At 73.3% G+C, this 55,849-nt stretch carries 52 protein-coding genes and 1 tRNA gene (2 of these 53 only partly in view); 30 read left to right on the top strand and 23 right to left on the bottom strand.

Going from position 1 to position 55,849, the window contains the following annotated elements; all coding sequences use genetic code 11:
- From ACH01S_RS16860 to ACH01S_RS43560, 5 genes are all read left to right on the top strand, one after another.
- Window positions 1–102, top strand: partial view of a VWA domain-containing protein gene (locus ACH01S_RS16860; RefSeq protein ID WP_148344301.1) — the final stretch only. 1,335 nt of this gene lie to the left of the window's left edge; the window shows 102 of its 1,437 coding nt (coding positions 1,336–1,437); its start codon lies beyond the left edge, outside the window; the stop codon is at window positions 100–102.
- Window positions 103–158: 56 nt separating this feature from the next.
- Complete coding sequence (locus tag ACH01S_RS16855; protein WP_148344300.1) at window positions 159–1,253, top strand: vWA domain-containing protein; 1,095 nt, start codon at window positions 159–161, stop codon at window positions 1,251–1,253.
- A gap of 10 nt (window positions 1,254–1,263) precedes the next feature.
- The gene (locus ACH01S_RS16850; protein ID WP_067892193.1) at window positions 1,264–1,638 is read left to right on the top strand and encodes a Het-E N-terminal domain-containing protein; all 375 of its coding nucleotides are present in this window, start codon (window positions 1,264–1,266) and stop codon (window positions 1,636–1,638) included.
- Window positions 1,639–2,076: 438 nt separating this feature from the next.
- A complete protein-coding gene (locus ACH01S_RS43565) occupies window positions 2,077–2,385 on the top strand; it encodes a hypothetical protein (protein ID WP_148344299.1) in 309 nt (102 codons plus the stop codon).
- Between the two features lie 417 nt (window positions 2,386–2,802).
- Window positions 2,803–2,868 (top strand) — tRNA-Arg (locus ACH01S_RS43560).
- 66 nt (window positions 2,869–2,934) lie between these two features.
- Here the strand turns inward: ACH01S_RS43560 and ACH01S_RS16845 are convergent.
- Window positions 2,935–3,660, bottom strand: a complete 726-nt coding sequence (locus ACH01S_RS16845) for a sulfite exporter TauE/SafE family protein (protein ID WP_067892327.1) — start codon at window positions 3,658–3,660, stop codon at window positions 2,935–2,937.
- A 95-nt stretch (window positions 3,661–3,755) separates the two neighbouring features.
- Window positions 3,756–4,109 (bottom strand): hypothetical protein, encoded by a 354-nt coding sequence (locus ACH01S_RS16840; RefSeq protein WP_067892191.1) that lies wholly within the window; start codon window positions 4,107–4,109, stop codon window positions 3,756–3,758.
- Window positions 4,110–4,416: 307 nt separating this feature from the next.
- On the opposite strand from ACH01S_RS16840, the gene ACH01S_RS16835 reads away from it, so the two are divergent.
- The 4 genes from ACH01S_RS16835 (at window position 4,417) to ACH01S_RS16820 (ending at window position 10,569) form a co-directional block, all read left to right on the top strand.
- On the top strand, window positions 4,417–7,362 hold the full coding sequence (locus ACH01S_RS16835; protein ID WP_067892189.1) for a hypothetical protein: 2,946 nt from the start codon (window positions 4,417–4,419) through the stop codon (window positions 7,360–7,362).
- Between the two features lie 556 nt (window positions 7,363–7,918).
- On the top strand, window positions 7,919–9,565 hold the full coding sequence (locus tag ACH01S_RS16830) for a carboxylesterase/lipase family protein (protein WP_218010284.1): 1,647 nt from the start codon (window positions 7,919–7,921) through the stop codon (window positions 9,563–9,565).
- 226 nt (window positions 9,566–9,791) lie between these two features.
- Window positions 9,792–10,193 carry a helix-turn-helix transcriptional regulator gene (locus ACH01S_RS16825; RefSeq protein WP_067892185.1) on the top strand — a complete coding sequence of 134 codons (402 nt, stop codon included), beginning with the start codon at window positions 9,792–9,794 and terminating at the stop codon, window positions 10,191–10,193.
- On the top strand, window positions 10,183–10,569 hold the full coding sequence (locus ACH01S_RS16820; protein WP_067892183.1) for an STAS domain-containing protein: 387 nt from the start codon (window positions 10,183–10,185) through the stop codon (window positions 10,567–10,569). Before ACH01S_RS16825 ends, ACH01S_RS16820 begins: the two co-directional genes overlap by 11 nt.
- A gap of 11 nt (window positions 10,570–10,580) precedes the next feature.
- Here ACH01S_RS16820 and ACH01S_RS16815 read toward each other — a convergent pair whose 3' ends face one another.
- From ACH01S_RS16815 to ACH01S_RS16790, 6 genes are read right to left on the bottom strand one after another with little or no spacing between them, the layout of a single operon-like run.
- Entirely contained in the window at window positions 10,581–11,750 is a 1,170-nt protein-coding gene (locus tag ACH01S_RS16815) for a M20 family metallopeptidase (RefSeq protein ID WP_067892180.1), read from the bottom strand.
- Window positions 11,747–12,634 carry a DUF1028 domain-containing protein gene (locus ACH01S_RS16810; RefSeq protein WP_067892178.1) on the bottom strand — a complete coding sequence of 296 codons (888 nt, stop codon included), beginning with the start codon at window positions 12,632–12,634 and terminating at the stop codon, window positions 11,747–11,749. Before ACH01S_RS16810 ends, ACH01S_RS16815 begins: the two co-directional genes overlap by 4 nt.
- Window positions 12,631–13,626: an agmatinase gene (speB, locus tag ACH01S_RS16805; RefSeq protein WP_067892176.1), complete on the bottom strand. Its 996-nt coding sequence runs from the start codon at window positions 13,624–13,626 to the stop codon at window positions 12,631–12,633. The genes ACH01S_RS16810 and speB overlap by 4 nt, the downstream gene beginning before the upstream one ends.
- A complete protein-coding gene (locus ACH01S_RS16800; RefSeq protein WP_067892174.1) occupies window positions 13,623–14,639 on the bottom strand; it encodes an LLM class flavin-dependent oxidoreductase in 1,017 nt (338 codons plus the stop codon). Before ACH01S_RS16800 ends, speB begins: the two co-directional genes overlap by 4 nt.
- Window positions 14,636–15,187: a YybH family protein gene (locus tag ACH01S_RS16795; RefSeq protein ID WP_067892172.1), complete on the bottom strand. Its 552-nt coding sequence runs from the start codon at window positions 15,185–15,187 to the stop codon at window positions 14,636–14,638. The genes ACH01S_RS16800 and ACH01S_RS16795 overlap by 4 nt, the downstream gene beginning before the upstream one ends.
- A gap of 11 nt (window positions 15,188–15,198) precedes the next feature.
- Complete coding sequence (locus ACH01S_RS16790) at window positions 15,199–16,023, bottom strand: alpha/beta fold hydrolase (RefSeq protein ID WP_067892170.1); 825 nt, start codon at window positions 16,021–16,023, stop codon at window positions 15,199–15,201.
- A gap of 88 nt (window positions 16,024–16,111) precedes the next feature.
- On the opposite strand from ACH01S_RS16790, the gene ACH01S_RS16785 reads away from it, so the two are divergent.
- Entirely contained in the window at window positions 16,112–17,038 is a 927-nt protein-coding gene (locus ACH01S_RS16785) for a MerR family transcriptional regulator (RefSeq protein ID WP_067892168.1), read from the top strand.
- A gap of 22 nt (window positions 17,039–17,060) precedes the next feature.
- Here the strand turns inward: ACH01S_RS16785 and ACH01S_RS16780 are convergent, their stop codons facing one another.
- The 4 genes from ACH01S_RS16780 to ACH01S_RS16765 form a co-directional block, all read right to left on the bottom strand.
- A complete protein-coding gene (locus ACH01S_RS16780) occupies window positions 17,061–18,524 on the bottom strand; it encodes a purine-cytosine permease family protein (RefSeq protein ID WP_067892167.1) in 1,464 nt (487 codons plus the stop codon).
- A 195-nt stretch (window positions 18,525–18,719) separates the two neighbouring features.
- Complete coding sequence (locus ACH01S_RS16775) at window positions 18,720–20,321, bottom strand: phytoene desaturase family protein (RefSeq protein WP_067892165.1); 1,602 nt, start codon at window positions 20,319–20,321, stop codon at window positions 18,720–18,722.
- A gap of 70 nt (window positions 20,322–20,391) precedes the next feature.
- Window positions 20,392–21,144: an SDR family oxidoreductase gene (locus ACH01S_RS16770; RefSeq protein WP_067892325.1), complete on the bottom strand. Its 753-nt coding sequence runs from the start codon at window positions 21,142–21,144 to the stop codon at window positions 20,392–20,394.
- 5 nt (window positions 21,145–21,149) lie between these two features.
- Window positions 21,150–21,962: an alpha/beta fold hydrolase gene (locus ACH01S_RS16765; RefSeq protein ID WP_067892163.1), complete on the bottom strand. Its 813-nt coding sequence runs from the start codon at window positions 21,960–21,962 to the stop codon at window positions 21,150–21,152.
- A 105-nt stretch (window positions 21,963–22,067) separates the two neighbouring features.
- Here ACH01S_RS16765 and ACH01S_RS16760 point away from each other — a divergent pair, with 105 nt between their 5' ends.
- Entirely contained in the window at window positions 22,068–23,396 is a 1,329-nt protein-coding gene (locus ACH01S_RS16760) for an aminotransferase-like domain-containing protein (protein WP_067892160.1), read from the top strand.
- An 8-nt stretch (window positions 23,397–23,404) separates the two neighbouring features.
- On the opposite strand, the gene ACH01S_RS16755 is transcribed toward ACH01S_RS16760, so the two are convergent.
- Complete coding sequence (locus ACH01S_RS16755; RefSeq protein WP_218010292.1) at window positions 23,405–24,082, bottom strand: class I SAM-dependent methyltransferase; 678 nt, start codon at window positions 24,080–24,082, stop codon at window positions 23,405–23,407.
- A 105-nt stretch (window positions 24,083–24,187) separates the two neighbouring features.
- Entirely contained in the window at window positions 24,188–25,399 is a 1,212-nt protein-coding gene (locus ACH01S_RS16750; protein ID WP_246236601.1) for an NAD(P)/FAD-dependent oxidoreductase, read from the bottom strand.
- A 168-nt stretch (window positions 25,400–25,567) separates the two neighbouring features.
- Here ACH01S_RS16750 and ACH01S_RS16745 point away from each other — a divergent pair, with 168 nt between their 5' ends.
- The 7 genes from ACH01S_RS16745 (at window position 25,568) to ACH01S_RS16715 (ending at window position 32,927) form a co-directional block, all read left to right on the top strand.
- The gene (locus tag ACH01S_RS16745) at window positions 25,568–27,148 is read left to right on the top strand and encodes a class I adenylate-forming enzyme family protein (RefSeq protein ID WP_067892155.1); all 1,581 of its coding nucleotides are present in this window, start codon (window positions 25,568–25,570) and stop codon (window positions 27,146–27,148) included.
- A 45-nt stretch (window positions 27,149–27,193) separates the two neighbouring features.
- Complete coding sequence (locus tag ACH01S_RS16740; RefSeq protein ID WP_083980769.1) at window positions 27,194–28,066, top strand: IclR family transcriptional regulator; 873 nt, start codon at window positions 27,194–27,196, stop codon at window positions 28,064–28,066.
- Window positions 28,067–28,196: 130 nt separating this feature from the next.
- Window positions 28,197–28,979, top strand: a complete 783-nt coding sequence (locus tag ACH01S_RS16735) for an ABC transporter ATP-binding protein (RefSeq protein ID WP_067892153.1) — start codon at window positions 28,197–28,199, stop codon at window positions 28,977–28,979.
- Window positions 28,976–29,734 carry an ABC transporter ATP-binding protein gene (locus ACH01S_RS16730; protein ID WP_067892151.1) on the top strand — a complete coding sequence of 253 codons (759 nt, stop codon included), beginning with the start codon at window positions 28,976–28,978 and terminating at the stop codon, window positions 29,732–29,734. Before ACH01S_RS16735 ends, ACH01S_RS16730 begins: the two co-directional genes overlap by 4 nt.
- Entirely contained in the window at window positions 29,731–30,618 is an 888-nt protein-coding gene (locus ACH01S_RS16725; RefSeq protein ID WP_067892149.1) for a branched-chain amino acid ABC transporter permease, read from the top strand. The genes ACH01S_RS16730 and ACH01S_RS16725 overlap by 4 nt, the downstream gene beginning before the upstream one ends.
- Complete coding sequence (locus ACH01S_RS16720) at window positions 30,611–31,750, top strand: branched-chain amino acid ABC transporter permease (RefSeq protein ID WP_067892147.1); 1,140 nt, start codon at window positions 30,611–30,613, stop codon at window positions 31,748–31,750. The genes ACH01S_RS16725 and ACH01S_RS16720 overlap by 8 nt, the downstream gene beginning before the upstream one ends.
- On the top strand, window positions 31,668–32,927 hold the full coding sequence (locus tag ACH01S_RS16715) for an ABC transporter substrate-binding protein (RefSeq protein WP_067892145.1): 1,260 nt from the start codon (window positions 31,668–31,670) through the stop codon (window positions 32,925–32,927). Before ACH01S_RS16720 ends, ACH01S_RS16715 begins: the two co-directional genes overlap by 83 nt.
- 54 nt (window positions 32,928–32,981) lie before the next feature.
- On the opposite strand, the gene ACH01S_RS16710 is transcribed toward ACH01S_RS16715, so the two are convergent.
- From ACH01S_RS16710 to ACH01S_RS16690, 5 genes are all read right to left on the bottom strand, one after another.
- The gene (locus tag ACH01S_RS16710; RefSeq protein WP_067892143.1) at window positions 32,982–33,635 is read right to left on the bottom strand and encodes a DUF4360 domain-containing protein; all 654 of its coding nucleotides are present in this window, start codon (window positions 33,633–33,635) and stop codon (window positions 32,982–32,984) included.
- Between the two features lie 199 nt (window positions 33,636–33,834).
- The gene (locus ACH01S_RS16705) at window positions 33,835–34,224 is read right to left on the bottom strand and encodes a VOC family protein (RefSeq protein WP_067892142.1); all 390 of its coding nucleotides are present in this window, start codon (window positions 34,222–34,224) and stop codon (window positions 33,835–33,837) included.
- 78 nt (window positions 34,225–34,302) lie between these two features.
- Window positions 34,303–35,193 (bottom strand): sigma-70 family RNA polymerase sigma factor, encoded by an 891-nt coding sequence (locus tag ACH01S_RS16700; protein ID WP_067892140.1) that lies wholly within the window; start codon window positions 35,191–35,193, stop codon window positions 34,303–34,305.
- A gap of 90 nt (window positions 35,194–35,283) precedes the next feature.
- The gene (locus ACH01S_RS16695; RefSeq protein WP_067892137.1) at window positions 35,284–37,104 is read right to left on the bottom strand and encodes an asparagine synthase-related protein; all 1,821 of its coding nucleotides are present in this window, start codon (window positions 37,102–37,104) and stop codon (window positions 35,284–35,286) included.
- Between the two features lie 308 nt (window positions 37,105–37,412).
- Window positions 37,413–38,054, bottom strand: a complete 642-nt coding sequence (locus ACH01S_RS16690; RefSeq protein ID WP_067892136.1) for a DUF4360 domain-containing protein — start codon at window positions 38,052–38,054, stop codon at window positions 37,413–37,415.
- A gap of 122 nt (window positions 38,055–38,176) precedes the next feature.
- On the opposite strand from ACH01S_RS16690, the gene ACH01S_RS16685 reads away from it, so the two are divergent.
- A complete protein-coding gene (locus ACH01S_RS16685; protein ID WP_148344298.1) occupies window positions 38,177–38,608 on the top strand; it encodes a hypothetical protein in 432 nt (143 codons plus the stop codon).
- A gap of 66 nt (window positions 38,609–38,674) precedes the next feature.
- Here the strand turns inward: ACH01S_RS16685 and ACH01S_RS16680 are convergent, their stop codons facing one another.
- Window positions 38,675–39,523 (bottom strand): NmrA family NAD(P)-binding protein, encoded by an 849-nt coding sequence (locus tag ACH01S_RS16680; RefSeq protein ID WP_148344297.1) that lies wholly within the window; start codon window positions 39,521–39,523, stop codon window positions 38,675–38,677.
- Window positions 39,520–40,551, bottom strand: a complete 1,032-nt coding sequence (locus ACH01S_RS16675) for an NADP-dependent oxidoreductase (protein WP_067892129.1) — start codon at window positions 40,549–40,551, stop codon at window positions 39,520–39,522. The genes ACH01S_RS16680 and ACH01S_RS16675 overlap by 4 nt, the downstream gene beginning before the upstream one ends.
- 91 nt (window positions 40,552–40,642) lie before the next feature.
- Between ACH01S_RS16675 and ACH01S_RS16670 the strand changes: the two genes are divergently transcribed.
- The gene (locus ACH01S_RS16670; protein ID WP_067892127.1) at window positions 40,643–41,086 is read left to right on the top strand and encodes a MarR family winged helix-turn-helix transcriptional regulator; all 444 of its coding nucleotides are present in this window, start codon (window positions 40,643–40,645) and stop codon (window positions 41,084–41,086) included.
- Here the strand turns inward: ACH01S_RS16670 and ACH01S_RS16665 are convergent, their stop codons facing one another.
- Window positions 41,087–42,049, bottom strand: a complete 963-nt coding sequence (locus tag ACH01S_RS16665; protein ID WP_067892321.1) for a LysR family transcriptional regulator — start codon at window positions 42,047–42,049, stop codon at window positions 41,087–41,089.
- A 108-nt stretch (window positions 42,050–42,157) separates the two neighbouring features.
- Here ACH01S_RS16665 and ACH01S_RS16660 point away from each other — a divergent pair, with 108 nt between their 5' ends.
- The 3 genes from ACH01S_RS16660 to ACH01S_RS16650 are packed head-to-tail and all read left to right on the top strand — an operon-like array spanning window position 42,158 to window position 45,066.
- Window positions 42,158–43,117, top strand: coding sequence for a zinc-binding dehydrogenase (locus ACH01S_RS16660; protein ID WP_246236600.1), 960 nt, complete (start codon window positions 42,158–42,160; stop codon window positions 43,115–43,117).
- Complete coding sequence (locus ACH01S_RS16655) at window positions 43,114–43,512, top strand: nuclear transport factor 2 family protein (protein WP_067892125.1); 399 nt, start codon at window positions 43,114–43,116, stop codon at window positions 43,510–43,512. The genes ACH01S_RS16660 and ACH01S_RS16655 overlap by 4 nt, the downstream gene beginning before the upstream one ends.
- Window positions 43,513–43,542: 30 nt before the next feature.
- Window positions 43,543–45,066: an MFS transporter gene (locus tag ACH01S_RS16650; RefSeq protein WP_067892123.1), complete on the top strand. Its 1,524-nt coding sequence runs from the start codon at window positions 43,543–43,545 to the stop codon at window positions 45,064–45,066.
- Between the two features lie 23 nt (window positions 45,067–45,089).
- On the opposite strand, the gene ACH01S_RS44885 is transcribed toward ACH01S_RS16650, so the two are convergent.
- On the bottom strand, window positions 45,090–45,710 hold the full coding sequence (locus ACH01S_RS44885; RefSeq protein WP_067892121.1) for a MarR family winged helix-turn-helix transcriptional regulator: 621 nt from the start codon (window positions 45,708–45,710) through the stop codon (window positions 45,090–45,092).
- Window positions 45,711–46,018: 308 nt separating this feature from the next.
- Here ACH01S_RS44885 and ACH01S_RS16640 point away from each other — a divergent pair, with 308 nt between their 5' ends.
- The 7 genes from ACH01S_RS16640 to ACH01S_RS16610 form a co-directional block, all read left to right on the top strand.
- Window positions 46,019–47,551, top strand: a complete 1,533-nt coding sequence (locus tag ACH01S_RS16640) for an amidase (protein ID WP_083980766.1) — start codon at window positions 46,019–46,021, stop codon at window positions 47,549–47,551.
- A gap of 45 nt (window positions 47,552–47,596) precedes the next feature.
- Window positions 47,597–48,832 carry an alpha/beta hydrolase family protein gene (locus ACH01S_RS16635; RefSeq protein WP_067892119.1) on the top strand — a complete coding sequence of 412 codons (1,236 nt, stop codon included), beginning with the start codon at window positions 47,597–47,599 and terminating at the stop codon, window positions 48,830–48,832.
- 205 nt (window positions 48,833–49,037) lie between these two features.
- Window positions 49,038–50,438 carry an MFS transporter gene (locus tag ACH01S_RS16630; RefSeq protein WP_067892117.1) on the top strand — a complete coding sequence of 467 codons (1,401 nt, stop codon included), beginning with the start codon at window positions 49,038–49,040 and terminating at the stop codon, window positions 50,436–50,438.
- Window positions 50,439–50,487: 49 nt separating this feature from the next.
- The gene (locus tag ACH01S_RS16625) at window positions 50,488–51,249 is read left to right on the top strand and encodes an SDR family NAD(P)-dependent oxidoreductase (RefSeq protein ID WP_067892115.1); all 762 of its coding nucleotides are present in this window, start codon (window positions 50,488–50,490) and stop codon (window positions 51,247–51,249) included.
- A gap of 47 nt (window positions 51,250–51,296) precedes the next feature.
- A complete protein-coding gene (locus tag ACH01S_RS16620) occupies window positions 51,297–52,550 on the top strand; it encodes an aminotransferase class V-fold PLP-dependent enzyme (protein WP_067892113.1) in 1,254 nt (417 codons plus the stop codon).
- Complete coding sequence (locus ACH01S_RS16615; RefSeq protein WP_067892111.1) at window positions 52,540–54,660, top strand: hydantoinase/oxoprolinase family protein; 2,121 nt, start codon at window positions 52,540–52,542, stop codon at window positions 54,658–54,660. Before ACH01S_RS16620 ends, ACH01S_RS16615 begins: the two co-directional genes overlap by 11 nt.
- Window positions 54,657–55,849, top strand: partial view of a hydantoinase B/oxoprolinase family protein gene (locus ACH01S_RS16610; protein WP_067892109.1) — the 5' portion only. 622 nt of this gene lie beyond the right edge of the window; the window shows 1,193 of its 1,815 coding nt (coding positions 1–1,193); the start codon lies at window positions 54,657–54,659; its stop codon lies off the right edge, out of view. The genes ACH01S_RS16615 and ACH01S_RS16610 overlap by 4 nt, the downstream gene beginning before the upstream one ends.

Raw genomic sequence — 55,849 nt, 5'->3', positions numbered from 1 at the left:
CTGACCGTCTTCCATCAGGCGGCGGAGGACTACAACAGCGAGGTGAACGGTATGAACCAGGTTCTTGCCTCCCTTCGGGTAAGTCCGGTGAAGAAGCCATGACCGGTGCACCATCCGCTCACCGCAGGCGTTGGCCCTACGTGCTACTGATCATCCTGGTGGCTTTCACGCTGGCCATCGGCATCGCGGCTTTTCTGATCATGCGCGCGATCCCGGAATACCGAACCGCTTTCCTCGTTGACACGTCGCTGACCAAGGACGGCAAGCAGTTCACCGCGATCGCGAACGCCGTCGCCTCGGCGGTGCAGAACTCCGGCGACCACGACTCCCTGTCCCTGCGTCGGTTCGGCGGCTCCTGCGGCGACAGGACCAACACGTCCCAGGTCGTGGGCGCCGGCGTGGGCCACGCCCAGAAGATCAGCAGTTCCGTGCGCACGCTGACACCTTCGGGCAACGCCACACTCGAAAACGGCATCCTCGCCGCGGTCGACGATTTCTCCGGACGCTACCCCTTCCGAGGCAGCAAGCAGAACCGGATCATCGTGGTGACCTCCAATGGCAAGGATGCGTGTACGTCCGACCAATCCGCGTTGCAACTCGCCGTCCGGAAGAATGCGGCGGAGTCCGGGGTGGAACTGGACTTCCGGTTCGTCGGCTACAAGGTCCCCCACCAGGAGCAGCGGCCCTTAATCAAGCTCACCAATTTCATCAAGGCGCCGAAGCCGCAGTTTGTCACCACACCGGCGGCACTCAACACGACACTCAAGAAACTGACTGTCACCCCCTCCAAGGAGGAGGGCAAGCACGTCAAACCATCGAAGTCGAGCCCGTCCATCACCTCTTCGCCGTCCGAGCAGAATATCGCCGGTTCCTACACGCTGAGTGATGGCACACTCGCAGGAAATGTTCCGGACACCAACTGGTCCTGGATCTACGAAGAAGAGCGAAAGAACCGCAAGTCGGCCGAGATAAGACAGGAAAAATGTGCCACCGGCAGCCAGTGCGGACTGATCCTGCACTGGGACACCTCGGTGGTCGCACACGGCGGCGAATATTCGCCTTATGAAGACCTTCCCCTCAAACTCATGCCGGACGGCTCGTATCGATGGTACGCCCAAGGTATCGCCCACGGCGTGCAGATAAAGCCGACGCTGGTTGAGGACGGGATTGTCAAGAAGTTCACCGTCTCGAAGGTTGGGGGAACCGAAGAAAACCCGATCACCCTCACCTGGCAGGCAACACGAACGCAGTAACGAGGTGACCATGGACGCGATAACGGCGATCGTATCGGCGCTCGGAGCGGGCGCCGCAGCAGGCCTCAGCGACACGACGGCTGCGGCCGTCAGAGACGCCTATACCCGACTGAAGCAGTTGACCTTGGCGCGGGTTGCGGGGAACAACGCCGCCGAACTCGTCGTCGCTCGGCATGAATACGACCAGGCCGCCCAGAGAGTCCTGCTGGCGGAGGCGCTGTTGGATAGTGACGCGGGAAACGATGCCGAGCTGATTGAGGCCGCTAAAAGGGTTCTCGACTTGCTCGCCGCGGGGCGTGCGGCCAAGTACAACGTCACTGCGGACGGCGCGCAGGGCGTCCAGGTCGGTGACCACGGACAGCAGACCAATCGATTCGGGCCGTGAACGAGGCCCCATCCGCCGGGTGCGGCGTCGGGCCCAACGCGGCTCGACGGTTCCGGCCTGCCCTCCGGCTGCGCCGACACCATTTCCGTCGACCTTCAGGTGGCCGGAGCGATGGAGCGTCGGACGGGCACGATCGCACAGCGAACAAGCCCGGCGGGGCGCACCAGCCCCGGACCGCCCGGCAGGGAGCCGTCCCCTCGTCCCTGGCGTGCGGGGCCGCGTGTGTTTGATCGGTCGAATACCGAGCACGCGCGCGAGCCCGCGGCTCAGCTGAGCGTTTCGGGCCACGGCGAAAGCGGCGGCATGGCGACCGGGCAGGCCATGGGCAGGCCACGATGGTGCTCGGGAACCTGGGTCCACCACGTGCGCCATGACTGCGGTGCGTCCCGCACTGTTACTGATCACGGATGGCGAGCCGTTCTGGACACAGCGGTATGCGTGGAGCGTGATGACGTCTCCGGCAGCGAAGGTGTGCATGAACGTCTGCCCGACGGTGTGCGTGCCACCAGCGATCGCGCCGGTGTGGCCGGCCATCGCCTCGCTGCCGGCGCACCCGAACTGCTACGCCGCTACGAACAGGCCAGCCCGGCCGCGCGGGCGGTGCTGTGGGCGGCGATGGACGCCCGCCGTCTGGGCCACAGTCTTTTCCTGCCCGAGCGGTTGCTGCGCGACGCCGCGCCCGGCTACCTCGACGACAACGAACGCCCGCATCGGCGGCACCGCCTGGTTCGCCGACGCGCTGGATGAGCTCACGGTGCCGCACCGGCGGTTGCCCGGTCCCTTGATCCGACACCGGCCCCCTCCCGGTGCCCACCCGCTGCACCGGCCGGCCGACTACCTCGAACAACACGCCCGCACCGAACGCACCCTCGACTGTCCCCCGGCCTCCTTCTGGGACGCAGCCGTCCGTCACGCCCACACTCCCGACGAGTTCACTGTCCTCAGACGCCAGGCAGAGATCAGAGGCCGCTACCGCCACGCCGTGCACTGCCATCAGCGGGCCAGCGCCGCCGGGGACCCTTACGCCCTGGCAGAACGCCGAAACGGGGCCGGTGACCGCGAGAGCGCTGCACAGCTCCACCAACAGGCCGCCGGGACCGAAAACACCAACGGAAGGTCAGCCGCGGAACCTAACCTGACCTGGCCGGACCAACCTGCGCCACAACCGGCCCCATGCAGGGCACCGCTCTCCTAAGGCGGGTGTCGCGGGTTTGAATGCTGCCGGAGGTGCCCACCAGGCAAGGCGCTGACCTGCTGAAATGCGGCCCTTTTGGGTGCGCCGTCCAGGGGCTTGGGTTAGAGGCCGAGGAGGAACAAGGTTCCGGCGGTGAGGAGGCCGGCTTCGACCAGGTGGACGAAGAGGCGGTCGCTGATGCGGTTGACGATCTTCTTGCCGGTCCAGGCGCCTGCAAGGGTGGCGGGGGTGAGTGCGGCGCCGTAGAGCAGGATCTTGGCGGTCAGCAGGTCACCGGCGCCGTAGGCGGCGAGTTTGGTCAGGTGCATGGTGAGGGCTGCGGCCGCCTCGGTGCCGATGTAGGCGGCGCGGGTCAGGCCGTAGGCCAGGAAGAACGGGGCCGTCAGCGGGCCGACCGAGCCCAGCAGCGCCGAGCCGAGCCCGGAGGCGGCGCCGACCCCGGTGAAGGCGTGGTCGCCGGGCTTGCGGGGGTGGGGGTTGACGCGCCGCCAGATCACCACGCCGATCAGGAACACCCCGAGGACGCGTTTGAGGGGCGCCAGCGGGGCGTGGGCCAGCAGCAGGCCCCCGGCCAGCGCGGACGGGACCGCGCCCAGGGCGAACCAGCCGATCAGCCGCCGGTCCAGGTCGTGGCGGTTCAGCCACACGCGGCTGCCGTTGCTGGCCAGTTGGGTGAGGGTGAGCATGGGGACGGCGAACCGCAGCCCGAACAGCGCGGTGAACACCGGTAGCAGCAGTACACCGCCGCCGAACCCGGCGACCGCCGACAGCAGCGCCAGCGCGAACGCCGCCGCGCAGGCGGCCAGCAACACCGGGAGGGTGATCACGGGTCCAGCCTGCCAGCGGTGGGGACGGAAGGCCGGGCCGAGCACTGCGCGAGTGTTCGGCCCGGCCGTCGTCGGTGGGACGAGGTCCGCGGGCGTCACGAATGTGTGACGCAGCTGATCCTGTCCAGGCCGGAGGTGGTGATGTCGCGGAAGTGCGTGTAGGGCGGGATGTAGGCGCGCGCGCCCGCGCAGTCGTTCGCGTCGTACGCCTCGTAGACGTACTGGCCCTGGTTTGTGGCGTTGTAGCCCGAGAAGGCGGCGTACTCCAGCACGACGTACTGCCCGCCCGGGACGGGAGGGATCCGCGCCACCAGCGGCGGGTCGTAGTTGCGGTCGCCCCACAGGCAGAACCTGCCGGTGGTGCACGCGCCCGTGCCCGCGATCGCCCGGTGGTCGGAGCCCTCGGCGAACGCCGCCGCGTGCGCGGCCGTCGCTCCGGTCGATGCCATGGCGGCGGCACTGATCGCTAGCACCGTGGCGCTCTTCTGAACGCGCCGGAAAAGTCGATCCGTCATTATCACGTCCACCCCGATCTTTCCTTTTTCGGTCCTTCTGGAGGCTTCACGGTGATGAATTCATCTGACCGGCCCCCGGGACGCTCCGAGCATCGCCCTAATCGAGCGGGGCCTCCACGTCCTTGCGCTCTGCCGCAAAGGCGTTGACGGGATCGGAAAGGCGGTCTTTCGCGCCTTCGATTTCACCCTCGCGACAGCGAGGGCCCTCCGCATGCGGTCCGGGTGATGCGGAACCGATCACATGGACGGGCCGTCGCAGGGTTTCATGGTCGTGGAGAAGACCGAGGCGAAGGACGCGATGACTCAGTTTCCGCAGTTGCCGGCGGTGGCGGACCTCACCGCCGCCGGGCCCACGGGCGCCAAGAAGATGCTGACCAGGGCCGCGGCCCCGCTGCCCGCCGCCGAGCTGGCGCCGTTCTTCGAGCACGCCTGCCGGGAGCTGGCGCGGGCGGGCGAGGGCGAGCTCGCGTACTGGGCGTTCGGGCAGGCGCGCAAGGTCGAGAAGAACCATCCCGCGCTACGCGACCTCGACCGGGTCCAGGAGGTCTTCCTCGAACTGGTGCCCGCGGGCGGCGTCGGCCCCGCCGCGCTGCGCGACTACGCCAAGACGCTCGCCGCGGAGCTGCCGGGCGGGGAGGCGTACGCCCGCTTCCGCGAGGTGATCTGCGCGGGATTCGACGCCGGGCTCATCCCGTACGCCCGGATCTTCCCCGACCTGCGCGCGCTGGCCCGCGCCGCGAAGATCAAGAAGCGGGACGCGGAGGAGTTCCTGGCCGAGCGGCTGCTGCGCGCCGGGCTCCTGCCGGTCGCGTCCCACCAGGTCTGGGCGGCCGCCCGGGAGCCGCTCGCCGCGCTGGCCGGACGCGACGACGACCTGATGAAGCTGCTGATCGCCGCCGAGCCCGACCGCGCCCGGCATGAAGCGGAGAGCGGCGAGGAGGTGGCCGAGGAGATCCGGCAGATGTGGCTGGAGTCCCTGGCCGAGAGCGGGGCGGGCACGCACCTGTCGGCGCGGTGGTTCGGCACCGCGGGACGCGGTTGCGCGGCGGCCGTCCTGCTGAAGCTCGTCGACCAGGCCGGGGACCGGCTGTTTCCGGAGTCCGAGGTGATTTCCGGTGAGGAGACGGACCCCGCGATCCCGCCTCCCGACTACCGGCACATCATTCCCCAGGGGGAGCTGACAACCGATTCGCCCCGCTGGTGGGAAGCGTCCTTCGACGTGGGGCGGCAGGCCGCGGACGTGGCGTCCGGTCCCGAAGAGCGCGAGCGTTTCGCCTGTCTGCTGGACGCGTTCGTCCGCGACATGGGCTATTTCGGCAACGTCGACTACGCGGCCACGGTCAAGGCGCTGTGGAGCGAGGCGGAGACCCGCGAGGTGCTGAGCGAAGCCGTCGACGCCTGGAAGGCCGACGCGGGCCGCCGGGACCTTCCCTTCCTGCACGGCGCCCTGCACCGGTTGGCGCGGCTCACCGGCCCCGGCCGTCTTCTCGACCTGGTGCCGAGCCTCGCCGAAGGGCTCGAACCCGCCGATCCCGTGGACGCACTGCTGTCGGCCCTGCGCGGAGGCATTCCCGCCGAACTGGCCGTGCCCGCCGATGGAATGCCGCACAAATCCCCGAAGTCAGGCCGGACGATAATCCAGCACCTCGGATACCTCACCATTACGGAACGGTCCTGGCACGCGTACGCGTCCGTCACCGGCGACGACGAATTGTCGGTGCGCCTTCCCCAACTGCCGGACGGGCTGCTGCCCTGGTATGACGGCGGCGCCGGCCTCCTGTCGCGAATCCGGAACGGCGTCTGGCAGACGTTCCGGGTCGACGGGCGGACAGGCGAGACCGTCGCGCTGACCCTGGATCCCGACACCGCCACCGCGCGGCCCGAGGCGCCCGGAACCGCCGGGGTGACGTTCCCGGGCGCCGCCGAGCCGAGCGAGGTCCGGTTGAGCCGCGGCGCGATCACCGTCACCGCCCCGGACGGGACCCGGACGGCCCGGCTGCTCTTCTCCCCCGTCATGCGGACGAAGGGCGGCCTGGTCCCGCCGCCCGGCTGGTGGGCGCGGCGCGCCCCGGTCGACCCGGACGGGTCGGCGGCGCTGCGGCGCCTCGACCGCGAGCGGGCGGCGCGCCTGCTGGAGGCGACGCTGACCGGACCTGGCGCGGCCGCCGACGCGCTGCGCGCCGTCCTGCCGGAGGTGTCCGCGCCCGCCCTGCGCGACGGCGTCCTCGAAGCGGCCCGCGCGGCCGTCGAGTGCCTGCTGCTGGCCGTCGAGGTGCGCGACCGGATCGGCCGTCCACAGCCCCCGGCGCTGCCCGCGCTGGTCACCCCGGCGCCCGGCCTGCCCTTCGCGCGCACCACGGCGCGGACCAGGTGGCTCGTGCGCCAACGGCTACTGGCCCGCGCGCTGGAATCGGCGGCGACCGGCGAGCCCGCGGCCGCCGAGCCCTACCTCGTCCGCACGGTCTCCCTGCCGCCCGGCGGCCACGTGGGCATGGGCATGGACACCCTGGCGGGCCACGCGCTCCCGGCCGTCCTGCCGTGGACGTCCGACGCGCAGCGCGAAGGCGCCCTCGACGTCCTGCGCCTCTGGGCCAACGCCCCCATCGGCGACGGCGCGGCGGCCTGCCGGATACTGCGCCTCACTCCGGCGGATGGCGACGGCCAGTCCAACGCCGAGCGCCAACTGGTCGACAAGGAACTGGAGATGACGGCGCCCGGACAGCTCTGGCGCACCCCCGACGGCACCCTGCTGATCATGGACTACCAGCGGCACAACAGGACCGCGACGGCCGTGGAGTACGCGCCCGGCGGGACGTTCGGCCCGGTCGGGCCGCCCGGCTGGCGAGCGGCCCGCGCGCCCGTTCCCTGCTGGGGCGGCGCCGACCGGGTCGTCCGGCTCCTCCGGTCGCTGGCCGAGCGCGGCCCCGCGCCGATCGACGCCGCCGCCACCGTCCGCGACCTGGCGGAACGCGCGGGCTTCACGGTGGCGGACGCCGTCGCGGTGTGCCGGTTCCCCGCCGAGGTCCTGGGCGACGACATTCCCACGACCGGCGCCACCATCTCCTTTCCCATGCGGGACGCGGTGCGGGAACGCCTCCTGCCCGACGACCCGGCCGACCTCTGGGTCACCGGCCTCGCCACGGACGCGGCGGCCGACTGGTGGCGAACCCACGGCGACGCCGTCTAGACGTCAGTCGGGCGGGCGGGCCTGCGCGTCGGGCTTCGGCCGCTGCGTTGAACGGTCGGGGACGCGCGGCGAACTGCACGTTTTGTGAATATTGTTGCGCTCTGTCGGGTTAGCCGCGCCCGAAAGCGGAGGTTTGCCGCAAAACGACCGTTGAGCGCAGGGATCCGACCGCTCACCGATCACCCGCCCCCGTCGTCGCTCGATCGCGGCCACTGGGCGAACGCGACGGCACTTGGCCCTTTCCGCCCCTAAAACGCCATTTTAATCTTCGGTTCACCTGCGATCGCGATGTGTATGCACGTCATTCGGCAGAAGTGAGGGCGCTCCTGCCGCCACCGGCCCCGGAAACAGATCCCTGACCCCTCGCCACACCACACGCCCGGACGGGAACGTCCGGCGCACCGCCGTATTCCGCGGCGATGCGCATTGCCGGAAATAGGGCCTGCCCATTGCCGCGTAAAGCGGCGGTGCGCAGCGCCGTGTCTTCGGCGGTGTGGCCGTCTTCCCCGCGACCATGGCGCCTCCATTCCCGTGTGGGCGCCGTCCGATCCCCCGCGTGAGAGAGAAGGTCGGCATGGAGCCGAAGAAACTCCGATGGCCCGTCATCGCCGCCGCCGCGGCCGCGGCGATGATGTTCACCGCCCCGGCGTCCGCGACCCCGGTCTCCCCGTCCACGACACTTTCCAAAGCGACCGACTGCGCGCCCGGCACGACCGTGCGCACCGACAAGGGAGCCGTGTGCGGGACGGTCTCCGACGGCGTCGCCTCCTGGCTCGGGATCCGGTACGCCGCCCCGCCCGTCGGCAGGCTGCGCTGGGCGCCGCCCGAGCCCGCACCCGCCTGGAACTCGACGTTCCCCGCCACCGAGAAGGGCAGCAACTGCCCGCAGGCGGACGGGCTCGGCGCCGGATCGACCAACGAGGACTGCCTGAACCTGAACGTCAGGGCGCCCGCGAACGCCGGTGCGAAACGGCTGCCGGTCATGGTCCAGATCCACGGCGGCGGGTTCAGGTTCGGCACCCCGGCCGACGGGAGCCACCTCGTCCGGTCCGGCGACGTCATCTCGGTGGAAGTGCATTACCGGCTCGGCATCTTCGGCTTCATGGCGCACAAGGACCTGGGCCGCCACTCGGGCAACTACGCGTTCCAGGACCAGCAGGCGGCGCTGCGCTGGGTGCAGAAGAACATCGCGGCATTCGGCGGCGACCCGCACAATGTGACCATTTACGGTGCGTCCGCGGGCGGGTCGAGCGTGTGCGCGAACGCCGTCTCCCCCACCGCGAAGGGACTGTTCCAGAAGGGGATCGCGCAAAGCGGGGAGTACAACTCGCTGCTCGGCACGAACACGTCCTGGCAGCCGCAGGACTGCAAGTCCGAACTGCCCACCGCGGAAGAGGCGCACCGGACCGGCGCCCGGTTCGCCGCCGCCGTCGGCTGCGGCGACGCCGCCGACACCGCCGCCTGCCTGCGCCGGGTGCCGGTGCAGACGCTGCTCGACAAGTCCGGCGACGGGATGGGCCCCGACCAGGGCACGATGGCGCCGATCGTCGACGGCAAGACCCTGACCATGTCCCCGGCGAAGGCGTTCGTCACCGGCCACATCAACAAGGTGACGCTCATGCACGGCGTGGACCGCGACGAGACCCAGCTCGCCTCCGCCAACACGCCCGCCGACTACAGCAGGCTCGTCCAGCAGCAGTACGGACGGTACGCGTCCAAGGTGTTCGCCCTTTACCCGCTGGACCGCTTCCCCGCGCCCGCGGCGTTCATCGCCTACCGGACGATCGCGGCCGACTCCAACTCCGTCTGCCCGTCCCTGCTCAACCACCAGCGGATGTCCCGCTACATCACCGTGTACGGCTACCAGTCCGACAACTCCGACGCTCCGCCGGCGAGCTTCCTCGACCAGACCAAGCCGAACGGCGCGTTCCACGTCCTGCTGAACCAGTTCCTGTCGCCCCGCCCTGGGCAGCAGTTCACGCCCAACCAGCAGGCGTTCGGCGCGCAGATCACGGCCCAGTGGACGGGATTCGCCCGCACCGGCGACCCGACCGTGCCGGGCGCGCCCCTGTGGCCGCGCTTCACCCGCCAGAACCCGGACGTCATGGCCCTGGCCCCGGCGGGCGACAGCCAGCTGACCCGGGAGATCGCACGCCAGCACCACTGCGACTTCTGGAACAAGCTCACCCCGTACAACCACTGACCCACTGACCCGGTCCGGGCGCGGCCCCCACGCCGCGCCCGGACCGCAGCGCGTTCACGGCCGCGCCGGAGAGTCCTGGAGGTGACGAACGGCCCAGTCCCCGGAAGTCCTGCGGCCCAGCTAGTGCGGGCTGCGCGCGGGCGCGCTACCCTCCATACAGATGCAGTTTATTACCTGAAACTTTGTTCGCGATTTCCGTGTCGCGCGGCTCCGGAGGGGGGTCCGCATGGAGTCCCCTGACGGAAGAGGCTGGACCTTCCTGACCAATCACGCCCGCGTGCTGATCGCCATCGCCCGCGACCCGGAGATCCGCATCCGGGACATCTCCACCGGCATCGGCATCACCGAACGCGCCGCGCAGCTGATCACGAACGACCTCGTCGATGCCGGGTACCTGACCCGCCACCGCGTCGGCCGCCGCAACACCTACACCGTCGACTCCGACCGGCCGTTCCGCCACCCCACCGAGGCCGACCAGCGCGTGGACGCGCTCATCACCCTGTTCACCGACCACGACGAGGCGCGGACCGCCGACCGCGACCCCACCGGCCCGGGCGGGCCCCCCGACGGCCCTGCCGTCCCGCAATCCCCCTTCGACTCCGCAGAGGGAGACCCCGGTGGCCGCTGAGCCCGAACTGACCGTCCAGGTGTCCGACCTGGCCGGGTACGCGCTGGTCAGCGCTTCCGGATCGATCGACTACCACACCCACCCCGTCCTCGCCGCGCGGCTGGAGCAGGCCATCGCCGCGACCCGGCTGGCGGTGATCGTGGACATGGCCCAGGTCGAGTTCTGCGACTCCAGTGGCCTGAACTGCTTCGCCCGCGCCTACCAGCGCGCCCACACATGCGGGATCAGCCTGGTCGCCGCCGGGCTGCAGGAGCGCGTCCACCGCGTCTTCACCATGACCGGCCTGGACTTCGGCGTCTACCTGCAGCCCGACCTCGAAACGGCCGTGCGCTGGCTGGAGAACGGCTCCCGCCGCCCCTCCCCGGACCTGGCCTGACCGCGCGCCGGTCAGGGCAGGCGGGGGCCCGCGTCGTCACGGCCGAACGTGGCGAAGACGCGCGCGAAGGCCCGGGCGGCCGCGGTCAGCTCGGCGACGCTGACCCACTCGTCGGCGGTGTGCGCCTGGGCGATCGCGCCGGGCCCGTAGACGACCGTGGGGATGCCGAGCCGGTTGCGCAGGAACCGGCCGTCGGTCCCCAGCGACAGGCCGGTCGGGACGGTGTTCGCGGATGCCGCGACGAAGCGGGCGAACGGGTGGTCCGCGCGCAGTTCCGATGCCTCCACCTCGACCAGCGCCTCCATCTCGTAGTCGGCGCCGGGGCAGGCCGCGTCGATCCTCGTCCGCAGCCCGGCGAGCACGTCGGCGGCGCTCTCCCCCGGCAGCGTGCGCCGGTCGATCACGAACGCGCAGTGCGGCGCGATCACGTTGGCGGCGACCCCGCCGTCGATGAGCGCGACGTTGCCGGACGGGCTGCCGAGCAGCGGATGCGGGCGCTCGTGGTAGGCCGTCCCGTGCAGCGCCGTGATCATCGCGGCGGCGTCGGCGATGGCCGACCGTCCGGCGCCCGGCTCGGAGCCGTGCCCGGCGGCGCCGCGGACCCGCACCCGGACCTGCACCGAGCCGCGCTCGGCGATCGAGGCCCGCAGCCCGGTCGGCTCGGGGATCAGGCAGGCGTCCGCGTCGACCAGCCCCGCGTCCACCAGCGCCTCGGTGCCGTGCCTGCCACCGGTCTCCTCGTCGGCGACCAGGTGGAACAGCAGGCGGGACGGCACCGGCACGCCCGCGTCCCGGCAGGCGCTCAACCCTTCCAGGGCGGCGGCGATGCCGCCCTTCATGTCGGCGGCGCCGCGGCCGTAGAGCCGGTCGCCCTCGCGCACCGCGTCGAACGGCGGCCTGGTCCAGGCGTCCACGGCGACCGGGACGACGTCCAGGTGGCCGTTGACCAGCAGGGTCGGCGCTCCGGGCGCGGAGTCCGCGGCGTAGCGTCCGAGCACCGAGGGACGGCCCGGCTCGGGCTCGAAGAGCTCGACGGCACAGCCGCGCTCGGCGAGCAGCGCGGTCGCGGTCGCCGCCACCGCCGCCTCCCGGCCGGGCGGGTTCTGGGAGTCGCAGCGCACCAGCGCCCTGGTTGTCTCCACCACCCGCTCGGTGGACACGTACTCCTCCGGCGCGCTCACGGCAGGATGCCGACCCGGGCGAGGCCGGCGACGAACCCGGCCAGGGCGGGACGGGCCGCGGTCAGCTCGTCCAGCAGCCGCGCCCCTTCCTCGGCGGCGCCGGAGCGGATCAGCACCACCGCCCGCCAGAGGTCGGCCTCGCGGTTCGCGCCGAGCTTGCCCGCGGCCCCGGCCAGCGCCGCGGTCGCCGCCTCGGCGCCGTCCTCGATGCCGGTCGGGTCGCCGATCACCAGCGGCGGCGCGAACAGCGTCGCGCCGACCACGCCGAACGCCTCCTGGACGGGCAGCAGCCGCGCCAGTTCGCCGACCGGGTCCGGGTGGTCGTCGACGCGGACGTCGACGAGCACCTCGCGCCACGGGGTCGCCGACCGCTCGCCGCCGACCACGGTGACGCACGCGGACTGCGAGCCGCGCGCGTCGCCGCCGGCCGCCTCCGCCGCCGCCAGCGCCCGGACCAGGCGGTGGGCGAGCGGGGCGGACGCCTCCGCCGCGGCGGCGACCATCGCGTCGGCCACGTCGCCGGCGGCGAGCATGTTGCCCGCCGCGATGACGTCCGGACCGGCGGCGCCGCCGGTCTCCGGAGCGCACCGGCCGCCGGTGTGCGCGGCGTGCTCCCCGGCCGCGTCCATCACGAGCAGCTGCCGGTAGTCGGCCAGCGGGTCGGCCGCGACCAGCTCCGCGACGATCTCCGCTGGGGCCTGTCCGGCGCGCAGCCCGTCGAGGCCGAGGTGCGGCCAGTCGGTGTTCGCGAACGCCTGGCTGACCACCGCCCCGACGCCCGCCTCGGCACGTCCCACCACCGCGCCGACGCCGAAGAAGTGCGACTGCGAGGCGAACCCGAGGTGCCCCGTCGCGGGGTCCATCCCGATGATCGAGAAGGTCACGGCCGTCCTCCCCCGTCGCGCGGCGCCATGGCGCTGACCAGTTCGTAGACGGCGTGCGCGGCGGCGATCCCCGTCACCTCGGCGTGGTCGTAGGCGGGCGCCACCTCGACGACGTCCGCGCCGACCAGGTCGAGGTCGGCGAGGGCGCGCAGGACGGCGAGCAGCTCCCGGCTGGTCATCCCGCCCGCCTCCGGGGTCCCGGTGCCGGGCGCGAACGCCGGGTCCAGGACGTCGATGTCGATCGAGACGTACACCGGCCTGTCCCCGACCCGGCGGCGCATCTCCTCGATCACGCCGGACGGGCCGAGGTCGTCGAGCAGGTGCGAGCCGAGCACCCGGAAGCCGAGCACCTCGTCCGCCGACAGGTCCTCGGCGCCGTAGAGCGGGCCGCGGGTTCCGATGTGCATCGAAGCCGTCCTGTCGATCAGCCCTTCCTCGCTGGCCCGCCGGAACGGCGTGCCGTGCGTGCGGGACGCGCCGAAGTAGGTGTCCCAGGTGTCCAGGTGCGCGTCGAAATGGACGACGGCCACCTCGCCGTGGCGCTCGTGGGCGACCCGGAGCAGCGGCAGGGCGATGGTGTGGTCGCCGCCGATCGTGACCAGCCGCCCGGCGGACTCCAGCACCCGCCGGGCGCCGCGCTCGATCTGGCCGAGCGCCTCGTCGATGTCGAACGGGTTGCAGGCGACGTCCCCGGCGTCGGCCACCTGCTGCCGCGCGAACGGCTCGATGTCCTGCACCGGGTTGTAGGGGCGGAGCAGCTTGGACGACCCGCGCACGTGCCGGGGGCCGAAACGGGCTCCGGGACGGTAGCTGACCCCGCTGTCGAACGGCACCCCGAGGATCGCCACGTCCGCTCTCGCGACCTCGTCCAGGGCGGGCAGCCGCGCGAAGGTCTCCGGCCCGGCGAAACGGGGGATCCGGGTGGCGTCCACGGGTCCGCGCGGTTCGGCCGTCCGCGCGGCCGATGCCCGCTCGGGGGCGTCGCCGGTCATGACGGCCTCCCGTTCGACGCGGCCGCGCCGGACCGCACCCGGGGCAGCAGCTCGTCCGCCAGGTATTCGAGCTGCGCGGTGCCGCCGTCCTCGTCGGGGACGGGGCAGAGGGCGATCGAGGTGGACCCGGCCGCGGCGAGGGCCTCGATCCGCGCCGCGCAGTCCGCCGGGGTGCCGACGACGGCGAGCTCGTCGAGCCAGGCGTCGGGGATCCGCGCGACGGCGTCCTCGAAGGGCAGCGCGGCGAGCCGCTCGGCCTCGGCGGCGATGCCGTGGGCCTCGGTCATCGGGTTGCGCGGACCGGACAGCAGGTAGATCCCGAAGAGCCCGCGCAGCCGCCGCCGCGCGGCGGCGGGGTCGTCGTCCATGCTGACGAAGGCGTAGGTGACGAGGCCGAAGTCCGGGGCGGGGGCGCCGGTCGCGACGCGCTCGGCGGCCCAGCGCACGTAGTCGTCCCCGGCGAGCACCGAGAGGACCGCGCCGTCCGCGATCCGTCCGGCGGTGCTCAGGGCCTTCGGGCCGCCGACCCCGGCGAAGACGGCGGGCGGACGCGCGGGCGGGTGCTCAAGCCGGATCCCCTCCGCGACGAAGGAGGCGTCCTTGAGGTCGAGCGTCTCCCCGGCGAAGAGCGTGCGCAGCGCGGCCACCACGTCCTTGATCGAGGTGAGCGGCTTCGCGGGCCGGACGCCCATCTGGTCGAGCCAGTCCGGGACGCCGACGCCGACCCCGGCGGTGAGCCGGCCGGGATAGATCCCGGCGAGCGTGGCCAGCTCCATCGCCAGCAGCGCCGGATGCCGGGACGCGGTCGGCACGATGCCGATGCCGACGGGCAGCGACGTGTGCGCGAGCACCGCCCCGGCCGCGGCGATCGCGCCGGTGAAGAAGTAGTCCTCGCCGACCCAGATCTCGTCGAAGCCGCCGCGCTCGGCGGCCCGCGCAGCGGCGACGATCTCGCCCGGCGGCTGGGCGCTGCCCAATACGACGCCGAGCCGCGGAGCGGGCGTCGCGGTCATTCCCCGACCCCCTCGGGCAGCGGCGTCCACGGCACCGCGCCGAGCCCGCGGCCGTTCGTGGAGCCGCCCAGGCCGGGACGCTCCTCCGCGAGGTCCGGCAGGGCGGTGATGTGGGTGTGCCACATCCGCCACTCGGCGCCGCCGGAGCCGTCGTCGCGCTGGTAGACCTCGGTGGCGCGGCCGGCCGGGGCGTCGACGGCGTCGGCGGTCCACTCGCCGCCGTCCGCCATCTCCGAGGCGAGGGTGAACTCGCAGGCGAGCCAGGCCATGTCGCCCTTGATCTCCAGCCGCATGATCGTGGTCTCGATGCCGGACTGGCTTCCGAGGTCCTTGTAGAACTCCCAGAGGGCGACCTTCTCCTTCATGCCGAAGTAGGGGTGCCCGTTGAAGTTGAACATCAGGTACTCGTCGCCGGGCTCGGGGAAGACGCGCCTCATGCGGGGGATGTCCCAGTCCAGGTTGGCCTGCCACCACTCGCGGTGGAGGTGCAGGATCCGGTCGATGTCCGCCTGCGGAGCTGTCCGCCGGACGGACGGGGTGTCACTCATTCCAGTTCCCTTCAGGGCGCGTCGCCGCGGTGGGCGCGATTCATGACGTGGCGGTGGATCAGGGAGGCGACGGCCGCCGGGGCGCCGCTCATCGGAAGGTGGCCCTGCCCCCGCAGGACCTCCAGCCGCCCGCCGGTCGCCTCGGCGAAGGCGCGGGAGTCCCCGGGCGGGCAGCTCTCGTCCCGGTCCCCGACGATCGCGAGGACCGGGCAGCCGACGCGGTCGGCGTATCTCATGGCGTACGCCCCGGCCGCCGCTCGCCAGATGGCCGCCACCTGCGCGGACGGGTTGTCGCTGACCTCCACGGCGGAGCCCGCGCCAGCCGTTTCGGCGGCGGCCGGGCCGGACTCGTCGGCGACCAGGCTTTCCAGCAGGGCCCGCGCGCCGAGTTCGGCCAGCGCCGTCAGGAACGCCCGCGTCTCCGCCGCGCTCGCGGGCAGGCACGCGCCGCCCACGGTGATGAGGCCGTCGGCCCGCTCGGGGTGCTGCGCGGCGAGGGCCGCGGCGATGGGCGCTCCGACGGACGCGCCGACCAGGTGGACGCTCGTCCAGCCGAGGTGGTCGAGCAGCCGCGAGCACGACGCGGACCAGGACTCGACGCTGTAGGCGTCGTGCCTGGGCGAGTGGCCGTGCCCCGGCAGGTCGATGGCGGCGCACGCCCAGTCCGCCGGAAGGCGGGCGATGACCGGCAGCCATATCGAGCCTTGGAGGTTCGCGGGGTGGACGAAGAGCACGGCCGCCGCCGCCCGCGGGGGCTCGGGCCGCCGCACGAGCGCCGAGAGCCCGTCGCGGGTCCGGACGCGCTCAACGCCCTGACCCGCCTGTCGCATGACCATGGACGCAAACCTACAATCTTCTTGTAAGTTCTGTCCAGGACGCCCACTCGGCGGCCTTCGGGGGCCGGGAGCCTTTAAGGTGGGGGACGTGGACGGGCGCACGATCGGTGACGTGGCCGCCGAGATCGGCGTGAGCCCGCAGACGCTGCGCGTATGGGAGAAGCAGGAGCTCCTCGTCCCGCACCGGACGGAGGGCGGCCAGCGCCGCTACGGGCCCGCCCACGTGCGGCGCGCGCGCCGGATCGCCGATCTGCGCCAGCGGCACGGGTGGAACCCGGCGGCCATCAAGACCTCACTCGAAGGCGAGGGCGACGGCGACGACGGCAACGGCGGCGCCAACGGGAACGGGAATGGGACCGGGAACGGCGGCGGCGAGCCGGAGCGCGAACGCCACGCCGACGGCGAGCGGCTGAGGCGCGCCCGCCGCGCCCGGGGGCTCTCCCTGGTCAACCTCGCCGCCCTGGCCGGGACGTCCCCGTCGCACCTGTCGTCGATCGAACGCGGACTGGACCGTCCGTCCACCCAGCTGGTGGCCCGCCTGACGGACGCCCTGGGCGTCCCGATGAGCGGCCTGGCCGATTTCAAGCAGCTCGACCCGACGGTCATGCGGCTCGGCGACCGCACCCAGGTGCAACTGGAGAACGGCGCCACCTGGGAGGAACTCGCCTACCCGGGACACGACCTGGAGGCGGCGATGCTGACCGTCTCCCCCGGAGGCTCCAGCGGCGGCCCCTACGCCCGTCCCGGCGAGACGTTCGCGCACGTCCTGGAGGGCGCCATCCGGTTCCAGCTCGGGGGCGGCCTCGCCGACCATCACGAGGTCGGCGCGGTCGAGCACGTCGGCACGGGCGACTCGATCACCGTCCCGGCGCGGACGTACCTGTCCTGGAGCAACGAGGGCTCCGCTCCGGCCCGGGCGCTGTGGGTCGAGGTGCTGCCTTCACGGGCCTGGGCCGACCCGGTGACCCGCAGGATCGTCAAGGCCGCCTCCGGGGTGGCGCCGGGATCGGACTGAACCGTCCCCGCCGGGCGCGGTGTCAGGACGCTCCGGAACCGCGGGCGACCGCGGTGGCGCCGTCGAGTTCGTACCGGCTCCGCGCGGCCGCGTCCGCCTCGGTCCGCGGGTCGAACCCCCGGGAGATCGCGAAGTAGGCGACCGCCGGGACGACGAGCCCGACGATGAACGCCAGGTCCGCGCCGCCGACGTCGTCGAGCAGGGGCCCCTTGTAGAAGCCGGTGCTCGCGAACGGCGCGAGCGCGGCGACGCCGAGGAGGTAGGCGCTCAGGCCCCGCCAGGCCCAGCGGCCGTAGATGCCGTCCCGGCTGAAGATCTCGGTCACGGCGTAGTGCCCGCGCCGGACGAAGTAGTAGTCGACGAGGTTGACGGCCGTCCACGGGACCAGCAGGTACGTCACCACGAGGACGAAGTCGTTGAAGCTGCCGAGGTACTTCGCGGGCAGCCATTCCGACACCGAGAACACGAGGACCGCCCCGGCGACGATCCCGAGGACCCGGTTGCGGGACGAGATCCCGAGGTCCGGCTTGAACCCCTGCACGATGCTGAGCGAGGAGAGCATCGCGCCGTAGAGGTTGACGCCCATGATCGCGATCACGCCGGGGATCAGCACGATCAGCACGGCGGCCTGCCCGAACCCGTCGAACCAGAAGTCGCCGACCTGCTGGAGGTTGACGAGCGCGTCGGGCGCCTCGACCGACGACGCGATCAGGTTGCCGAGCGGCATCAGCCACAGCGCGGACGCCGCGGCGCCCAGGTAGGTCCAGCCGATCACCGCGCGGTGGGAGGTCGTGGCCGGGAGGTACCGGGAGTAGTCGGAGACGTAGACCGCGTACCCGAGCTGGTAGCCGGTCGCCGCGGCGAACTGCGCCAGCCAGCCGGAGACCGAGAAGCCGCCGCCGGACGCGGCGGGCGCCGGATCGAGGTGCACGACCGCGAGGACGGTGAGGGCCGCGAACACCGGGACGACGAGGTACGGCAGCCACCTGAGGACGAGGTGGAGGAGGTCGTACCCGAAGATCGCCAGCGCCGTGGTCAGCACGACGATGACGAGGCTCCAGCCGGTCGTCGACCAGCCGAGGTCCGCGGCCAGGGTCTGCGATCCGAGCAGCACCCCGAACGAGCTGAAGCCCAGGTAGACGCCGATCACGGCGATCATCGGGAGGCTCGCGCCGCGCGTCCCGAACTGGGCGCGGGACTGGATCATCTGGGGAAGCCCCATGGTCGGGCCCTGGTTCGCGTGGAACGCCATGAAGCAGGTCCCGAACAGGACGCCGAGAACGGTGGCGACCACCGACCAGAGGAACGACAGCCCCATCACCGGACCGATGAACCCCACGACCATCGTCGTCGGCACGAACTGGCCGGTGAACCAGAACGGCGCCTGGTGCCAGGGCTTGCCGTGCCGCTCCGCCTGCGGGACGTAGTCGATCGACCGAGTCTCCGGTTGCAGCGCCACCGCGGCGTGCTTCGCGGTCTTCTCCATGGTCAGGCCTCTCGGTAACGGGCACGTGGAGAGCAACTTACAATCTTCTTGTAGGTCTTGTCTCCACCTCGACACCCCCTTTTTTCACCACCCCACCCCCGCCCCACCTGCACAAGCCCCCCGCCGAGCCCGACCGACACCCCTTCAGCTAAGTGTGCGATGAGGTCGCGGGCCGGTTCGCCGCCGCCGGGTTGATCAGCGGTGGGTGGGGAGGAGGCGGTCGGATACGAGGAAGCCTGAGCCGCCGCCGAGGCCCGGGCCCGGGTGGGTGGAGGCGCCGATGTGCCACAGGCCCGGGACGCCGGTCGCGTGGCCGGTGGCCGAGGACAGGGGCCGCCACAGGGCGTACTGGTCGATCCGGCAGTCGCCGCCGTAGGGGTCGCCGCCGACCAGGTTGACGTTCATCTCCTCCAGTTCGACGGGGCCGAGCACCAGGCGGTCGGTGAGGGCCGAGTCCAGGTTGGTGATGTGGGGGCGGAGGACGTTGAGGATCCGGTCGGCGTAGGCGTCGCGGAGCCGCGGCGTCCAGGCGCCGTCGCCGGGGTCGATGACGCCCGCCGCGTCGCCGCGGACCCGCCGGGGCAGCTCCTGGAGTTGGAGCCAGAGCAGGCCCTTGCCCTCGGGGACGCGTCCGGGGTCGACGGTGGCGGGCTGGCCGACGGCGACGGTCGGCCGTTCGGGGAGCACCCCGCGCCAGGCGGCGTTCACGGACGCCGACAGGGAGTCCAGGTCGTCCAGGACGTGGACGAGAGCGACATCGTCCAGGGACAGGTCGCTCCAACGGGGCGGCTCGGAGAGGGCCAGATGGATCTGCATGGCGGCGCGGCCGTGCCGGAACGCCCGCGCCGCCCGAAGGCGATCAGCGGGAGCGCCGTCGCCCAGGAGTTCTTCGTAGAGGGCGCGCGGGGTGACCGAGGCGAGGACGGCGCGGCGCGCTCGCAGCAGGCGCCCGTCGGCGAGCCGGACGCCTCGGGCGCGGCCCTGGGCCAGGACGATCCCGGTGACGTCGGCGCCGGTGAGGAGTTCACCGCCGGCGTCGGTGACGATGCCGACCAGGGCGTCGACGAGGCGGACGCCGCCGCCCTCGGGGACGGGCATGCCGCCGGTGGCGACGGCGGCGGCGATGACCTTGGTGATGAACGCCGAGGCGGCGTCGTCGGGGCCGAGGCCGCCGTGCAGGGCCCAGGGGGCGAGCAGGGCGCGGGTGACGGGCGAGGAGAACGTCCGCTCCAGCCAGGGCCGGGCGGGTTCGAGGACCTCCGCGCCGGTGGCGACCAGGCCGCGGCGGCCGAGGCGGCGCAGCGCCCGCCACGCGAGCCGCAGCGCGCCGGGCCGCCAGAGGTCGGCGCCGAGCACGCCGAACGCCAGGTCGATCTTGCCGCCGAACTCGGTCATCATCGCCGCCCAGTTCTCGGCGTCGCCGAGATCGGCGAGCGCGGCGGTGAGGGCGTCCGGGTCGGTCGGCAGGACGGCCGCCCCGTCGCGGCACGCGACGCCGGTGGGCCGGGCGGTGTTGCGGTAGACGACGCCGCGCCGGGCGAGCTCGTCGGCGAGGGCGGCGTAGGCGGGGCCTCCGACGAACAGCGGGTGCCAGCTCGACAGCAGTTCCACGGTGTAGCCGGGGAAGACGTCCCGGCTGGTGCGGATGGCGCCGCCGGGCCGGTCCTCGCGCTCGCACACCGCGACCCGCCAGCCGCCGCCCGCGAGCCGCGCGGCGGCGACGAGGGCGTTGACGCCGCTGCCGATGACGACGGCGTCGAAGGCCGCCGCGGGAGGAACGCTGTCGCTTCGCACCATGGGTGCCTCCTTCACGACGAAGGTACCCACGGCGCCGGGGACTGTCAGCGGCCCGTCCGTCCGGCGGACGTCAGGTGCGGTGGACGGCGAAGGGGCCGAAACTCTGGGCGACGGGCATCAGCTCGATCGTGTTGACGTTGACGTGGGCGGGCTGGGACGCCGCCCAGTGCACCGACTCGGCGATGTCCTCGGGCTCGATCGGACGCATGCCCGCATAGACGTCGGCCGCCCTTTCCTCGTCTCCGTCGAACCGGACCGTGGAGAACTCCGTCGACCCGCACATGCCGGGCTCGACGCAAGTGACGCGAACGCCGGTGCCGTGCAGGTCACTGCGCAGGTTGAGGCTGAACTGCCGCACGAACGCCTTGGTGGCGCCGTAGACGTTCCCGCCGGGATACGGGTACGTGCCCGCCACCGACCCGAGGTTGATCACATGGCCGCTGCCCTTCGCCACCAGGATCGGCAGGACCGCGCGCGTGCAATGGACGAGGCCCCTGCAGTTGGTGTCGAGCATGTCGTCCCAGTCGGCCGGATCGGCCCGGTGGGCCGGTTCCAGGCCCTTGGCCAGCCCGGCGTTGTTCACGAGGACGTCGATGTCGGCGAACTCCGGCGGCAGCGCGGACACCGCGTCGGCGACGGCCGCGCCGTCGCGGACGTCGAGGACGAGGGGGTGCACCGCGCCGCCCGAGCCCGCCGCCAGCCGCGCGAGCCGGTCCCCTCTCCGGGCCGCGGCCACGACGCGCGCGCCGCCGCCGGCGAACCGGCGGGCGATCGCGGCGCCGAAGCCGGAGCTCGCCCCGGTCACGAACACGGTCGTCGTCATCGCGTTCACCCCTCCTCGGAGACGGCGTCCAGGAACGCGCGCAGGGCGGCGTCGAACTCGGCCGGGCGCTCCAGGTTGGGCATGTGCCCGGCCCCGTCGATCACGGCGAGCGCGGACCCCGGGATCAGCTCGTGCATCCGCCGCGCGTCCTCGACCGGCGTGTACTCGTCCTCGCCGCCGACGACGATGAGGACCGGCACGGCGGCGGCCGCCAACGACTCGGCGTAGTCGGGACGCTCGGCGCGGCCGCGCAACGCGGCGGCGGCGCCCTCCGGCGACGTGTCGAGCATCATGCCGAGCACGTGCGCCGCGACCGCGGGCAGCTCTGCGATGGTCGCCGGGGCCACCATCTTCGGCAGGACCTCCTCGGCGTAGGGCCGGATGCCCTCGGCGAGGAGCCGGTCGGCGAGGGCGTTCCGCGACCGCCGTCCGTCCGCCGTCTCCGCCCAGGGCGAGGTGTCGGCGAGCAGCAGGCCGCGGATCCGCTCCGGGACCTGCCGGTGGATCTCCATGACGATCTGCCCGCCCATGGAAAGGCCGCCGAGCACGAAGCGCTCCACGCCGAGCCGGTCGAGCAATCCGGTGACGTCGCGGGCGAAGGTCTCCAGCGGGGTCTTCCCGGGGACCACCGTGCTCTCGCCGTAGCCGCGCAGGTCCGGGACGATCACCCGCCACCCCTCCGCGGCGAAGCGCTCCACCTGCGGCCACCACATCGACCGGTCGAACGGATGGCCGTGCACCAGCACCAGCACGGGCGCGGCGGCACGTCCTTCGTCGTCGTACGCGATGGTCACCCCATCGGCGGAAAGCGTGCTCATGAATTCGCGCTCCTCGTCCTCTTCCCGCTTGACGGCTCGATGCTATTGAAGGCAATATCTCGGTGCAATAGCAGAATTGTTCTCGGTGCAATGTCATGGAGCGCAATGGACGACTACCGGAAGATCGCCGACGAGCTGGCGGCGCGGATCGCCGACGGGCGGCTCCGCGCCGGGGACCGGCTGCCGCCGCAGCGGCGGTTCGCCCGCCAGCACGGCATCGCCGGTTCGACGGCCGCGCGGGTCTACGGCGAGCTGATCCGGCGGGGGCTGGCGGTCGGCGAGGTGGGCCGGGGCACGTTCGTCCGCGCCGGGCGGCCGCCCGCCGAGCCCGCACTTGCCGAGCCCGCCGACGCCCTGGTCGACCTCGAGCTGAACTTCTCCGTCCTGCCGGAGCAGCCCGCGCTGGTCGCGGCGAGCCTCGGCGGGATGCTGCGGCCGGACGTCCTCGGGTCGGCGCTCGGCCCGGCCGGCGCGGCGGGCACCGCGCCGGCCCGGGAGGCCGCCGCGCGGCTGCTGTCCCGCGCCGGCTGGACCCCCGATCCGGCGCGCGTGCTGTTCGCGGGCAACGGGCGGCAGGCGATCGCCGCGTCGGTCGCCGCGCTCGTGCCGCCGGGCGAACGCCTCGGCGTGGAGGCGCTGACCTATCCGGTCGTGAAGGGCATCGCCGCTCGGCTGGGCGTCGCGCTCGTCCCGCTGGCGATGGACGAGCACGGGGTGACGCCCGAGGCGATCCGCTCCAGCGGGCCGCTGCGCGCCGTGTACCTGCAGCCGACGCTGCACAACCCCCTGGGCGGCACGATGCCCGCGGAGCGGCGGGCCGAGCTGGCCGCCCTGCTCGGCGACCTCGACCTCGTCGCGATCGAGGACGCCATCTACGCCTTCCTCCGCGCGGACCTGCCGCCGCTCGCCGCCCTGGCGCCCGACCACGTCGTCGTGGCCGACGGCCTGTCCAAACGGCTAGCGCCGGGCCTGACCGCGGGGTTCGCGGTCGCGCCCGCGCGCCTGACCGGCCGGGTCGCCGCCGCGCTGCGGTCCGGCGGCTGGTCCGCCCCCCGGTTCGCGCTCGACGCCGCGACGCGGCTGCTGACCGACGGGACGGCCGAGACCGTCCAGCGCGCCAAGCGCCGGGACGCGGCGGCGCGCCAGGCGCTGACGCGCGAGCGCCTCGCCGGGTTCGCGGTCGAGGGGGACCCGCGCGCCTACCACTGCTGGTGGCGGCTGCCCGAACCGTGGCGCGCCGAGACGTTCGTCGCGGCCGCCGCCCGCCGGGGCATCGCCGTCACCCCCGCCGCCGCCTTCACGGTCGGCGCGGCCCACGCGCCCCACGCCGTCCGTCTCGCGCTCGCCTCTCCGCCGATGGAGACCCTGTCGTCCGCGCTCGGGACGCTCGCCGCCCTGGCCCGCATGGCGCCCGAGGACACCACCACGGACTGACGGTCCTCTCAGGACGGCTTGCGCCAGACGGAGATGTGCTTGGTGGAGTCCTCGGTGAAGGGCGCTCCGTCCCAGTCGGCGACGCGCCGTTCGAGGTCGAGGCCCGCGATCCGCGCCATCAGGTCGAGTTCGGCGGGCCAGGCGAACCGGTGCCGGGAGTGCTCGCGCCGGTAGCGGCCGTCCTCCCCGTCGCGGACGAAGTGGTGCGACACGAGCATCTGCTCGACCAGGTCGAAGGTGTCGAGGCCGACATGCCGGTCGGACACGTCGAACGGGACGGCGACCTGGCCCCGGGGCAGGAGGCGCAGGGGCGGCACCCCCGTCTCGATGACGAACCGGCCGCCTGGCGACAGGTGGCGCGCCGCGTTGCGGAAGCACTCGACCTGCTCGTCCTGCGTGAGCAGGTTCGAGATCGTGTTGTAGACGAGGTAGACGAGCGCGAACTCGCCGGGGACGACGGTCGTGGCCATGTCCCCGATGGTGACGGGGAGCGTCTCCTCGTCGGCCTTCCGGCGCAGCACGGCCGCCATGTGCTCGGACAGTTCGATGCCCGCCACGGGCACGCCGCGTTCGCGGAGCGGGACGCCCACGCGTCCGGTCCCGATGGCGAACTCCAGCGCCCGGCCGGCACCGGCGAGGTCGGCGAGGAAGGAGAGGGTCGGGCCGAGGACGGCGGCCGAGGACATCTCGCCCTCCTCGGCGTCGTAGCGCTCGGCGGTGTCGCGGGACCAGAGTTCACTGCTCGTCACGGTCGGCCACTGTGCCGGGCGCGGCGGGGGTTGTCCAAGGATTTACCCGGCGGCGTCCGTCAGGCGGACGGCGGGGTCGGCGGCGCGCTCGGCCGAGAGCGGGCGGCGGGCGGCGATGAGGCGGCGGGCGTCCCGGACGTCGCGGGGGTCGTCCACGGCGAGGGCCGCGCGCAGGCGCCCTCCGCGGAACCACAGCGCCGTCCACGAGCCGGGCGGGCGCCCGCGCAGGACGAGCCGGTCCGCGCCGTCGTGGTGGCCGACGTACTGGAGGCGGTGCCCGAGCTGGTCGGACCAGAAGTAGGGCACCGGGTCGTAGGGCTCGGCACGGCCGAGCACGTTGCGGGCGGCGGTCCGGGCCGACGCCGCCGCGTGGTCCCAGTGCTCGACCCGGAGGCGTCCGCCGAAGAGGCGGGACGGCCAGCGGACGATGTCGCCCGCCACGTAGACGGGGCCCGGCCCGGTGCGCAGGGTCGCGTCCGCGTCGACGGCGCCGTCCGGGGCGAGGGGGACGCCGCTCCCCCGCAGCCAGTCCGTGTCCGGCCGGGCGCCGATGCCCGCCACGACGATGTCGGCGTCCACCCGGCCGCCGTCCGCGAGGGCGACGCCGCGGTCGTCCACGCCGGTGACGGGCGTGCTCAGGCGCAGGTCGATGCCCCGCTCGGCATACCAGGGGACGAGACGCTCCCCGACCGCCGCGGGCAGCGCCCTGGCGAGCGGGGTCGGCGCGGCGTCGATGACGGTGACCTTCCGGTCGAGGGCGGCGGCGCGGGTGGCCACCTCGTTGCCGATCCATCCAGCGCCGACGACCGCGACCGAGGCCCCGTCGCGCAGCGCCGCGCGCAGCCGCCGCGCGTCCGCGACCGTGCGCAGCGCGTGGACGGCGCGGGACGTCCCGCCGAGGCGGAGCGGCGACGACCCGGTCGCGAGGACGACGGCGTCGTAGGGGTGGACGCCCCCGGTGCTCTCGACCGCGTCCGGACGCAGCCGGACGGCGCGGCACCGCAGCCGGAGGTCGACGTCCAGGTCGGTGTCGAGCAGGTCGGTGTCGAGGGTGGTGTCGTCGGTGGTCCCGTCCAGGAGTTCCTTCGACAGCGGCGGCCGGTCGTAGGGCGGGTCCGGCTCCGCGCCGAGCACGGTGAGGCCGCCGTCGTAGCCTTCGGCGCGCAGCGTCGCGGCGGCGGTGTGCCCGGCGAGCCCGCCGCCGACGACCACGACCCGGCGGGGCCCGCGCACGCCCCGGAGACCGTCGCTCACCGGCCACTCCATTCGGTCGATCGATCAATTGAATAATCGGACGGTACCAGCCGCCCGCCCGTCCCGCCAAGCCGTCCGGCCCGCGCGGCTAACCTGCGCATATGCAGGTATTGACGTTCGATCGATTGAACGATAGAAAAAATCCACCGCGGGTGAGAGGAGAACCCCATGCCTGCTCTGGACGAGACCGTCCCAGGTGACGCCCGGCCCACGGCGGACGGCCGCCGGATCGCCACGCTCGTGGCGGCGCTGCGCGACGCGGTCGCGCACGCCCCCGACCGGACGGCGATCACGTGCGACGCCCGGACGCTGACCTACGCCCAGTACGGCCGCGCCGTGGACGCCCCCGCGGCACGGCTCGCGGCGGCGGGCGCGCGCGGCCGGACGGTCGCGATCGCCATGCCCAACTCGCCGCGGATGGCCGTGGCGATCTTCGCGGTGTGGGTCGCGGGCGGACGCGTCGCCTGCCTGAACCCCGGCTACACCCCCGCCGAGCTGAGCCCCCTCCTGCGGGGATCCGCTCCGGTGGTCGTGCTCACCGACGCCGAGGCCGCGGCGCCCGGACCGCGGGCGGCCGCCGCCGACCTCGGGCTGACGGTCCTCCCCGTCACCGACGCCGACCTGCGGCCGGACGCCCCCGCCGCCGCGCCGCTCCCCTCCCCCGCCCCCGGCGACATGGCGGCGCTGCTGTTCACCGGCGGCACCACCGGGCTGCCCAAAGGCGTCGAGTACACCCACGCGGCGCTGCTGCGGACCGTCGAGGGCGCCGAGACGTGCTGGCCGACGCGGCTGGACGGGGAGACCTGGCTCAACGTGGCGCCCATGTTCCACATCTGGGGCCTCGCGATCGGCTTCCTGCACGCGGTGTACGGGCGGGGCGGCCTGGTCATGGTGCCCCGCTTCGTCCCGGCGACCGTCGTCGAGGAGCTTGAGCGGCACCGGGTGACCGTGTTCAGCGGCGGACCCGCGGCCATCTACGGCGGTGTCCTGTCCGCCCCGGCGCTGCCGGAGGCCGACCTGTCGGCGCTGCGGCTCTGCCAGGGCGGCGGCTCGGCCATCCCCGCCGACCTGCAGAAACGCTGGCAGGCGGCGACCGGGCAGCCGATCTACGAGGCGTACGGGATGACCGAGCTGGCGCCGATCGCGTGCAACCCGCCCGGGCGGCCGCCGCGTCCCGGCTCGGTCGGGACGCCGACGCCGGGCGTCCAGGTCCAGGTCGTGGACCCGATCCGGCTCGCTCCGCTCCCGGCCGGGCAGACCGGCGAGATCCGGGTCCGGGCCCCGCACATGCTGCACCACTACCTCGGGCTGGACGGCGAGCCGATCGAGGCGCTCACCGACGGCTGGTTCCACACCGGCGACATGGGGCGGTTCGACGGCGACGGCTACCTGCACATCGTCGACCGCAAGAAGGACATGATCATCGTGGGCGGCTTCAACGTCTACCCCCGCGAGATCGACGACGTACTGCTGGCGCACCCGGCCGTGGGCGAGGCCGCCACCATCGGCGTCCCGGACGACCGCAAGGGCGAGCGCCCCGTCTCGTTCGTGTCGGCCGCGCCGGGCGGCGCGCCGCTCGACCCTGACGAGCTGGCCGAGCACTGCGCCCGGCACCTCACCGGCTACAAGCGCCCGCTGCGGATCATCGCCCTGCCGGTGATCCCCCGCACCCCGGCGAACAAGATCGACCGGATCGCGCTGCGCCGCCATCCGGCCGCCGCGCCCGGCGTGCGTCCGGCCGCGAGCTGACCGGGCCGCGCGGCCCGTCCCGACCCCTGACGGAAGTGATCGCCGATGGCGGGCGGACCCCTGAGTGAACGCGTCGCCTGGGACGGCGGCGGAACCGGAGCGGCGGGCGGGGAGCCCTTCCTGTCCCTGGTGACGGCCGCGCGGGAGGCGTGCGAGGACCGGCGGACGGCGGTCGACAAGGCCGTCGTCCTGCTGAAGTCGATCGCCGAGCACGACACCGAGCTCGGGGTGAGCGAACTCGCCCGGCGCACCCGGCTGACCAAGTCCACGACGTTCCGCCTGCTCGGCATCCTGGAGCGCAACGGGCTCGTCGAGCGGGTGGACGGCGGCTACCGGCTCAGCGCGCGGCTCTTCGACATCGGCACCCGCGTCTACGGCCCGGCGCCGGGGCTGCTGCGCGAGCGGCTCCTGCCGTACCTGGTCGACCTGTACGACATGACGCACGAGACCGTCCATCTGGCGGTGCTGCACCGCGCCGAGGTCATGTACGTCTACAAGCTGCACGGGCACCGGTCGGCGCGGGTGCCGTCGGAGATCGGCTGCCGCCGTCCCGCGTACTCGACGGGCGTCGGGAAGGCGCTGCTGGCGTTCGACCACGACGCCGCCGAGGCCGTCGCGGGCGGCGCGCTGCCCGCGCACACCCCCTACACGATCAGCGACCCGGACGCGCTGCGGCGGGAGCTGCGGCGCGTCAGGGAGCGGGGGATCGCCTTCGACCGCCAGGAGACCGTGCCCGGCCTGAGCTGCGTGGCGACGCCCGTCCTCGGGCCGGGACGGCGCCCGGTCGCGGCGCTGTCGGTCGCCGTCGCCGACCACCGCTTCGACCCGGCGCGGATCGCGCCCGCGCTGCGGCGGGTGGCGCACCAGGCCGCCCGCGCGCTGTCGGCCGCCGCCGCCAACCCCCCGCGACTGCCCTAGCCGCATCCCCCTCTTCCGCCCCTTTCCGGGGCGTGCCACATAGCGGCACGCGCGCTTTCTCTTTCCGTTCGCCCAGTTCACAGTCGTGCTTCATGACAGCCAGGCGCTCCCGGGAGGAGGGCTCGTCCAGATGTTGGAAGTCACAGACCTGACCGTGCGGTACGGCCCGCACATGACCGCCCTCGAACACTGCACGCTCGCGTGCCCGGCGTCCGCCGTGGTGGCGGTGCTGGGCAGCAACGGCGCTGGAAAGACGACGCTGATGCGGGCGATCTCCGGTGTCCTCGACCACCACGGCGGCCGGGTCGAGGCGGGCCGGATCGCCTTCCGCGGCGAGACGATCACCGGCCGGGACCCGGCCGCGATCGTCGCCTCGGGCGTCGTCCAGGTCCCCGAGGGCAGGCGGGTCTTCGCGGGCATGACCGTGGAGGAGAACCTGCGGGCCGGAGCGGTGCGCGCGGGGTCGCGGTCGGTCCGCGCCCAGGCGTACGAGCGCGTCTACACGCTGTTCCCGGTGCTGGCCGAGCGGCGCGCCCAGCGCGCGGGGCTGATGTCGGGCGGCGAGCAGCAGATGCTCGCCATCGGCCGCGGCCTCATGTCCGAGCCGGACATGCTCCTGCTGGACGAGCCGTCGCTCGGCCTCGCCCCGAAGATGGTCGCCCACATCGGACGCGTGGTCGCCGAGATCCGCGACCAGGGGACGGCCGTCCTGCTGGTCGAGCAGAACGCGGCCATGGCCCTGTCGGTCGCCGACCACGCCTACGTCGTCGAGTCCGGGACGGTGGCGCTCGACGGGCCCGCCGCGACGCTGGCGGCGTCCGACGAGGTCCGGGCCCGCTACCTCGGCGACCCGCGCGGCCCCGAACTCGCGGCGACCGGCGGCGGACGCTCGCTGAGCGTGTGGGTCCCATGAAGCTCAGCCTCCGGGACGTCTCCCTGCGCTTCGGCGGCGTCCGGGCCCTCGACGCGGTGTCCTTCGACGTCGAGCCCGGCAGCGTCCACGCGGTGATCGGGCCCAACGGCGCGGGCAAGAGCTCGTGCTTCAACGCGATCTGCGGCGTCTACCCGGTCGGCGGCTCCGTCCGGCTCGGCGACCGGGAGCTGACCGGGCTCCCGCCGCACGCGATCGCGCGGCTCGGCGTCGCCCGCGCATTCCAGAACATCGCGCTAGGCGGCGCGGACACCGTCCTCGACAACCTGATGGTCGCCCGGCACCACCTCACCCGCGCCGGGTTCGTGTCCACGGGGCTCGGGCTGCGCCGCGTCCGCCGCGAGGAGGACCGGCACCGCGCGCGGGTCACCGAGATCGCCGCGTTCACCGGGCTGGACGGCGTGCTGTCCACGCCCGTCGCCGAACTGTCCTACGGCGACCGCAAGCGGGTGGAGTTCGCCCGCGCGCTCGCGGCGGAGCCGCGGGTGCTGCTGCTGGACGAGCCCGTCGCCGGGATGACCCACCACGAGAAGGCGGCGACCGTCGCCCTGATCCGGGAGACCCGCGCGGTGCTCGGGCTGGCGGTGGTGCTCGTGGAGCACGACATGCCGCTCGTCATGGGCCTGGCCGACCGGATCACGGTGCTGGACTTCGGCCGCGTCATCGCCGACGGGCCGCCCGCGCACGTCCGGGAGCACCCGGACGTCCTCCGCGCCTACCTGGGAGCGCACTCATGAACCGGCTGGCCGAACTGCTCGCGATCGGCGTCTCGCTCGGATCGATCTACGCGCTCGTCGCCGTGGGCTTCGCGGTGATCTTCAAGGGCACGCGGGTGGTGAACTTCGCCCAGGGCTCCCTGCTGCTGCTCGGCGCCTACGTCGTCGCGGCGCTCTCCCCGCACACGGGCTTCTGGCCCGCGCTCGGGATCGGGCTCGCGGCCGGTGCGCTCGGCGGGCTCGTCCTGTACGGGCTGGTGGGGCTCGTCCCGCACGGCGACCACATGACGCTGTCGATCCTCACCATCGGCGCGGACGTGCTCCTCGCCACCGAACTGGCCCGCCGCATCGGCTCGCGGGTCATGCCGACCGGGGACCCGTGGGCGGACGGCGTCTGGCGGGTCGGCGGGCTCGTCGTCCCGCACTCGCGCACCGCCGCGCTGCTGTCGGCGCTGCTCGTGATCGGGCTGCTGTTCGCCGTGTTCAGGCGGACCACGTGGGGAGTCTCCTGGCGCTCGGCCGCGGCCGACCCCGAGGTCGCGACGCTCATGGGGATCAGGCTGCGGCGCGTGCGCGCGGCGTCCTGGCTGATCGGCGGCGCGCTCGCGACGCTCGCCGGGCTGTTCCTCGTGGCGTTCCCGAACACCGGGGTCGAGCCGCACACCGGGCTGCTGGCGCTGCGCGCCGTCCCGGCCGTGATCATCGGCGGGCTGGACTCGCCGGAGGGCGCGGTGGCGGGCGGCCTCGCGGTCGGCGCCACCGAGACGCTCGTCGCCGGATACGCCGACGAGCTGGGCTTCCTCGGCCAGGGCGCGGGCGACGTCACGCCCTACCTGCTGATGGTCCTCGTCCTGCTGTGGCGGCCGTCCGGGCTGTTCGGGAGCAGGGAGGCCGTCCGTGTCTAGGGTCGTCCGGCTCGCGGGGGCCGTCGCGGCGCTCGGCGTGCTCGCCGCCATGCCCTACTACCTCGACGCGTTCTGGCTGCAGGTCGGCGCGTTCATGATGGCGGCGGTCGTCGGCGCGATCGGGCTCACCGTCCTCGTCGGGACGGCCGGGCAGCTCTCCCTCGCGCACGCGTTCTTCCTGGCCGTCGGGGCGTACGGCTACGCCTTCCTCGCGGGCGAGCCGGGCGCCGGGTCCGCCGGGACGGCGCTGTCCGGGGCCGGGCTGCCGACGCCGGTCGCCGCGCTGCTCGCCGTCGCGCTCGCGGGCGGCGCCGGGCTCGCGTTCAGCCCGGTCGCCGGACGGCTGAGCGGCCTCTACCTCGGCGTCGCCTCGCTCGGGCTGGTGTTCCTCGGGCAGCACGTGCTGTTCAACGCGCGTCCGGTCACGGGCGGGTTCAACGGACGGTCCGTCCCGGAACTGTCGGTCCTCGGGTTCCGGCTGACCGGCGACGAACCGGAGCTCGTCCTGCTGGGCGTGCCGTTCGGGGCCAGGGAGCGGCTCTGGTACGTGGCGCTCGCGTGCGCCGTGGCCGCCTACGTCGTCGCCGGACGGATCGTGCGCGGCAGGCCGGGGCGGGCCATGCGCCTCATGCGGCAGAACCCGATCGCCGCCGCCAGCATGGGCGTGCCGCTCCGCCGGTACCGGGCGGGCGCGTTCGTGCTCTCCGCCATGTACGCCGGGCTCGCCGGGATCCTGATCGCGCTCACCGCGCGGCGCATCGTCCCGGACCACTTCGGGCTGGTGCTGTCCATCGAGTACCTCGCGATGGCCGTCATCGGCGGCCTCGGCTCGGTCCGGGGCGCGGCGGTCGGCGCGGCGTTCATCACCGGGCTGCCGCTCGTCCTGTCCCACTACGGCGACGGCCTCGGGGTCTTCGCGCGGCCCGGCGAGGACGGCGTCGACGCCGCCACCGCCGTCCGCATGCTCTACGGCGCGGCGATCGTCGCCTTCATCATCGGCTCGGCTCAGCGGGCCCGGCGGGCCCGACAGGCTCGGAAAGGAACACCCAATGCCATCACGTTCACGATGGACCGCGCTCGGCGCGCTCTGCCTGGCGGCGCTCGTCGCGGGCTGCAGCGGCAAGGCCGCTGAGGGCGGGGACGGCGCGGGCGGCGACGGGGTCCGGACGGGCCCCGGCGTCACCGCGAAGACGATCAGGCTGGGCGCGATCAGCGACCTGTCCGGCGCCGTCTTCGGGCCGCTCGGCCGCACGCAGGTCCAGGGCAACCAGCTCTACATCGACAAGGTCAACGCGGCCGGGGGGATCTGCGGGCGCAGGCTGGAACTGGTCGTCAAGGACCACGGCTACGACGTCCAGAAGGCCACCGTCGCCTTCAGCGAACTGGAACCGCGGGTGCTCGGCATCACGCACCTGCTCGGCTCGCCGATGACGGCGGCGCTGGAGCCGGAGATCAGGGCGAAGAGGCTGCTGACCGTGCCGTCCTCGTTCGCGTCCTCGCTGCTGGCGAGCGAGTACCTGGTGGTGCTCGGCAGCACCTACGACATCGACATGATCAACGGCCTGGACCACCTCGTCGCGAAGCGGAGGCTGCTCGCGAAGGGCGACACGATCGGCCACATCTACTTCGAGGGCGAGTACGGCGCCAACGCCTTCCGGGGCAGCTCGTGGGCGGCGGGACGGCTCGGCCTGACGATCAGGGGCGCGCAGATCAAGGCGACCGACGCCGACCTCACCGCCCAGGTCACGAAGCTGAAGGCCGAGGGGGCGAAGGCGATCCTGCTCAGCGCGTCCGCCCGGCAGACCGCCTCCGTCGCGGGCGTGACCCGCTCGATCGGGATGGACGTCCCCATCCTGACGCAGGCGCCCGGATTCGACCCGGCCCTGCTCGGCACGCCCGTCCGCGCCGCGCTGGAGAAGAACCTGACCGTGCTGACGTCCTACGCCCCCTACGGCGCCGACGCGCCCGGACCGAAGGAGGTGGCCGCCGCGTACAAGGCGAAGCACCCGGACGCGCCCGCCAACGCGCTGGCCGACTACGGCTACGTCTCCGCGCAGGTGATCGGCGAGGCCCTCAAGCAGGCGTGCGCCGACAAGGACCTCACCCGCGAAGGGCTGCGCGCGTCCTACCGGAAGCTGAAGGGCCTCGACACGGGCGGGCTGATGGCGCCGATGGACTTCACCGTCCCGGGCGCGCCCGCGTCGACCGAGACGTTCATCTCCAGGGTGGACGCGTCGGCCGAGGGCGGCCTCGTCGCGGAGACCGGCCTCTACCGCGCCCGGATCACCCCCGAGTACAAGGTGGGCTGACGACGGCCCGCGGCCCGGCCTCGCCCGCTCGCGGGGGCGGGGCTGGGCCGGGGCTCAGCGCGGGCAGTTCTTCCAGGCGAGGCGGTAGGTCGTCTTGACGCCGTCGGTGATGGAGTCCATGGCGATGTAGCTGACCTTCGACGGATCCGAGGTCCCCTTGTCGACTCGCAGTTCGGTGGTGAGCATGAGGACCCGGTCGTCGCCGCAGGGCCGGAAGACGACCTGGTCCGGCGGCGGCCGGTCGGTGAACGACCAGTCGTCGTCACGGGGGCCGGTCAGGGCGAGCCAGGTCTTCGCGGGCGCCGCCTGCCCCTGGAAGTAGTAGCCCACCCCCACGGCGGCGTTCGCGCCGCGCTCCAGGTAGGCGTAACCCCGGTGCTCCACCGACGAGACGGCGTAGGTGACGTCCGGCGGGGCGGTCACCCGCACGGCGACCTGGCAGGTCTTGCGGGCGTCCACGGGCGTCGACGACCCGCCCGCCTGCGCGAGGTAACCGCCGTAGAAGACGGTGAACGTGTCCCCGCCGATCTGGGCGCCCGCCGCGACGTTGTCGGTCGTGCACCCGCTGCCGTAGACGGCCACGACCTTGGCGCTCACGTTCGGCGGGCCGGGGACCGGACGCGGCCCGGCGGCGGCCGGAGCGACCGCCGCCGCGGACGCGGCCGCCGCCGCGCCCGCCACGACGGAAACGGCAATTCTCTTACGCATGCGATTCCTCTTCACTTGAAATGGTCGCCCTTATCCGGCGGGCCCCGGACTCGGGAACTGAAAAGGAGATTAACTTTCGCTCCGAGCGGCGTCAACGACAAGTGTTCAACTTCGCCATTCACAAATTTGCATGGGTCAAACAGAACAGGCGCCCGAGCGCGGGGCTCGGGCGCCTGTTCCGGACTGTGGTCAACCGGGGTCAGTCAGCGGCTTTCCGCAGTCCGCGCAGTTGCAGCCGGTTGCCGTCGAGATCCTGGAAAATCGCGAGGCTGCCCCACGGGTACTCCATCACCTCGGTCTCGAACCGGACGCCGCGCGACGTCAACTCCCGGTGCGTCCCCTCGAAATCGTCGGTGTCGATAGTGTAGGCGCCCGGGATGTGGGACTTGATCGGCTGAGCCCGTCCCGGCGTTCCCGGCCAAAGGACCAACTGGAAATCCTGGCCGGGGAGGCCGACCGTCAGGAAACGGGGGCCGTCCGGCGTGGGGTTTTCGAGTCGGCGTTCGAATCCGAGCACATTGGTGTAGAAGTCGAGCGCCTTGTCCTGGTCGCTGACGAAGACGCTCGCGTAGGCGATTGCTTCCAGCATCGTTTCCCCTCTTCGTTCGTGCCGTCACCGGTATGACCAACGGGGGCGGACGAATGTGACCGCCGCCCGGGGGCGCGTTCAGTCGAGGGCGCTCAGGTCCAGGCGGCGGAGGCGCTCGGGGTCGGCGAGGATGTCGATCGCGACGACCCGGCCGCCCCGGACGGTGAACCCGGCGACCGAGGTGGCCGCGCCGTCCTGTCGGGTGAGCGTCCCGACCGCGCCGCTGATCAGCACCATCTCGACGGCGGGCGCGAGCCGGGCGAAGGCCGTCGCCTGGCGGGCGATCGCCGCCGCGCCGCGGACCTCGCTCGTCCCGGACGCCGGGCCGAGGTCGGCCCTGAGCACCGCGTCCGGGTGGAGGACGCGGAGCAGCTCCGCGAAGTCCCCGTCGCGCGCGGCCGCCAGGAAGGCCTCGACGACCTCGCGCTGGGCCCGGGGACCGGAGTCGGGGACGGTCTCCTCCACCCGCACCCGGCGCCGCGCGCGGCTGGCGAGCTTGCGCGCCGCCTCCGGGGAGCGGTCGACGATCGGGGCGATCTCGTCGAACGGCACCGCGAACATGTCGTGCAGGACGAACGCGAGCCGCTCGGCCGGACTCAGGGTGTCGAGGACGACCAGCAGGGCCAGGCCCAGCGAGTCGGCCAGCAGCGCTTCGTGCTCAGGGTCGGCGACGCCGTCGTCCCGGTCGATCCGGTCGATGACCGGCTCTGCCGGGTGGCCTGCGTCCAGCGGCTCCTCGCGCCGGATCCGGCGCGCGTGCAGCATGTTCAGCGAGACGCGGGCGACGACCGTCGTCAGCCAGCCGCCGAGGTTCTCGATCTTCCCGGTGTCGGCGCCGCTGAGCCGGAGCCACGCCTCCTGGACGGCGTCGTCGGCCTCGGCCGTCGAGCCGAGCATCCGGTACGCCACCGCCCTGAGCCGGGCGCGCTGCGCCTCGAACCGCTCCGCCAGCCACTGATCGTCGTCCATGCGCGCGTCACATCCGTTCGTCCGGCCGTGTCACAGCACTGACCGACAGAGCGGCGCGAATGTGACCGCGCGGCGGGGGACGTCAGCCGGTCACGGGATCGGAATGGTGACGTCCGGGAGATCGGGACGGGCCTCGCGCCATTCGCCCGACAGCAGGACCGCGAGCGTGTAGATGTGCCAGATCTGGTTGGCCCAGCCCTTCGGGACGGTGGCGAAATGCTCCTTGGCCTTGCGCTCGTCGACGATGTCGAACAGTTCCGGCGGTGCGTTCAGGACCTGGTCGCGCAGAATGGCGAGGAAGTTCTCGTCATAGGACTTCCGCCAGTTGAAGCCGGAGGTCCGGCCCACCGGGAGCACCGCCGCCCGGCGCCGCCAGGCGGGCCATTCGAGCAGCCGCCGCGGCGAGTCGGCCTCGAAGCGCCACCGCTTCCCCTCCGGCGGGACCCGCGCGATCTCGGGGGCCAGCGTCTCGATCAGCCGGAACACGACCTCCTCGTCCGCCCGCCAGGCGGCGGGCAGCGCCAGCGCCTCCCGGACGACGCGGTTGTCGAAGAACGGGTGGTAAAAGGGCCCGTTCATCAGGGTGGCCGTGTGGGAGCCGACGATCCAGCGGCCCGACCGGTAGAACAGGTAGAGCAGGTCGAGCACCCCGGCGCCGTCGTTCTCGGCGCGTTCCGCCCATTCGCCGTGCAGTTCCGCCGCCCGCGCGTTGGCCTCCGGAGTGAGGAAGGCGCTGCCCGACTTGAAAATGGACTCGACCCGTTTCCGGAGCCCCGCCGGGCTCGTGTCCTTCTGGTCGTAGAGGAAACCGCCCCGCAGGGTCTCGCCGCCCGATCCGGACGTCTTCGGGGTGAGGTCGTACGGGGCCCAGTTGTTGACGCGCTCGTACGCCGACGTCATTCCCTCGCACGTGCGGATGATGTCGTAGGCCCGCAGGAACGGGTGGGCGACGTCGACGGACGCCTGGTTCTCCGCGGTGGCCGTCCGGGCGACCTTGTGCTCGATGCCGAGCCGCCGGGCGATCTCCGTCGCCAGGATGACGTCGGGATCGTCCGCGAAACCGTGGGTGGTGGCCGTCATCGGGACCTTCGCGGCACGCAGGATCGACGCCATGACGCGGCTGTCGCGGCCGCCCGACAGGGCCAGGTTGACGGGTTCGCCGTGCCTGGCGAGCGGGGCGGCGGCCTTGATCAGCGCCTCGGCGAGCCGGCCGACGCGCTCGCGGGCCGCGCGGGCGCCGGTCGGGGCGGGCAGGACCTCCGGCAGCGGCGCCGTGACGATGTCGGGGCGCCCGCCGGGCCGGACGGTGATCGTGCTGGCCGCGGGCAACGCGCGCACGCCCGCGAACGGGGTCTCGTCGTTGGTGAAGAACCCGTGCCGGACCATCGGCTGCAACGCCATGGTGTCGAGGTCGACCGGCGGCCTGACCCTGTTCGTCACCGCCGCGCGCGCCACGAGATGGACGAGCAGTGCCCGGCTGCCCGCGACGAAGACGCCGCCCGCCTCCGCGTGGTAGACGGGGCAGACCCGCGCGATCGACGTCGCCGCCTGGACCTCGCGCTCGTCCGCGCGGAACACCGAGAAGCAGCCGCCGAGCGACTCGGCCGCGTCGCCGAGCCGGTCGCAGTCGAGCAGTTTCCGCTCGTCCTCAGCGGGCTCGCCGAGATAGCCGCAGTAGCCGAGCACCCGTCCGCCGCGTTCGATCAGCGGGCGCGGGAGCAGTTCGTGCCGGGGCTCGTTCGACCAGGACAGGAGGGCGACGCTGCCGTCGGCCGAGATCCAGCGCGCGAATTCGAGATGTTCGGGCGGCACCGGAATGGAGTCGGCCGCCGCGGCCGCCGCCGCCTCAAGGACCACCTCGGGCAGCCGACTTCCAGGCGACGACGCTGTGACGGCGAGATATGAACGCACGGTAGTCCATTCAATTATGCTTCTGAGGGGACAGAATATTCTGCCGACGGGGCGCCGCCCGAAGGGTTAACCGGGGGTGGATGGAACATGAATATCGCGGCCCCGCGGAACGCGGCATACCGAAAGCGGCGGGCGCCGGTGCCCTCATCCGGCCGAGTCGGGACGCGTGTCAGCGCACCTGACGGAATGGCTCCGCGCATCATGCCGATCTCCAGGTCAGCCTGCCGGGCTCGGACGACAAATCACGCAGTTACCTCGCGCTGTCCCGGTTCGGCGGCGTACTCCGCAGACCCTGACCCCGGCCTGGATCAGGGGCAGGCTTTCCAGGCCAGGTGATAGGTCGTTTTCATCGTGCCGTCGGTGGCGTCCATGGCGATCAGGTTGGCCTTGGACGGATCCGAGCCTCCCTTGTCGACGCGCAGTTCCGTGCTGATGTCGAAGGTCGGGTCCTGGCCGCAGGGTTTCCAGAGGAACTCCCCCAGGTCCGACTGGTCGGTGAATTGCCAGACGCTGTCGTAGGGGCCGTTCACCTCGTGCGCGGTCATCTCCCGTGCCTGGCCGTGGAAGTAGGCACCGGCACTGTGGGTGGCCCTCGCGCCGTCCTGAAGGAAGGCGTAACCGCGGTGGTCCGTCGAAATGATCCCGTAGGTGACGTTCTTCGGCACGTACACCTTCAGCGCCAACTGGCAGGTCTTGCGGGACCGCGCGGGGGCGGACGCACCGCCCGCCTGGGCCGTGTAGTCGCCGTAGGTGACCGCGAACGACTTGTCGTCGTCCGCGACGGTCACCGCGGCCGTGCCGAACGGGCAGCCGGAGCCGCTGACACTCGCGATCTTGATCATCATCGCGTCCCGGTCGGGGGGCGGATCGACGCTGGCCGACGCGGACGGCGTCGCGGCGAGGGGGAGCCCGGCGGCGGTCGCGACTAAAACGGCCATTTTGGTTCGCATGGCGATTACTTTCCGCTGAAAAGTCCAAAAACGGACGTAGTTACAGAAGGTTGAGCGGAGGGTAGCCTTCTGTCGGAGTACCGTCAATGCGGCACCGTCCCCCCTCGCATTGGAAGTGAGCGATGGCTGATCCGTTTATGCTGGCGATCGCGACGGCGGCGGCGGGCAAGGCGGTCGAGGTCACCGGGGAACCGGTCAGGGACGGCGTCGCCGCGCTGTGCCGGAAGGTGCGCGAGCGTTTCCGGGGACGTCCCGCCGAGGAGGAGGTCCTGGAGGGCGCGATCGCGTCCGGCGGCGGCGAAGGGCTCGCGGGGCTGGCCGAGGCGCTGCGCAGGACGATGGCGGACGACGCCGGGTTCGCCGCCGATCTCGACGCCGCCCTGCGGCGCGCCCTGCGGGAGGACCCCGAATTCCGGGTCGAGGTCGAGAACCGGCTCAGCCAGGCGCGGGTCGAAACAACGGCGAATGACGACGGCGTCACGAATGTCTTCACCGGAAAGGCCGAAAAGGTCGTCCAGGTGAGGGACGTGCACGGCGGGCTCACCATCAACTGACCGAATCCACGGTCCCGGCCCGCGCCCCGGTCGCATTTCCCGAGGTCGCGGGCCGAGCCGGATCGGCTACCCGGCCGTTCCCTTCCAGTGGTCCAGATGGGCGTCGATGAAATCGCCCATCGAAATGGGGGCGTGGCCGGTGATCTGCTCCACCGCCGGGGAGAGGCCGGCGAAGCCGCCGTCCCGGATGCGCTGGTGCAGGTCGTTGAGGATGTCCGCCGTCCAGGGGTCGACGTCCACGACGGCCGTCTCCGGCGGCGGGTCCTCGGCGCGGACGCGGTGGCCGAGGCGCGCGGAGAGCTCCGCCGCGACCGACGCGACCGTGAGCGCCTCCGGTCCGGTGATGGTGTGGGCGCGGCCGTCGTGCTCGGCGGGAGCGAGGAGCGCGGCGACGGCGACGGCGGCGATGTCGCGGGCGTCCACCCAGGCGATCGCGCCGCCGCCCGAGGGCAGGCTCAGGACGCCGTCGTCCCGAACGGCGTCGCGGTAGAACCGCGCGTCGGTCAGCACCTGGTGGAACCACGACGGGCGCAGCGCCGTCCAGGACGCGGCCCGCGCGGCCACCGCGTCCTCGACCCGGCGCGCCCACGCCCCCGGCGCCATGGCCTCCGCGCCCTGCTCGGACAGCAGGACGATGTGCGCGTCCGGGTTCGCCTCGACCAGCCCGGCGGCGAGCTCGGGCGCGGCGGGAACGTCGGGACGCACCAGGAAGACCGCGTCCACGCCCGCGGCGGCCTCGCGCCAGGACGCGGGATCGTCCCAGTCGAACCGGACCATCCCGGCGGCGGGCCGCGACGACCCCGCCCGGACGTCCACCCCCGCGTGGCGCAACCGGGCCGTCACCTCGACCCCCGTCTTACCCCGCGCCCCGGTCACCAGCACGGTGCGCCGTGCTCCTCGCGTCGCCCCGGTCACGTCTCCTCCGTGACCCGGACGACGACCTTCCCTATCGTCGGCGCGCCGCTGCGCAGGAGGCTGAGGAGGCCCTCGGGCACGCGCTCGATCCCGTCCAGGACGGTCCGCCGGTCGACGATCTCGCCCGACCGCAGCCACGGCGCGACCTCGGCGTGGAAGGCGGGCGTCAGGTCGGCGTGGTCGGAGACGAGGAAGCCGCGCGCCGTCGCCCGCTTGGTGATCAGGTTGTAGAGGTTCCGGGGGCCGTAGGGCTCGCGGCCGTCGTACTGCCCGGCCGCCCCGCACAGGGCGAGCCGCGCGCCGATCCGCAGATGGTCGATCGCGGCCTCCAACTGGACGCCGCCGACGTTGTCGAAGACGACGTCGAGCCCGTCCGGCGCGGCGTCGGCGAGGTGGTCGCCGACCGGGCCGTCGTGGTAGTCGAAGGCGGCGTCGAACCCGAGCTCGTCCACCAGGTGGCGCACCTTGGCGGCCGAGCCCGCGCTGCCGATCACCCGCTTGGCGCCGCGTAGCCGGGCGAGCTGCCCGGCGATGCCGCCGACCGCCCCGGCCGCGCCGGTGACGAACACCGTGTCGCCGGGCCGCACCTCCGCGACGCGCGTGATGCCGAGCCAGGCGGTCAGCCCGGTCCCGCCGAGCGCGCTCAGGAACGCCTCGTGCGGAAGGCCGTCCGGATCGACGGGGCGGACGGCGTCCGCGTCGAGCACGGCGACCTCGCGCAGCCCCCGGAAATGCGTGACCACCTGGCCCGGTTCGACGCCGTCCGCGCGGGACTCGGCGACGACCCCGACCGCTCCCCCGTCGAGCGGCGCGTCGAGCGGGAACGGCGGGATGTAGGACGGGCGGTCGTCCATCCGGCCGCGCATGTACGGGTCGACCGAGAGGTGCGTGTTGCGCACCAGGACCTGGCCCGGCTCCAGGTCGGGGACGGGCGCCTCGACCAGCGCGAGGTCGTCGGCCGACAGCCGCCCCTCCGGCCGCCGCACGAGATGCCATTCCCGGGCCGGACGCTCGCCGGTCTCCGTCATCGGATCGCCCCTCTCACAAGTACTTGATGCAATCAAACAACCAGGGTGGCACAGATACTTGAGTGCATCAAGTTCTTGGTAACCTGGACGCATGGCCGCGCCACCGGGACCCGTCACCGCATCCACCGGCGCCGAACGGGCGATGTTCGACTTCGTCGACGCCTACGACCGCGCCTTCGAGCGGGCCGCGCAGGAGCACGGGCTGAGCATGGCGCAGGCGTGCGTGCTCGGCCGCGTCGGCCGCGACCGCGGGATGCGCGAGCTGGCGGACGAGCTCGGCTGCGACGCGTCCAACGTCACGCAGATCATCCGGCGGCTGGAGGCGCGCGGCCTCGTCCGCCGCCGCCCGCACCCGGAGGACGGGCGGTCGCGGCAGATCGTCCGGACCCCCGAGGGGACCGCCCTCTACACCGCCTTCGAGGAGTCCTTCGCGTTCGGCCGCGCCGTCGCCGCCGGTCTCAGCGCGGACGAGCGCGACCAGCTGACCGCCCTGCTCCGCAAGGCCCTCGACGCCGCCGCGCGCCCGTCCGCCTGATCAGGGCCCGTTCCGCCGCTCCAGCGCCGCGGCCCGGTCGGCGTCCGGGAGCCAGTCGCGGCCGGGGCGGTAGTCGAGCCAGCGGCGCGCGCGTCCGGCCTCGGCGGACGCGCGCAGCACGGCGTCCAGCCCCGGCGGCGGGACGGACTCGCGCCAGGCCAGCGACCACGCGTACAGCGGGGTCGGGTCGACGAGCGGGATCGAGCGCAGGCCGGTGCCGCCGGGCAGCGGCGCGTCGGCCGGGAAGAGCGTGAAGCAGGACGCGTCGCCGCGCACCCGCTCCACGAGGTGCTCCAGGCCCAGGTTGGGGCCGTCCACCCGCCGGGTGATCCAGAACTCGTCGGCGAAGTGGCGCAGGAAGTCCAGGCGGGTCAGCGGGGCCGGGCACCACAGGGTGCCGCCGCGCAGGTCGACCGGCCGCAGGGCGTCCGCGTCCGCGCGCGGGTGCGCGGCGCTGACCAGCGCGTCCACGGGTTCGAGCCGGACGAGCCGGTGGGCCAGCCCGGCGGCCGCGCCGCCCGGCAGCGGGTGGACGCGGCCGAAGCCGAGGTCGGTGTCGCCGCGCAGCAGGGCGCGGGCGACCGACGGCCAGTCGCGTCCCGCGCCCGGCTCCAGGCGCGGCGCGCCGAGCGTCTCGGCGACGTGGGCGACGGTGCGCATGGGCGCGTAGAGGTGCCCCCACGCGTCGATCCGGACGGCCGGCCGCTCCCCGCGAGCCGCGCCGACCGCGCGTCCGCCCGCCGCGAGGGCCTCCCGCGCGGCGGGCAGGAACCGCTCGCCCGCCTCGGTCAGCCGGACGCCGCCCGCGCGCTCGAAGAGCCGCACGCCGAGCAGCGCCTCCAGCCGCGCGATCCGCTTGGACACCGTCTGCTGGCTCGTGCGCAGGGCTTCGGCGGCGCGCCCGAAATGCAGCGTCTCGGCGGTCGCGGTGAACGCGCGGACCAGCGCGAGGTCGAGGTCCATGCCGCCGACCATAGGCGACAACCGGGCGTTGTCGGACGGGCGCCCGCGTTGTTGGCCGGGCGGGCGTCCCGTCCGGTGGAGTGCGGTCAGGACGCCGACGAGGAGGCGATGACGATGAAGGCGCTCGTCCCGACCGGGGACCCGGACGAACCGGTCACGCTCGCTGAGGTCGCCGACCCCGAACCGGGGGACGGCGAGGCGCTGGTGAAGGTCGAGGCGTTCTCGATCAACCGGGGCGAGACGTTCAAGCTGGAGCGGCCGCGGCCGGGCGACCGTCCCGGCAAGGACGTCGCGGGACGCGTGGTCCGCGCCGCCGCCGACGGCACCGGCCCCGCCGTGGGCGCGCGTGTCGTGGGGCATCCGATGTGGGGCGGCTGGGCCGAGTTCGCGGCGGTCCCCGCCGACGCGCTCGCGGTGCTGCCGGACGCGGTGCCCGCCGTCCGGGGCGCGGCGCTCCCGCTGGCCGGGCTCACCGCGCTGCGCCTGCTGCGCGCCGCCGGTCCCGTGCTCGGCCGGCGCGTGCTGCTCACCGGCGCGTCCGGCGGGGTCGGGCACTACGTGACCGAACTCGCCGCCGCCGCCGGGGCACGCGTCACGGCCGTGACCCGCGACGCCGGGCGGGCGCGGGGACTCGTCCGGCTGGGCGCGGCGGAGATCGTCCACGACGTGGCCGACGCGGACGGGACGTTCGACGTCGTCCTGGAGTCGACCGGCGGCGTCGCGCTCCCGCTCGCCCTCGCGCGCCTCGCGCGGCGCGGCACGCTGATCTGGTTCGGGCAGGCGAGCCGGAGCCCGGTGACGCTCGACTTCTTCGACTTCTTCGCCGGTCCCGAGTCGGCGGCCGTCCGGCATTTCCACTACCTCGACGCCGACACCCGGCTCGGGGACGACCTCGCCGCGCTCGTCCGGCTGACCGCCGAGGGCCGCCTGCATCCGGAGATCGGACGCGTCGCGGACTGGGCCGACACCGCGTCCGCCCTCGTCGACCTGCGCGAACGCCGGATCCGCGGCAAGGCCGTGCTCACCCTCGTCCCATCCGAAGAGACCACCGGAGGTACCCGATCATGACCAGTCCGCGCGAGGTCGTCGTCCGCTACGTCGAGGCGGTTCGCGACGGCGACGCCCGGGTGATCCGCGAGAGCTTCGCCGCGGACGCGACCTGGCACTACCCGGGCGGCCTGCCCATCTCCCGGATCTGGCGGGGCCGCGACGCGATCGTGGACGAGTTCCTCGGCGGCATGGGGGTGCACTTCGTCCCCGGCACGATGAAGATCGAACTCGTCTCGACGGTCGCCGAGGGGGACCGCGTCGTCGCCGAATGGACCGCCACGGCGCGCACCGTCCGGGGCGACGACTACGACAACCGCTGCATCGGCGTCTACACCGTCCGCGACGGGCGGATCGTCGACGTCGTCGAGTACGCCGACACCGCCCACGTCGCGGAGACGCTCTTCCGCCCCTGACATCCGGTGCGCCGGGCATATAGTTAAGCGGTGGAACTACATACGTCGCCCGCGACGTCCGCCGCGCCCGGGGCCAGGACCGCGCAGTTGATGGCCGGGCTCATGCTCGCGCTGTTCTCCTCCGTGCTGAGCACGATGATCGTGACCAACGCGCTGCCGACCATCGTCCGGGCGCTGGACGGCGACCAGACGCAGTACACGTGGCTGGTCACCGCCTCCCTGCTGACGATGACGGTGAGCACGCCGGTCTGGGGGAAGTTCGCCGACCAGTTCAGCAAGAAGGCGCTGATGCAGACGGGCCTCGCCGTCTTCGTGGTCGGCTCGGTCGGCGCGGGCCTGTCCCACTCGATCTGGCTGCTGATCGGGATGCGGGCCGTGCAGGGCGTCGCGATGGGCTGCCTGCTGGCGACGACGCAGGCCGTCATCGGCTCGATCGTCCCGCCCCGCCAGGGCGGGCGGTACGCGAGCTACATCGGGGCGGTGATGGCCTGCGCGACGCTCTGCGGGCCCCTCATCGGCGGCGTCATCACCGACACCCCCTGGCTCGGATGGCGCTGGTGCTTCTTCGTCGTCGTCCCCCTCGCCGTGATCAGCCTCGTCATTCTGCAGCGCTATCTGAAACTCCCCACGATCGGACGCGAAGCCCGCGTCGACTACGCCGGTGCCGTGTTGATCGCCGCCACCGCGAGCATCCCTTTGCTGTGGGTGACGTTCGCGGGGGACGCGTTCTCGTGGGCGTCATGGCAAAGCGCGTTGTTCCTCGGCGGGACGCTCGCCGCCGGATTCTCGGCGTTCCTCGTCGAACGGCGCCATCCGGAGCCCATCATCGCCTTCGCGATCCTCCGGAACCGCACGACCGCGCTGGCCATCGCCGGCAGCGGCGCGGTCGGCGTGGTCATGTTCAGCACGCTGCTCTTCCTCAGCCAGTACTTCCAGGTGGCGCGCGGCTATTCCGCGACCGAGGCGGCGGTGCTGGGCGTCCCGATGATGGTCGGGACGACCGCCGGGACGCTGGGCGCGGGCCACCTCATCGCCGCGTCCGGCCGGTGGAAGCGGTTCCTGGTCGGCGGTTCGGCCGCGCTCGCCCTCGGCCTGCTCATGCTCGGCCGGATCGGCGGCGCGGTGCCCTGGTGGTACGTGCTCGTCCCGACCGTCCTCGTCGGCCTCGGCCTCGGGACGCTCATGCAGAACTACGTGCTGGCGGTGCAGAACACCGTGGACGTCACCGAGGTCGGGGCGGCGAGCGCGCTGGTCGCGTTCTTCAGGTCGCTCGGCGGCGTCATCGGCGTCTCGCTGCTCGGCGTCATCGTCACCCACCGGGTCAGAGCGGAGATCGCGGCGCGCTCGGACGTCGCGCCGGGCGGCGGGACGAGGGCGGAGCTCACCGCGTCCGCGTCCCCGGCGGTGCGCGCGATCGTCCAGCACGCCTACGCGGACGCGATCGCGACCGTCTTCGTCGTGGCGGCCGGGGTGGCGCTGGTGAGCCTGCTCGCCGCGGCGGCGATCAAGGGGACGCCGCTGCGCACCACCATCGCGAAACGCGAGCGGAACTGAGGTTCGGCGGGAACGGCGGGCCGCTATTCCGCCGCCTCGCCATCCTTCTCCCCGCCCTTCTCCGCGCCCTTCTCCGCGCCCTTCTCCGCGCCCTTCTCCGCGCCCTTCTCCGCGCCCTTCTCCGCGCCCTTCTCCGCGCCCTTCTCCGCGCCCTTCTCCGCGCCCTTCTCCGCGCCCTTCTCCGCGCCCTGCCGGGGCCGCCGGGGCGGGACGCCGAAGTCCTTTTCCGCCTGCAGATCGAGGACGGCGTCGAGCGTTTCGCTGTCGAGCATCTTCAGCGCGTCCTTCGCGTCGCCGAGGACGTCCTCGAAACGCCGGACGAGAAGGTGCTCCACCTTCTGGAGCGTTTCCACCCCGTCGCTGGTGACGGCGAAGAACACGCCGCGCCCGTCCGACGCGTGCCCGCTGCGCTCGATCAGCCCGAGTTTCACCATGCCGTTCGTGAGCGCGGAAATGGCGGGGCGGCTGACGGCGGTGTACTGCGCCAATTCGTAGGCGCGCTTCTTTCCCCTGATCGCGCTGGTGAGCGCCCGGTACTGCGCCATCGTCAGGCCGCCCTCCTCGCACGCCTGCTGGGCGATCCGGGCCAGCCGGATGATCGAGCGGACGGAACCGAGCAGTTCCGGGTCAGGAGATTCGTCCATGGTTCTTCCTCTGTACGGGCGCGCCGCCGCGAGAAGTGCAGGGTGCCGGTCCTCCCGCCCCCGGGGAGCAGCAGCGGCGCGGGCTGCCCGGCTCGTTCCAGCGTAGCGAGCGGCGTCCCGCCGCCGCGCCGCCCGCTCCGCGGAGCCCGCCGTACCGGGACGCGGACGCACCGTGAGCCGATTCGTTAGCCACCCAAGCTATTGACAAGCGAAGCATCGGGCAACCAACCCCCTCTTGATCCCAGGACGTCTTGGAACGATGCGAAATCAGCTATTGCGTCTGCCGTCCGAGTGGCTAGACTCCGGATATGGTTAAACCACTTAACGACCTGGGCCGGGCGGGCGGCGAGCCCGCCGGCGGGTCGGTTGACCTGGCCGAACCCCACCCACCCCGCGAACCCGGCGAGTTGTCGGGGCTCGACGGGCTCGCCCAGGCGGAGCTGGTCCGCCGCGGGGAGATCACGCCCGCCGAGCTGCTGGACGCGGCGATACGCCGGATCGAGGAGGCCAACCCCGCGGTCAACGCGGTCGTCACGACCATGTACGACGAGGCCCGCGCCACCCTCGCCGGGAACGTTCCCGAAGGGCCGTTCACCGGGGTGCCGTTCCTCCTCAAGGACGGCGGCGGCGTCGGCTACGCCGGGGTTCCGATGACGTCGGGCAGCCGGTTCCTGGCCGGTTACGTCCCCGACCGGGACGGGGAGCTCACCCGCCGCTACAAGGCCGCCGGCCTGGTGGTGTGCGGCAAGACGAACCTGCCGGAGTTCGGCCTCCAGCCGACGACGGAGCCGGAGCTGCACGGCCCGACCAGGAACCCGTGGGACCTCGCGCTCTCGGCCGGCGGGTCGAGCGGCGGCGCGGCGGCGGCGGTCGCGGCGCGCATGGTCCCGATGGCCAACGCGAGCGACAGCGGCGGGTCGATCCGCGTCCCGGCGTCCTGCTGCGGCGTCTTCGGGCTGAAGCCGACCCGGCTGCGGATCTCCTCGGCCCGCCGCCGCGCCGGGGTCTCGATGCGCATCGCCGTGCTGAGCGAGCACGCGATCACGCTGAGCGTCCGCGACAGCGCCGCGCTGCTCGACGCGACCGCGGGGCCGCTGCCCGGCGACCCGTTCGTCGCGCCGCCGCCCCCGCGCCCCTACCTGGACGAGACGCGCACGGACCCCGGCCGCCTGCGGATCGCGTTCAGCAACCGGTCGCCGATCGGGACGCCGCTGCACCCGGACGCCGTCGCCGCCGTCGAGGACGCCGCCCGGCTCTGCGAGAGCCTCGGCCACCACGTCGAGGAGGCCACCCCGGCACTCGACTTCGAGGCGCTCGCGGGCCCGTTCCGCACCGTCTCGGCGGGCGGCCTGGCCTGGGACGTCGCGCACCTCGAACGGGTCACCGGCAGGACGGCGCGCCCCGCCGACTTCGAGCCCGCCACCTGGGCCATGATCGAGAGCGGCCGCGCGTCCACGGTCGGCCTGGGCGACTACATGGACGCGCTGGCCGAACTCCAGACGCTCTGCGACGACCTGGCCGCGTTCCAGGCGCCGTACGACGTGTGGCTCACCCCGACCGCCGCCGGTCCCCCGCCGCCGCTCGGCACGTTCGCCTCGCCGCCCGACGACCCGTTCCGCGGCATGCGCGCCGCGGGCCCCCACCTCCAGTTCACGACGCTGATCAACGTCACCGGCCAGCCGGCCGCGTCCGTCCCGCTCTTCTGGAACGCGGACGGCGTCCCGGTCGGCACCCACTTCGTCGGCCCCTACGGGGACGAGGGTGTGCTCTTCCGGCTGGCGGCGCAGTTGGAGGCCGCGCGCCCCTGGGCGGGGCGCGTCCCTCCCGCCGCCGCGCGCTGAGCCCGACCGGGCGCGGCGCGTCCCCCCTTCCAAAGAGGAGATCGCATGACCGTCGAACTCGACACACCCCCGAACCCGCTCGTCCCGGGGGCGGACTGGAACTCCCACCGCTTCATCGAAGACGAGGTGATGGACGACCAGATCAAGGCCCAGATCGGCATGATGTACTTCGGCATGTCCGACCTCGGGGAGTGCCTGGAGGCCGTCCGGAAGATCCGGCCCGAGGACGAGGAGAGCTGGATCTCGGCCTGGACGTCCATGGCCGAGCGGATCCAGGAGCGCGCCGAGGCCGCGGAGCGGAGGGGCCGCCGCGTCACCGCGTGCGACGGCTACCTGCGGGCCGCGACGTACTGGCGCGCCTCGCTGATGCACTACAGCCACCACGACGACCCGCGCGTCCGGGCCAACGCCATCAGCGCCTACCGGTGCTACGACCGCTACCTGGAGCTCAGCGACTACCCCGGCGAGTACGTCAGGATCCCCTACGAGGACAGCTTCCTCCCGTCCTACCTGTACCGGAGCCGGGCGGCGAAGGGCCCCGCGCCGCTGCTGATCTTCTTCCAGGGGCGGGACGCCTGGCCCGAGGACACCCGGTGGGTCTACGACGGCGCGATCCGCCGCGGCTACCACTGCCTGTCCGTCCAGTGCCCGGGGCAGGGGCTCGCGCTGCGGGTGAACGGCCTGCCGTTCCGTCCCGACTGGGAGAACGTCGTCGGCCCGATCGTGGACGTGGCCGTCCACCTCGACGGGGTCGACCCCGACCGCATCGGCCTCATGGGGTCGAGCTTCGGCGGCTACCTCGCGCCCCGCGCGGCCGCGTTCGAGAAGCGCATCAAGACGTGCATCGCGAACCCGGGCGTCCTGCAGTGGGGCGGGTCGATCCTGTCGCACCTCCCCGGCCTGCAAGAGGCGCTGGACGAGGGCCCGGAGGCGTTCAACGCCGCCACCGCGCAGATCGCCGCCGCGTCGTCCCGCGCCGACTGGTTCATCCGCGACTCGATGTTCAAGCACGGCGTCGCGACGCCGTACGAGCTGTTCAAGGAGCTCCAGGCATACGACCTCACCGACCACGCCGCCAAGATCGAGTGCGAGACGCTCATCATGGACGGCACCGAGGAGACCTTCCAGAAGGGCCAGGCGCGCCAGCTCTACGACCTGCTGACCTGCCCCAAGGACCTCCTCGTCCTCGACGCCTCGACCACCGCGCAACTGCACTGCCAGAACGGCGCCAGCGCGGCGGGCGCCGAGTTCACCTTCGAATGGCTCCACGACCGGCTCTGAGCCCGGCCCCCTGAGTCTCGCCCGCGCGGTCTACCGGCCCGGGCGCGGTCACCGCTCCCGCCCGACCGGCGGGAACCCACCCCGCAGTGATCCCCACCCCCAAGGAGTAGACCCATGCCCGAATTCGACGAGACCCGGACCCGAGCGTGTCCGGCCCGCTGAGGACGGCCGCCGCCCCGGCCCGGCCGGACGGGCGGGCCGCGCGATGACCGACGCGACGACGCACGGACACGACGAGCCTCCCCCGCTGGCCGGGGACGGCATGCCGGAGACGGACGCCCTCGGGCTGCGCGCCACCCTGCGGCAGGGCGGCTGGGCGATCTGCTCGCTCGCCGTCCCCCTCGTGGCGATGGAGCAGCTCTGCCGGGACGCGAGCACCACCCTGGCGCCCGACATCCGCGACTCCTTCGGCATCTCGGACGCGACCCTCGTCGCGATCTCGGGATTCACCGGCGTCACGCTGACGCTCGGCGGGCCGCCGATGGCGTGGCTCGCCGACCGGGTGGGCCGCAAGCACCTGGTCGTCGGCTCCGCGTGCCTCGGCACGCTCGCGATGATCGGCGCCGGGCTCGCGCAGAGCACCCTGCAGCTGTTCGTCGCCTACGCCCTCACCGGCGTGGCGGCGGCGTACTCCAACCCCGTGTTCCTGTCGATGATCTCCGACGCCTACCCGCTGGAGGGACGCGGCCGGATCTACTCGATGCACGCGATGGCCACCCCGCTCGGGCAGGCCGTCGGACCGGCGCTGGCCGGGTCGATCGCCGGGCTCGCGGGCGGCGCGGAGGCGTGGCGGTGGGCCTACCTCGGCCTCGCCGTGCCGTACGCGCTGCTGGCGGTCTCGTCGGCCGTGTTCCTGAAGGAGCCCCCGCGCGGGCTGCGCGAGCAGGAACTGCTGCTCGGCGGCGCGTCCGCGCGGGCGGGCGTGGTGCCCGAGCGTCCGGCGGGCCTCATCGAGGCGTTCCGCCAGATGATGAGGGTCAGGACGTTCGTCTACGTCTGCATGGGCATCGGCGTGCTCGGCCTGGCGCTGTACACGGTGCCCGTCCAGCTCTCGCTGCTGCTCGGGGACGAGTACGGATACGACGCCCTCACCCGGGGGATCGTGTTCTCGCTCATCCAGGTGCCGATCATCGCGGCCATGGTCGTCGGCGGCCACCAGTTCGACCGGACCTACCGGAAGAACTCCGAGCGGACGATGCACATCGCCGCCCTCGCGATCCTCGCGTTCGGCGGGCTCATCGTGGTCGGCGTGTGGGCCTCGCCGATCTGGCTGCTGCTGGCGTTCTACGTCGTCGCCGCGATGTGCAACGGCCTCGCGCTGGTCGCGGTGAGCCCGCTGGTCGCGCTCGTCACGCCCGTCCGGCTGCGGGCCCCGGCCTTCGCGATCCTGCCGGTGTTCACGTTCCTGATGGGCGGGTTCTTCGGCTCCATCTTCGCGGGCTTCATCTCCGGCACCTACGGGCCGCGGCTGGCGCTGTCCATCGCGGTGCCGCCCTCGGCGCTCGCCGCCGGGTTCTTCTTCCTGCGCGGTTCCCGGCACCTGAAGCGGGACACGGCCGCGGCCGTCCGGGAGCTGGTCGGCGGCGCCGCCGCGAAACCCCTCTGACAACACCCCGTCTCTGACAACACCCCCGTCGACGCACAGAAGGAAAGGTATGTCTCCCTCAGCGTCCCCGTTCGATCTCTCGGGGAAGACCGCCGTCGTCACGGGCGCGAGCTCGGGCATCGGCTCGGAGATCGCCCGGGGACTCGCCGCCGCCGGCGCCGCCGTCGTGCTGGTCGGACGCTCCGAGGAGCGGCTGGCCGGGACGGCGGAGGCGCTGGCGGCGACCGGCGCCCGCATCACCGTCGTGGCCGTCGACCTCCGCGAGGACGACGCGCCCCAAGCCGTCGTCGACGCCGTCCTGGCCGGCTTCGGGGGCGTGGACGTGCTCGTCCACTCCGCCGGGGTCTACACCCAGGCGTCGCTGGCGGACACCACGGACGCGATCCTCGACGACCAGTGGGCGATCAACGTCCGCGCCCCGTTCCGGCTCACCAGGGCGGTGCGGCCGCACCTGCGGCCGGGCGCCTCGGTCGTCTTCGTGTCGTCCATGTCGGGGCACGTCGGCTCGCCCGGCGACGCCGCGTACTGCGCGTCCAAGGGCGCGGTGGAACTGCTGGTCAAGGCCCTCGCCACGGAGCTGGCCCCGGCCGGGATCAGGGTCAACGCGGTCGCGCCCGGCAACGTCCACACGCCGATGAACCGCGAGCTGATCACGCCCGAGGTGGAGCGGGAGATCGTCGCGACGACCCCGGCCGGACGGGTGGGCGAGGTCGGGGACATCAGCCCGGCCGTCGTGTACCTCGCGTCGGACGCGTCCGCCTACGTCGTCGGCGCGAGCCTGCTCGTCGACGGCGGGTTCGTCGCCCAGTGACCCCCCGCGCCCCCGGCCACCAGCACCGAGAAACGGAGAGAGCCGACATGACCGTCTTCCCCAGCGGGGTGAGGATCGACGACTTCGAGCGGGACCTCGAACGCCTGGAGCACGCCTCCCGCTTCCACGAGACGCGGCGCAACCTCTTCGACGAGGGCCCGCACCTGATCTCCACGGCGGAACTGCCGTGGGGCGACGCCGTCCGCCGCGAGTCGGTCGAGGCGTACCGCCGGTTCGTGCACGGCGAGACCTGGATCACCGGCGGCGGGGCGCGGGAGATGGAGGCCCGCGTCGTCCGGTGGATGGGCGGGCTGCTCGGCTCGGCCGACCCGGCGGGGTTCATCACGGCGGGCGGGTCCGAGTCCAACATGTGCGCGATCCTGACCGCGAAGCAGCGGGCGGGACGGCGCGGCGGCAGCGTCGTCTTCCCCGACAACGGCCACTACTCGCTGCACAAGCTGTGCGGCATGTTCGACCTGGACGCCATCGCCGTCCCCGCCCCGGAGGGACGGCTCGACGAGGTGGACCCGGCCGCGATCGAGGCCGCGATCAGGCCGGACACGATCGCCCTCATCGCCACCGCCGGGACGTGGGCGTACGGCAGCGTCGACCCGATCGAGGCCATCGGCGAGATCGCCGAGCGGCACGGCCTCTACCTCCACGTGGACGCCGCGTTCGGCGGGTTCATCCTGCCGTTCCTGGAGCGCTCCGGATACGACCGGTCGATCCCGGCGTGGGACTTCCGCGTCCCGGCCGTCTGCTCCGTCAGCGCCGACCTGCACAAGAACGGGATGGCGCCGCCGCCCGCCGGGATGCTGCTGTTCCGCGACCCGGACCTGCTGGAGTCGGCGAAGAAGATCTGCCCGCCCAACGGCACGATGTCCGGGACGCGGGGCACCGGGCCGATCGCGGGCGCGTGGACGATGGTCGAGCTGCTCGGCGAGCCCGGTTACACGGCGGTGTCGCTGAAGAGCATGGCCATGCGGGACGAGCTGGCCGACGGCGTCCGGGGCATCGACGGGCTGCTCGTCCACCCCGGCTCGCGGATCAACATGGCGCTGGTCTTCTCCCGCACCCACGACCTGCGCCCGGTGGCGACCGGGATGCGCGCCCGCGGCTGGATGTTCGCCGCGCGGCCCGTGCCCGCGCCGCTCGGCATGGTCGTCGTGCCCATGCCGCACAACGACGGGCAGACCGGCCCGTTCGTCGACGACCTCCGGGCGGCCATGGAGCTGGCCGTCCCGCTGGACGGCGGCGTCCCGGCGGCGGCGCAGGAAAGCGTGTCCAGCTATGGCTTCTGAGCCGGTGGCGCGGGCGTCGGTCGACATCGGCGGGACGTTCACCGACCTGGTACTCGAACAGGGCCGGACGCTCCGGCTGTTCAAGTCGCCGACCGTCCCCGGCGACCCGGTCCAGGGGATCCTGGACGTCCTCGCGATGGCGGCCGAGTCCGAGGGCGAGCCGCTGGCCGACCTCCTCGGACGGGTCGAGACCTTCACCCACGCGACGACGCGCGGGCTCAACGCCGTCCTCACGGGCGGCACCGCGAAGACCGCGTTCCTCACCACCGAGGGCCATCCGGACGTCCTGCTCCTCCGCGAGGGGGGCAGGCGCGACCCGTACGACTTCACCGTCCCGTATCCCGAGCCGTACGTGCCGCGCTCCCTCACGTTCGAGGTGGGGGAACGCGTCGCGTCCGACGGGCGGGTCACGCGCCCGCTCGACCTCGCGGGCCTGGAGCGGACGTGCGACCGGCTGGTCGAGGAGGAGGTGGAGGCGGTCGCCGTCTGCCTGCTGTGGTCGACGGTCAACCCCGGCCACGAGCTGGCGGTCGGCGAGGTGCTGGAGCGGCGGCTGCCCGGCGTCCCGTACACGCTGTCGCACGCGCTCAACCCGTCGCTGCGCGAGTACCGGCGGGCGTCGTCGGCCTGCCTGGACGCGTCGTTGAAACCGCTGATGAGCGAGTACATCGGCGGGCTCACGACGCGGCTGCGCGCCGCCGGGCTGGCCGGGCGGATCCTGATGGTGACCTCGATCGGCGGGGTCGTGGACGTCGCGGACGCGGCGGCCGCGCCGATCCTGACGATCAACTCCGGCCCGTCGATGGCGCCGGTCGCGGGCCGCGCCTACGCCGCGTCCGACCTCGGCGCGGACACGGTGATCGTCGCGGACGCGGGCGGCACGACCTACGACGTCACGCTCGTCCGGGGCGGCGAGATCCCCTCGACCCGGTCGGCGTGGGTCGGCGCCGAGGGCACCGGCCACATGACCGGCCTGCCGTCGATCGACGTGAAGAGCGTCGGCGCGGGGGGCGGCAGCATCGCGTGGGTGGACGCGGGCGGACTGCTCCGCGTGGGCCCGCGGAGCGCGGGGTCGGTGCCCGGCCCGGCCTGCTACGGGCGCGGCGGCGCCCGCGCGACGGTGACCGACGCCGCGCTGGTGCTCGGCTACCTCGACCCGGCGGGCTTCTCCAGCGGCCGGATGACGCTCGACGCGGCGGCCGCCCGCGCGGCGGTGGCCCGCGAGGTCGCCGAGCCGCTCGGCTTCGACCTCGTCACGGCGGCGCACGCGGTCATCGAGCTGACCACCGAGCAGATGGTCCGCGCCATCGAGGACATCGCGTTCCAGCAGGGCATCGACCCGGCGCGGGCCGCGCTGGTCGGCGGCGGCGGCGCGGCCGGGCTGAACGCGGCGGCCGTGGCGCGGCGGCTCGGCGCCGGGCGGCTGGTGATCCCGGCGGTCGGCGCGGCGCTCGCGGCGGCGGGCGCGCTGATGTCCGACCTCACCGCCGTCCACACGGCGACCGTCCCGGTGCTGACCAGCGTGTTCGAGGCGGCGAAGGTGAACGCCGCGCTGGCCGGGCTGCGCGCCCGCGGCCGGGAGTTCGCGGTGCGGGTGGGCGCGGACCCTTCGGACGCCGTCGTCACCCTCTTCGCCGAGGCGCGGTACCCGCAGCAGATCTGGGAGCTGGAGGTGCCGCTCCGGGTGGAGTCGTTCGCGTCCGGCCGGGACGTGGACGAGTTCGCGGCGGACTTCCACGCCGTCCACCAGCAGGTCCTCGGGATCACCGACGAGCGGTCGCCGGTGGAGGTCGTGAGCTGGGGCGCCCGGGTCCGGGTGCCGCTGCGCGAGGCGGCGAGCGCCCTCGCGACCCGCGTCGGCGGCGCCGCCGAGGACACCGTGCGCCGCGCCTACGTGCCGGGGCGGGGCATGACGGACGTCCCCGTCCGGCGGCTCGCGGCCATCGCCCCCGGCGAGGTGCTGCGGGGCCCGATGCTCGTCGAGTCGCCGTTCACGACGCTGGTCGTCACCGACACGAGCGTCGCCGAGCCGGGCGCCTCCGGCTCCCTGATCATCACCCCGCCCCGCGAAGCGGCCGCCCCGGTGGCGGCCCGATCGGAGACACGATGACGATCACCAGTGACCGCGGCGGGACGGCTCCGGCGGTGCGGGACGGGGCGCGGCTGGCCGTGCTCGCCCACCGGTTCGAGGCCATCGTCCGCCGGATGTCGAACACGCTGGTCAGGTCGGGGCGGTCCGGCGTGCTGAACACCGCGCGCGACTTCTCCTGCTGCGTCCTGACCGCTCAGGGGGACGTCCTGATGACTGGCGAGAGCCCGCCGATCCACGTGATGGGCGGCCCCGACCTCCAGGCCCGCGCGCTCGCGAAGTTCTACCCGACCGTCCAGGCGGGCGACGCGTTCCTGCACAACTCGCCCTACCACGGGAACACGCACGCGGCCGACCACTCCATCCTGGTCCCGGTCGTGGACGACGCCGGGACGCACCGGTTCACGGTGCTGGCGAAGGCGCACCAGGCCGACTGCGGGAACTCCGTCCCGACCACCTACATGGCGAGCGCGCGGGACGTCTACGAGGAGGGCGCGCTGATCTTCCCGGTGGTGCGGGTGCAGCGCGACTACGCCGACTGCGAGGACGTCCTGCGGATGTGCGAGATGCGCATCCGCGTCCCGGACCAGTGGCACGGCGACTACCTCGCCGTCCTCGGCAGCGCCCGGATCGGCGAGCGGGCCCTCGGGCGGCTCGCCGCGGAGGTCGGCTGGGACGCGCTCGACTCGTTCGCGCGGGACTGGCTCGACTACGGCGAGTCCCGGATGGACGCGGCGATCAGGAGGCTGCCCGCCGGGGAGGCGGTCACGACGACCCGCCACGACCCGTTCCCGGGCGTCCCGGACGGCGTGCCGCTGCGCGCGACGGTCGCCGTGCGCCCGGACGAGGGCGTCATCGACGTCGACCTCCGCGACAACCCGGACTGCGTCCCGTCCGGGCTGAACCTCAGCGAGGCGACGTCGCGGACGGCGGCGCTGATCGGCGTGTTCAACAGCATCGACCACACGGTGCCGCACAACCAGGGCAGCTTCCGGCGGGTCCGCGTCCGCCTGCGGGAGAACTGCGTGGTCGGGATCCCCCGGCACCCGTTCAGCTGCTCGGTCGCGACGACGAACCTCGCGAACCGGGTGGGGAACATCGTCCAGCGGGCGATGGCCGAGATCGGGGACGGGATGGGCCTCGCGGAGGTCGGCAGCGGCATGTCCCCGTCCGAGGCCGTGATCTCCGGCGTGGACCGGCGGAGCGGCGC

The organism is Actinomadura chibensis NBRC 106107 (assembly GCF_001552135.1).
Taxonomy (GTDB): Bacteria; Actinomycetota; Actinomycetes; order Streptosporangiales; family Streptosporangiaceae; genus Spirillospora; species Spirillospora chibensis.
The sequence above is the reverse complement of the archived record's forward strand: the minus strand, read 5'-3'. Positions and strand labels throughout refer to the sequence as shown.

Bases quoted from the DNA above. Each gene is read 5' to 3' on its own strand.
- ACH01S_RS16850 (WP_067892193.1), top strand. From the start codon at position 1,264: ATGGACGCGATAACGGCGATCGTATCGGCGCTCGGAGCGGGCGCCGCA.
- ACH01S_RS16840 (WP_067892191.1), bottom strand. From the start codon at position 4,109: ATGGCATCGACCGGAGCGACGGCCGCGCACGCGGCGGCGTTCGCCGAG.
- ACH01S_RS16835 (WP_067892189.1), top strand. From the start codon at position 4,417: ATGGACGGGCCGTCGCAGGGTTTCATGGTCGTGGAGAAGACCGAGGCG.
- ACH01S_RS16825 (WP_067892185.1), top strand. From the start codon at position 9,792: ATGGAGTCCCCTGACGGAAGAGGCTGGACCTTCCTGACCAATCACGCC.
- speB (WP_067892176.1), bottom strand. From the start codon at position 13,626: ATGACCGGCGACGCCCCCGAGCGGGCATCGGCCGCGCGGACGGCCGAA.
- ACH01S_RS16800 (WP_067892174.1), bottom strand. From the start codon at position 14,639: ATGACCGCGACGCCCGCTCCGCGGCTCGGCGTCGTATTGGGCAGCGCC.
- ACH01S_RS16795 (WP_067892172.1), bottom strand. From the start codon at position 15,187: ATGAGTGACACCCCGTCCGTCCGGCGGACAGCTCCGCAGGCGGACATC.
- ACH01S_RS16790 (WP_067892170.1), bottom strand. From the start codon at position 16,023: ATGGTCATGCGACAGGCGGGTCAGGGCGTTGAGCGCGTCCGGACCCGC.
- ACH01S_RS16780 (WP_067892167.1), bottom strand. From the start codon at position 18,524: ATGGAGAAGACCGCGAAGCACGCCGCGGTGGCGCTGCAACCGGAGACT.
- ACH01S_RS16775 (WP_067892165.1), bottom strand. From the start codon at position 20,321: ATGGTGCGAAGCGACAGCGTTCCTCCCGCGGCGGCCTTCGACGCCGTC.
- ACH01S_RS16770 (WP_067892325.1), bottom strand. From the start codon at position 21,144: ATGACGACGACCGTGTTCGTGACCGGGGCGAGCTCCGGCTTCGGCGCC.
- ACH01S_RS16765 (WP_067892163.1), bottom strand. From the start codon at position 21,962: ATGAGCACGCTTTCCGCCGATGGGGTGACCATCGCGTACGACGACGAA.
- ACH01S_RS16760 (WP_067892160.1), top strand. From the start codon at position 22,068: ATGGACGACTACCGGAAGATCGCCGACGAGCTGGCGGCGCGGATCGCC.
- ACH01S_RS16755 (WP_218010292.1), bottom strand. From the start codon at position 24,082: ATGTCCTCGGCCGCCGTCCTCGGCCCGACCCTCTCCTTCCTCGCCGAC.
- ACH01S_RS16745 (WP_067892155.1), top strand. From the start codon at position 25,568: ATGCCTGCTCTGGACGAGACCGTCCCAGGTGACGCCCGGCCCACGGCG.
- ACH01S_RS16740 (WP_083980769.1), top strand. From the start codon at position 27,194: ATGGCGGGCGGACCCCTGAGTGAACGCGTCGCCTGGGACGGCGGCGGA.
- ACH01S_RS16735 (WP_067892153.1), top strand. From the start codon at position 28,197: ATGTTGGAAGTCACAGACCTGACCGTGCGGTACGGCCCGCACATGACC.
- ACH01S_RS16730 (WP_067892151.1), top strand. From the start codon at position 28,976: ATGAAGCTCAGCCTCCGGGACGTCTCCCTGCGCTTCGGCGGCGTCCGG.
- ACH01S_RS16725 (WP_067892149.1), top strand. From the start codon at position 29,731: ATGAACCGGCTGGCCGAACTGCTCGCGATCGGCGTCTCGCTCGGATCG.
- ACH01S_RS16715 (WP_067892145.1), top strand. From the start codon at position 31,668: ATGCCATCACGTTCACGATGGACCGCGCTCGGCGCGCTCTGCCTGGCG.
- ACH01S_RS16710 (WP_067892143.1), bottom strand. From the start codon at position 33,635: ATGCGTAAGAGAATTGCCGTTTCCGTCGTGGCGGGCGCGGCGGCGGCC.
- ACH01S_RS16705 (WP_067892142.1), bottom strand. From the start codon at position 34,224: ATGCTGGAAGCAATCGCCTACGCGAGCGTCTTCGTCAGCGACCAGGAC.
- ACH01S_RS16700 (WP_067892140.1), bottom strand. From the start codon at position 35,193: ATGGACGACGATCAGTGGCTGGCGGAGCGGTTCGAGGCGCAGCGCGCC.
- ACH01S_RS16690 (WP_067892136.1), bottom strand. From the start codon at position 38,054: ATGCGAACCAAAATGGCCGTTTTAGTCGCGACCGCCGCCGGGCTCCCC.
- ACH01S_RS16685 (WP_148344298.1), top strand. From the start codon at position 38,177: ATGGCTGATCCGTTTATGCTGGCGATCGCGACGGCGGCGGCGGGCAAG.
- ACH01S_RS16675 (WP_067892129.1), bottom strand. From the start codon at position 40,551: ATGACGGAGACCGGCGAGCGTCCGGCCCGGGAATGGCATCTCGTGCGG.
- ACH01S_RS16670 (WP_067892127.1), top strand. From the start codon at position 40,643: ATGGCCGCGCCACCGGGACCCGTCACCGCATCCACCGGCGCCGAACGG.
- ACH01S_RS16665 (WP_067892321.1), bottom strand. From the start codon at position 42,049: ATGGACCTCGACCTCGCGCTGGTCCGCGCGTTCACCGCGACCGCCGAG.
- ACH01S_RS16660 (WP_246236600.1), top strand. From the start codon at position 42,158: ATGACGATGAAGGCGCTCGTCCCGACCGGGGACCCGGACGAACCGGTC.
- ACH01S_RS16655 (WP_067892125.1), top strand. From the start codon at position 43,114: ATGACCAGTCCGCGCGAGGTCGTCGTCCGCTACGTCGAGGCGGTTCGC.
- ACH01S_RS44885 (WP_067892121.1), bottom strand. From the start codon at position 45,710: ATGGACGAATCTCCTGACCCGGAACTGCTCGGTTCCGTCCGCTCGATC.
- ACH01S_RS16640 (WP_083980766.1), top strand. From the start codon at position 46,019: ATGGTTAAACCACTTAACGACCTGGGCCGGGCGGGCGGCGAGCCCGCC.
- ACH01S_RS16635 (WP_067892119.1), top strand. From the start codon at position 47,597: ATGACCGTCGAACTCGACACACCCCCGAACCCGCTCGTCCCGGGGGCG.
- ACH01S_RS16630 (WP_067892117.1), top strand. From the start codon at position 49,038: ATGACCGACGCGACGACGCACGGACACGACGAGCCTCCCCCGCTGGCC.
- ACH01S_RS16625 (WP_067892115.1), top strand. From the start codon at position 50,488: ATGTCTCCCTCAGCGTCCCCGTTCGATCTCTCGGGGAAGACCGCCGTC.
- ACH01S_RS16620 (WP_067892113.1), top strand. From the start codon at position 51,297: ATGACCGTCTTCCCCAGCGGGGTGAGGATCGACGACTTCGAGCGGGAC.
- ACH01S_RS16615 (WP_067892111.1), top strand. From the start codon at position 52,540: ATGGCTTCTGAGCCGGTGGCGCGGGCGTCGGTCGACATCGGCGGGACG.